At 44.8% G+C, this 57671-nt stretch carries 46 protein-coding genes and 1 pseudogene (1 of these 47 running past the window's edge); 29 read left to right on the top strand and 18 right to left on the bottom strand.

The window, feature by feature from the left end; genetic code table 11:
- Positions 1-136, top strand: the 3' portion of a protein-coding gene (locus ACDQ55_RS20050; protein WP_420983386.1) for a DUF3820 family protein. The gene continues 95 nt to the left of window position 1, outside the view; only the last 136 of its 231 coding nucleotides appear in the window; its start codon lies off the left edge, out of view; the stop codon is at positions 134-136.
- Positions 137-209: 73 nt separating this feature from the next.
- Here ACDQ55_RS20050 and ACDQ55_RS20045 read toward each other — a convergent pair whose 3' ends face one another.
- Both ACDQ55_RS20045 and ACDQ55_RS20040 read right to left on the bottom strand, forming a co-directional pair.
- Entirely contained in the window at positions 210-671 is a 462-nt protein-coding gene (locus ACDQ55_RS20045; protein WP_420983384.1) for a bactofilin family protein, read from the bottom strand.
- A gap of 9 nt (positions 672-680) precedes the next feature.
- Positions 681-1754, bottom strand: a complete 1074-nt coding sequence (locus tag ACDQ55_RS20040) for a hypothetical protein (protein ID WP_420983383.1) — start codon at positions 1752-1754, stop codon at positions 681-683.
- Between the two features lie 237 nt (positions 1755-1991).
- On the opposite strand from ACDQ55_RS20040, the gene ACDQ55_RS20035 reads away from it, so the two are divergent.
- Together ACDQ55_RS20035 and ACDQ55_RS20030 are read left to right on the top strand one after the other, a co-directional pair.
- Complete coding sequence (locus tag ACDQ55_RS20035; protein ID WP_420983382.1) at positions 1992-2333, top strand: hypothetical protein; 342 nt, start codon at positions 1992-1994, stop codon at positions 2331-2333.
- Between the two features lie 222 nt (positions 2334-2555).
- Positions 2556-4412, top strand: a complete 1857-nt coding sequence (locus ACDQ55_RS20030; protein WP_420983381.1) for a M1 family metallopeptidase — start codon at positions 2556-2558, stop codon at positions 4410-4412.
- A 5-nt stretch (positions 4413-4417) separates the two neighbouring features.
- Here the strand turns inward: ACDQ55_RS20030 and ACDQ55_RS20025 are convergent, their stop codons facing one another.
- The 4 genes from ACDQ55_RS20025 to ACDQ55_RS20010 are packed head-to-tail and all read right to left on the bottom strand — an operon-like array spanning position 4418 to position 9672.
- Positions 4418-5443, bottom strand: coding sequence for a DUF4249 family protein (locus tag ACDQ55_RS20025; RefSeq protein ID WP_420983379.1), 1026 nt, complete (start codon positions 5441-5443; stop codon positions 4418-4420).
- Positions 5444-5445: 2 nt separating this feature from the next.
- Positions 5446-8130, bottom strand: coding sequence for a carboxypeptidase-like regulatory domain-containing protein (locus tag ACDQ55_RS20020; protein WP_420983378.1), 2685 nt, complete (start codon positions 8128-8130; stop codon positions 5446-5448).
- On the bottom strand, positions 8081-9058 hold the full coding sequence (locus tag ACDQ55_RS20015; RefSeq protein WP_420983376.1) for a FecR family protein: 978 nt from the start codon (positions 9056-9058) through the stop codon (positions 8081-8083). Before ACDQ55_RS20015 ends, ACDQ55_RS20020 begins: the two co-directional genes overlap by 50 nt.
- Before the next feature lie 53 nt (positions 9059-9111).
- Entirely contained in the window at positions 9112-9672 is a 561-nt protein-coding gene (locus tag ACDQ55_RS20010) for an RNA polymerase sigma-70 factor (RefSeq protein WP_420983375.1), read from the bottom strand.
- A gap of 471 nt (positions 9673-10143) precedes the next feature.
- Between ACDQ55_RS20010 and ACDQ55_RS20005 the strand changes: the two genes are divergently transcribed.
- The 6 genes from ACDQ55_RS20005 (at position 10144) to ACDQ55_RS19980 (ending at position 18272) form a co-directional block, all read left to right on the top strand.
- Positions 10144-12525: a glycoside hydrolase family 3 C-terminal domain-containing protein gene (locus tag ACDQ55_RS20005; protein ID WP_420983374.1), complete on the top strand. Its 2382-nt coding sequence runs from the start codon at positions 10144-10146 to the stop codon at positions 12523-12525.
- Between the two features lie 118 nt (positions 12526-12643).
- The gene (locus ACDQ55_RS20000; protein WP_420983372.1) at positions 12644-14002 is read left to right on the top strand and encodes an acyl-CoA dehydrogenase family protein; all 1359 of its coding nucleotides are present in this window, start codon (positions 12644-12646) and stop codon (positions 14000-14002) included.
- A 226-nt stretch (positions 14003-14228) separates the two neighbouring features.
- The gene (locus ACDQ55_RS19995; protein WP_420983370.1) at positions 14229-15092 is read left to right on the top strand and encodes an alpha/beta hydrolase; all 864 of its coding nucleotides are present in this window, start codon (positions 14229-14231) and stop codon (positions 15090-15092) included.
- A gap of 65 nt (positions 15093-15157) precedes the next feature.
- Positions 15158-16267, top strand: a complete 1110-nt coding sequence (locus ACDQ55_RS19990; RefSeq protein WP_420983368.1) for an SPFH domain-containing protein — start codon at positions 15158-15160, stop codon at positions 16265-16267.
- Between the two features lie 50 nt (positions 16268-16317).
- Complete coding sequence (locus tag ACDQ55_RS19985; protein ID WP_420983366.1) at positions 16318-17445, top strand: zinc finger domain-containing protein; 1128 nt, start codon at positions 16318-16320, stop codon at positions 17443-17445.
- Positions 17446-17693: 248 nt separating this feature from the next.
- A complete protein-coding gene (locus tag ACDQ55_RS19980) occupies positions 17694-18272 on the top strand; it encodes a DUF4142 domain-containing protein (protein ID WP_420983365.1) in 579 nt (192 codons plus the stop codon).
- A gap of 77 nt (positions 18273-18349) precedes the next feature.
- Here ACDQ55_RS19980 and ACDQ55_RS19975 read toward each other — a convergent pair whose 3' ends face one another.
- The 6 genes and pseudogenes from ACDQ55_RS19975 to ACDQ55_RS19950 all read right to left on the bottom strand — a co-directional run bounded on the left by ACDQ55_RS19975 (position 18350) and on the right by ACDQ55_RS19950 (position 21316).
- A complete protein-coding gene (locus ACDQ55_RS19975; RefSeq protein ID WP_420983364.1) occupies positions 18350-18622 on the bottom strand; it encodes a GNAT family N-acetyltransferase in 273 nt (90 codons plus the stop codon).
- 30 nt (positions 18623-18652) lie between these two features.
- A pseudogene (locus ACDQ55_RS19970) lies at positions 18653-18709 on the bottom strand (CDGSH iron-sulfur domain-containing protein); the annotation flags it as partial.
- Entirely contained in the window at positions 18709-19110 is a 402-nt protein-coding gene (locus tag ACDQ55_RS19965) for an OsmC family protein (RefSeq protein WP_420983363.1), read from the bottom strand. The gene ACDQ55_RS19965 and the pseudogene ACDQ55_RS19970, both read right to left, overlap by 1 nt.
- A gap of 26 nt (positions 19111-19136) precedes the next feature.
- Positions 19137-19763 (bottom strand): alpha/beta hydrolase, encoded by a 627-nt coding sequence (locus ACDQ55_RS19960; RefSeq protein ID WP_420983362.1) that lies wholly within the window; start codon positions 19761-19763, stop codon positions 19137-19139.
- Position 19764: 1 nt separating this feature from the next.
- Positions 19765-20697, bottom strand: coding sequence for a ring-cleaving dioxygenase (locus tag ACDQ55_RS19955; RefSeq protein WP_420983360.1), 933 nt, complete (start codon positions 20695-20697; stop codon positions 19765-19767).
- Positions 20698-20782: 85 nt separating this feature from the next.
- Positions 20783-21316 carry a YceI family protein gene (locus ACDQ55_RS19950; RefSeq protein WP_420983358.1) on the bottom strand — a complete coding sequence of 178 codons (534 nt, stop codon included), beginning with the start codon at positions 21314-21316 and terminating at the stop codon, positions 20783-20785.
- A gap of 364 nt (positions 21317-21680) precedes the next feature.
- Between ACDQ55_RS19950 and ACDQ55_RS19945 the strand changes: the two genes are divergently transcribed.
- From ACDQ55_RS19945 to ACDQ55_RS19925, 5 genes are all read left to right on the top strand, one after another.
- Complete coding sequence (locus tag ACDQ55_RS19945) at positions 21681-23072, top strand: exonuclease domain-containing protein (RefSeq protein ID WP_420983356.1); 1392 nt, start codon at positions 21681-21683, stop codon at positions 23070-23072.
- A gap of 150 nt (positions 23073-23222) precedes the next feature.
- Complete coding sequence (locus ACDQ55_RS19940; RefSeq protein ID WP_420983354.1) at positions 23223-24152, top strand: phosphoribosylaminoimidazolesuccinocarboxamide synthase; 930 nt, start codon at positions 23223-23225, stop codon at positions 24150-24152.
- Positions 24153-24202: 50 nt separating this feature from the next.
- The gene (locus tag ACDQ55_RS19935) at positions 24203-24778 is read left to right on the top strand and encodes a hypothetical protein (RefSeq protein WP_420983352.1); all 576 of its coding nucleotides are present in this window, start codon (positions 24203-24205) and stop codon (positions 24776-24778) included.
- Positions 24779-24869: 91 nt separating this feature from the next.
- Positions 24870-26666: an ABC transporter ATP-binding protein gene (locus ACDQ55_RS19930; RefSeq protein WP_420983351.1), complete on the top strand. Its 1797-nt coding sequence runs from the start codon at positions 24870-24872 to the stop codon at positions 26664-26666.
- 157 nt (positions 26667-26823) lie between these two features.
- Positions 26824-27261, top strand: coding sequence for a DUF3276 family protein (locus ACDQ55_RS19925; protein WP_420983349.1), 438 nt, complete (start codon positions 26824-26826; stop codon positions 27259-27261).
- A gap of 93 nt (positions 27262-27354) precedes the next feature.
- Here the strand turns inward: ACDQ55_RS19925 and pgi are convergent, their stop codons facing one another.
- Together pgi and ACDQ55_RS19915 are read right to left on the bottom strand one after the other, a co-directional pair.
- A complete protein-coding gene (gene pgi, locus ACDQ55_RS19920; protein WP_420983347.1) occupies positions 27355-29007 on the bottom strand; it encodes a glucose-6-phosphate isomerase in 1653 nt (550 codons plus the stop codon).
- 45 nt (positions 29008-29052) lie between these two features.
- Positions 29053-29793: a hypothetical protein gene (locus tag ACDQ55_RS19915; RefSeq protein ID WP_420983346.1), complete on the bottom strand. Its 741-nt coding sequence runs from the start codon at positions 29791-29793 to the stop codon at positions 29053-29055.
- A 196-nt stretch (positions 29794-29989) separates the two neighbouring features.
- Between ACDQ55_RS19915 and prfB the strand changes: the two genes are divergently transcribed.
- The 3 genes from prfB (at position 29990) to ACDQ55_RS19900 (ending at position 33344) form a co-directional block, all read left to right on the top strand.
- A protein-coding gene (gene prfB, locus ACDQ55_RS19910) for a peptide chain release factor 2 (RefSeq protein ID WP_420983344.1) occupies positions 29990-31085 on the top strand; the annotation gives its coding sequence in 2 pieces (ribosomal slippage) (positions 29990-30049 and positions 30051-31085; 1095 coding nt in all).
- A 164-nt stretch (positions 31086-31249) separates the two neighbouring features.
- A complete protein-coding gene (gene pruA, locus ACDQ55_RS19905; protein WP_420983343.1) occupies positions 31250-32881 on the top strand; it encodes an L-glutamate gamma-semialdehyde dehydrogenase in 1632 nt (543 codons plus the stop codon).
- Between the two features lie 28 nt (positions 32882-32909).
- The gene (locus ACDQ55_RS19900) at positions 32910-33344 is read left to right on the top strand and encodes a hypothetical protein (protein ID WP_420983341.1); all 435 of its coding nucleotides are present in this window, start codon (positions 32910-32912) and stop codon (positions 33342-33344) included.
- Between the two features lie 105 nt (positions 33345-33449).
- Here the strand turns inward: ACDQ55_RS19900 and ACDQ55_RS19895 are convergent, their stop codons facing one another.
- Positions 33450-33968: a peroxiredoxin gene (locus ACDQ55_RS19895; RefSeq protein WP_420983340.1), complete on the bottom strand. Its 519-nt coding sequence runs from the start codon at positions 33966-33968 to the stop codon at positions 33450-33452.
- Positions 33969-34215: 247 nt separating this feature from the next.
- On the opposite strand from ACDQ55_RS19895, the gene pyrR reads away from it, so the two are divergent.
- Together pyrR and ACDQ55_RS19885 are read left to right on the top strand one after the other, a co-directional pair.
- Positions 34216-34746: a bifunctional pyr operon transcriptional regulator/uracil phosphoribosyltransferase PyrR gene (gene pyrR, locus ACDQ55_RS19890; RefSeq protein WP_420983339.1), complete on the top strand. Its 531-nt coding sequence runs from the start codon at positions 34216-34218 to the stop codon at positions 34744-34746.
- A 51-nt stretch (positions 34747-34797) separates the two neighbouring features.
- On the top strand, positions 34798-35733 hold the full coding sequence (locus ACDQ55_RS19885; RefSeq protein WP_420983338.1) for an aspartate carbamoyltransferase catalytic subunit: 936 nt from the start codon (positions 34798-34800) through the stop codon (positions 35731-35733).
- An 80-nt stretch (positions 35734-35813) separates the two neighbouring features.
- Here ACDQ55_RS19885 and ACDQ55_RS19880 read toward each other — a convergent pair whose 3' ends face one another.
- The 3 genes from ACDQ55_RS19880 to ACDQ55_RS19870 form a co-directional block, all read right to left on the bottom strand.
- Positions 35814-39197 (bottom strand): SusC/RagA family TonB-linked outer membrane protein, encoded by a 3384-nt coding sequence (locus tag ACDQ55_RS19880; RefSeq protein ID WP_420983337.1) that lies wholly within the window; start codon positions 39195-39197, stop codon positions 35814-35816.
- Positions 39198-39216: 19 nt separating this feature from the next.
- Entirely contained in the window at positions 39217-40203 is a 987-nt protein-coding gene (locus ACDQ55_RS19875; RefSeq protein WP_420983335.1) for a FecR family protein, read from the bottom strand.
- A gap of 69 nt (positions 40204-40272) precedes the next feature.
- A complete protein-coding gene (locus ACDQ55_RS19870) occupies positions 40273-40815 on the bottom strand; it encodes an RNA polymerase sigma-70 factor (RefSeq protein ID WP_420983334.1) in 543 nt (180 codons plus the stop codon).
- Between the two features lie 328 nt (positions 40816-41143).
- Between ACDQ55_RS19870 and ACDQ55_RS19865 the strand changes: the two genes are divergently transcribed.
- The 10 genes from ACDQ55_RS19865 to ACDQ55_RS19820 all read left to right on the top strand — a co-directional run.
- Positions 41144-41644 carry a carboxypeptidase-like regulatory domain-containing protein gene (locus tag ACDQ55_RS19865; protein ID WP_420983332.1) on the top strand — a complete coding sequence of 167 codons (501 nt, stop codon included), beginning with the start codon at positions 41144-41146 and terminating at the stop codon, positions 41642-41644.
- 150 nt (positions 41645-41794) lie between these two features.
- On the top strand, positions 41795-42124 hold the full coding sequence (locus ACDQ55_RS19860) for a DMT family protein (protein ID WP_420983331.1): 330 nt from the start codon (positions 41795-41797) through the stop codon (positions 42122-42124).
- A 146-nt stretch (positions 42125-42270) separates the two neighbouring features.
- Positions 42271-42837: an RNA polymerase sigma factor gene (locus ACDQ55_RS19855; RefSeq protein ID WP_420983329.1), complete on the top strand. Its 567-nt coding sequence runs from the start codon at positions 42271-42273 to the stop codon at positions 42835-42837.
- Positions 42838-42915: 78 nt separating this feature from the next.
- Positions 42916-43977, top strand: a complete 1062-nt coding sequence (locus tag ACDQ55_RS19850) for a FecR family protein (protein WP_420983328.1) — start codon at positions 42916-42918, stop codon at positions 43975-43977.
- Positions 43978-44126: 149 nt separating this feature from the next.
- Positions 44127-47432 carry a SusC/RagA family TonB-linked outer membrane protein gene (locus tag ACDQ55_RS19845; RefSeq protein ID WP_420983326.1) on the top strand — a complete coding sequence of 1102 codons (3306 nt, stop codon included), beginning with the start codon at positions 44127-44129 and terminating at the stop codon, positions 47430-47432.
- 7 nt (positions 47433-47439) lie between these two features.
- Positions 47440-48885, top strand: coding sequence for a RagB/SusD family nutrient uptake outer membrane protein (locus ACDQ55_RS19840; RefSeq protein ID WP_420983325.1), 1446 nt, complete (start codon positions 47440-47442; stop codon positions 48883-48885).
- A 187-nt stretch (positions 48886-49072) separates the two neighbouring features.
- Positions 49073-51553 (top strand): PIG-L family deacetylase, encoded by a 2481-nt coding sequence (locus tag ACDQ55_RS19835; RefSeq protein ID WP_420983323.1) that lies wholly within the window; start codon positions 49073-49075, stop codon positions 51551-51553.
- Between the two features lie 14 nt (positions 51554-51567).
- Positions 51568-51747: a hypothetical protein gene (locus ACDQ55_RS19830; RefSeq protein ID WP_420983321.1), complete on the top strand. Its 180-nt coding sequence runs from the start codon at positions 51568-51570 to the stop codon at positions 51745-51747.
- 131 nt (positions 51748-51878) lie between these two features.
- Positions 51879-53594 (top strand): sodium:solute symporter, encoded by a 1716-nt coding sequence (locus ACDQ55_RS19825; protein ID WP_420983320.1) that lies wholly within the window; start codon positions 51879-51881, stop codon positions 53592-53594.
- A 378-nt stretch (positions 53595-53972) separates the two neighbouring features.
- A partial coding sequence (locus tag ACDQ55_RS19820) for a hypothetical protein (RefSeq protein ID WP_420983318.1) occupies positions 53973-57671 on the top strand: 3699 nt, incomplete at its 3' end.

Below are 57671 nucleotides of genomic sequence, written 5' to 3'. Positions count from 1 at the left end.
GCCGGTAAGCTACCTGGAATGGTTCCAACGGAATGGTTTTCCTAAAGGTAAATTAGGCATGCTGCTGGAAACTATGTTGGTCATAAAAATGAATGGGCTCACAGCATTGCTCGATCCGTTAAAAAAGAAGCGATAGGCCCGCTATGGGCGTATAAAAAAGCGGCTGTTACCCACAAAGGTTACAGCCGCTTTCATTATGTTGAACAGCATCAGAACCAACTGGTTTGTTGTTCTTCTTCTCCGTTAGCTGCTGTGGCATTAGCGGAAGGAACTGGTACCACGATAGTGTCGGACACAGTAGTGGAGGGTTGCTGTGGTTGCACATTTTTGCGGATCGCTCCCTCTACTTTGGCACCTTCCTCAATTTCCAGCACCATCGCATTTACATCGCCCTTAACCAGGGCTTTGTTGCTGATATGGGCTTTATTAGTGATGTATACATCGCCATACACTTTTCCTTGTACCACCAGGTCGGTAGCGTAAATATGGCCACGTATATTCGCAGTTTCACTGACTACCAGCTTGCCGCTGGTTTTTACATCGCCTCTTACGTTGCCATCTATACGGCCGGACACGGAGGCGTCAATACTACCATTCACGGACACAGTTCTGGGAATACGAAAAGCTCCGGGAACTATGATATTGCGGAAAAAATGCCTGACATTGATCACACTAATAGATTAGAGGGTGATGGGATTAGGTGTAATTGTTGGTGTATGTTGTAACTGATCCTCAAATGTGGAGACAATGGAGCTGGAATTGCCAAGGTCCAGGCCTACACTTCTTTGAGGTTTATTATCAGATATTCTTAATGAATTATAAAGATAACCAATACTCATGAGATTCTCAGGTTCTGGTGCCACTTCTACTGGAATAAAGTCACGGAATTCTTCTGCAAAAGCATCTGTAAGCTCGCGGTAATGCGCCCCTCCGCCCATCAGGTAAATTTTTTCACAAGTTTCAAAATCCAGGTCTGTGAAATAGCTGCGCATGAGGGGAGATACTACTTCTTTGTAATATTGGGTAAGTACACCTTTCCGCATATCACGCAGGTCTATACGTTTGCGGTTGGTGAAGATAGAACCTTTCATAAAGGCATCATCTACCTGGTGCTCATTTTTCATTTCCAGGTAATGTTTTTGGTTCAGCTCACGGGTCAGGTTATTAATTGCATAACGGATACCGTGAGAGCTGAAGCAGGTGCGGTGGATTAACCCGTCGCCGGTAGCCATACCGCCTTCGATGGTGCCAAAGCCAAAACTGATGGCGATGAAATTATCCAATTGGGGCTCATTGATGGTTTTTTTTAAGCCAATGATGCCGCCCACAATTTCAGGAATCACTTCATATTTTTCAATATCAAACATGGCTTTCTTAAAAGAGCCTTTGGTATTGTAAGTTTGTGTATCGTAATCGATCAGGAAATGCCTTTTACTTAAAAAATGCTCTGCTGCGGTTTTGTAGATATTGTAGGTTGAAAAAGGAAAACCCAGTGTCAGGCAGATAGGTTGCTGTACTTTATCGATGGTATTTAACAAAGCGGCTTTGAATAATATTTCATAATCTTCTTCTGTAGGCGCTGCGTTGGTAACGCGGCCCGGATTGATGCCTCCCCTTTTAGCAAGGTTACCCACGAGATACCATGTATCGTCTTTTTTAATTTTTAATCCATTGAGAAGGTCCTTACTTGAATTTTCGGTGTTTCCGAAAGCGGTTTCAAATACGCTCGGAAAGCTGGTTGTAGATACTTTCATAGTGCTTTGTTAATAATACAGTTAAAGCCGTGACTCTCCTTTAGGAGGGTTTTCATCGGGATTGAAATAGTAGTTAAAGGTATAAAATATTATAAATAAGGGGATGACAACCAGTGAATTTACGTTAAAAATAATACAGGGTGCTTAATTTTCAAAATAACAATAAAAAGCCGGTTTTACCGTTTACCACAAGTCCCCATCTCCCTTGCCTATACTCATCTTTTATTTATTTATTACATGAAATACTTGTTGTTTGTCATGTTGTTGGGGCTATTCGCCTGCCAGTCTTCCCAAAAAGTTTACCAGACGCCTGCTATGGGGGCGGAAGCGGAATTTGATAAAGGATTAAGGCCAGAAAAACGGCCCCAATATCTGTTCGATAGAAAAACAATGCAAGGTCTTCAACAACAAGGTGTGGTATCTACATACACTGCTACGCGCCATAATACCGCCCCAACGGCGCCTGTAAAGAAGAATAACAGCGCTGCGGCGGCAGATTCACTGAAAAGCAAGCCAGATACTATTAGCACGGTTCCACCAGCAGATACGGCGCGTGTTATACCCCGTAATCCTGCATAATACAATACCCCTCAAGCGATCATCTCTTTTGATAGCCGTTCTTTGCTGCATAGTTGTTCTCTTGGTGGTAAAGTATCATTCGTATATCCATTTCTGTAGTGCCATAAGTGCCTGGTACAACAGCAGGCTACCTATCTTCCGTTTGTTGGGGCCTGCCCACAGATCCCATCGCTAATTTTCCCGGTAATTCCCTACATTTGAAGTGACCGCTTTTAACAACTTATGAGAAAGTTCATTTTCGGTTTGCTGCTCTTTACAGTACAGCAGGCCATTGCACAGGCACAGTTGTATATGCCCCTGAGTATTAAACAGTCGTACAACAACCAGGTACGTAATTATACAGGCGCACCCGGTAGCAAGTACTGGCAAAACAAAGCCGGATATGATATACAGGTGGCTTTCGATCCCGTTACCAATAAGGTATCTGGCACAGAGCAGATCAGTTATATCAATAATAGCCCGGATACGCTGAGAACGATTAATTTTAAACTGTTTCCCAATCTTTTCCAGAAGGGAGGCATCAGGAATATGCCCGTTTTACCCGATGACCTTACAGAGGGTATCGCAATTAAGCATATGAAAGTCAATGGGATTGATAAACCGTTGCCCCCCAGTATCAGAGGTACCAACTTGCTGCTTGGTATACCGGAATTATACCCGGGCCAAACGGTGAAGTTTGAGCTTAATTTCTCCTATATCCTCAATGAAAATACGCATATCCGAACTGGTTCAGTAGATACCGGCGCCTATTTTATCGCCTACTTTTTCCCCCGCATTGCCGTATACGACGATATCAATGGCTGGGACCAGATCCCTTACATGGGTATTCAGGAGTTTTATAATGATTTTAGCGACTTTCGTGTGGCGATCACTGCACCTGGTGGCTATGAGGTATGGGCTACCGGCGACCTGAAAAATGCCGCCGGGGTATACAACGATAAATTTGTACAGCGTATAACCGCTGCTGAAAAAAGCGATGATATTAGGTATATTATAGATAGCACAGATATACGTAATGGGAATATTACCCGCAACAGCCGCAGTAATACCTGGCGCTTTGAAGCCAACAATGTAACAGATTTTGCTTTTGCCCTCAGTAACCACTACTTATGGCAGGCTACCAGCGTGGAAGTAGACGACCTTACCCAAAGACGTACACGGGTAGACGTGGTTTTTAACCCTGCCCATGCCGATTTTTTCGATGTAGTGCATTATGCCCGTATTACGGTAGACAAAATGAGTCATTACTTTCCTAAATGGCCTTACCCGTATAACCATGAAACCGTGTTCGACGGACTGGATCAGATGGAGTATCCAATGATGGTCAACGATAATCCCTTGTCAGACAGAGCGCAGGCAGTAGAGCTTACCGACCACGAAATTTTTCATACGATGTTTCCCTTTTACATGGGCATTAATGAAACCCAATATGCCTGGATGGACGAGGGCTGGGCTACCATGGGGGAATGGATCATTTCTCCGCAGATAGATAGCGCTATTATAGATGATTATGGTATGCTTTCCTATAATTTTATTGCGGGCAAGGTACAGGATCTTCCTATTATGACGCCTTCCAATCAAACAACAGATGCCTATATCACTAATTCCTATCCTAAACCGGCTTTGGGCTACCTTTATGTGAAAGATATGTTGGGCGATAGTCTTTTCCTGAAAGCATTGCACTACTATATTGCCCAATGGAATGGGAAACATCCGCAGCCCTATGATTTCTTTTATTGTATGAACACCGGCGCTGGCAGGAATATGGACTGGTTCTGGAAAAACTGGTTTTTTGATAATGGTTATCCAGACCTGGCTATTACACAGGTATCACAAACCGGTAAAACAGCCGCTATAGAAATTACGTCCAAAGGCAGTAAACTGGTACCGATAGACCTGGTGGTTTTATTTGATGATAACACCACTATACGGTTACACCGTAGTATCGACTGTTGGGAGAAAGGCAATAAAACGGTATCGTTACGTTTTCCCGCTGCGCATAAAATTAAAAAAGTAACCCTGGGCAGTACCTGGATAGCAGATATTGATAAAAGTAACAATATCTACGAGCTAAAATAACCCGTTTAGAGCGTATCGTAATACAAAGAATATACTTTCTGGAAACTACCGCCTACAATGCCCAGGCCTCCCTGGGTATTGCTCCGGATTTGAATAGCCTGTATCAGGCTGTTCAGGCCAGGATTGCGTTTTACTTTTTCATAAGTAAGCAGGAAATTGTAGTAGTCTACCGACACTGATTTGACATATACCAATACCCTGCCTACAGGCGCAATTGCCTCGGCAGGACTTGAGCTAAGCGCAGTGGCGTTGATATAGAAGTAGGTGGTTAGTGGTTTACCCTGTTGGGTGAATAGGATGCTGTTGTAGTTTTCGTTTAATCCGCCTATCTGGTTATTGTCGGCATCTTCATCTTGCGTATAGCAAGGGATGCGGAGGTAATCGTTCTGGTAGATACTATCTTTTGTTATATCCACTTCCGGTTGGTCTTTCACCTGGTCGTACAGCGCAGGGTGTTCGCTTTTGCGGTAACGGATGCCCTGCCAGGTAAATAAGGTATCCAGTATGATGCTTTGTTTAAGGGCTTCCATGACTACATATTGCCGTACGCCTGGTATAGGGCTTACGGTAAAGTGGAAGCGCAGTACCGGCCGGCCATTGAGTAAGGTTCGCAGGGTATCTAGCAGTTCCACCCTAAAGGGAGGGGGAATAGGAGCGGTAGCCGTTACCGTTTTCAGGCCAGGTACATCTACCTGCACTTTATAGGCCTTGCCGGCGTCCAGCGTCATTTTTCCCCGGTAAAGGCTCATGGCATTGCTGGAATCATTTACATATAATAGTGTTTCTAGCAGCTGACCATTTTTATCCATCAACTGTACCTGGGCATTGTTTACCAGGTCGAAATTATTATCTACACCAGGAACTATCGGTTTACTTTTCCCTACGCGCACTTCTGCTACGTTGTTGGCGACGAGTTCGCTATACACTACTTCCCGGGGAGAAATATTATTGGAAGGTACCGGTAATTCCTGCTCACATCCATTCAGCAGCGTCATTCCCAGCAACGGCAAAAAAATAAACAGGTACTTCATGATTAAAACTTGAAAGTATAACTTAGATAAGGTAATGTTCTGAATAAACTATATTGGTATAATTGTAATGGATAAATTTCATCATAGGCAAAATAAGAGAACTGGTCGAAGCTCACGATGAAAGGATTGCTCCTGTTGTATATATTATACAGGCCGCCGGAAATAATATGCTTGCAGTGTGTTTCTCCGCCAAGTTGCAGGGTAGCGCCCAGGTCCAGATGATGTATCGCATGCAGGCGGTAATTATTCAGTCTGGCAATGTAAGGCAGGTAGTTCACCTGGTAGGTGGAAAATGGTGAATAGCGTTCATCCAGGTAGCCTTTAATATTATGGCTCCAGTCGAAATCCGGGAATATTTGCAATGGTAGGGTGAAAGGTGTGCCACTGGCAAATTTCCAGGAAGCGGCCAGGTTCCATTTCTGGTTGATCTTATATTTGAGGGCCATAGAAAGGTTGTGGCGCCGGTCTTCCTTATAAGGAAACTGCTTGCCACCATTCAACTTGTCGAACTGCCGCCAGGCCCATGACAGTGTATAGGAAAAAATACCGGTTAGCCTGCCTTGTGTTTTTTCCAGCAACAATTCGCTTCCATAGTTATAACCGTTACCAGCAATCACTTTTTTCTCCCAAAGGTCTGAGTTATCGAAAATGTTCAGTACTGTGTTTGTGGTTACAATATCTTTTAGTTGCTTATAATACAGGTTTACGTTGAACCGCCATTGATTGTTCCATTGGCGCTGGTAAGATGCGCTGTAAGAAAAAGCTTGTTCTGGTTTGATATTTTCAGTACTTGGTACCCAGAGGTCTGTTGGTAGGTTGATCACTGGCGTGGTAAGCTGGTGCACAAACTGCGTCATTTTAGCGAAAGACACCTGGATATATTGCGACTGCGGGAACTGCCACCGCAGCATCATGCGTGGTTGTGCGCTCATATAAAAAGAAGAGTGTTGTACCAGTGCCCCGAAATGTAGTCCGGGACGGACAATGAGCCGGTCGTTCAGCAGGCTGAACTCATCTTCTGCATAAGCGGTTAATTCCGACATGTAGTAAATGGGTGCCCTGCGCGGCGTGGCTTCACCAGCAGAAATATTGGTATGATAGGCCGTAGGAGCGAAATTATGATAGGTATATCCTCCGCCGAAAGAAATATGCTGGCTGTTGTTCACCGCATATTCTGTTTCATTTCTCACCGCAATGTCCCGTATCCTGGAGAAACCGTAGCCTCTTACAAAAAGGGAGTCATAGAAGGAGATTGGAATGATAGCATTCTGGGAGAATAAATTATAAAAGCGGCTATAGGTAGCGGAGGTATTGGTAAACATCCGGGGATTGACTACGCGGGTCCACTTTACGGCAGCTGTAATATTGCTCCAGGCAAAATTATAGTCGTCGAATAGCTGTATTACCGGGTTCTCGCTTTTAATATGCATTTTATCCTGCCCCTTGTAAAAGCTGACGAAGATCCTGTTCTTATCGTTAATGATTTGGTTTAGTTTGAAATTGATATCATACAGGTAATAATCGCCATAATCCTTCATCAGGTTGTGGGCATATAAAGCATCTACCAACGATCTGCGGATAGAGAGGGAGGCGGAACTTTTATCTTTTATAATAGGCCCTTCCAGCAGAAAGCTGCCTGATACCGGGCTTACGGTGGCGCTGCCATGCCACTCTTTCATGTTACCATCACGGGTACGGATATCTACTACGGAAGACAAGCGTCCGCCATAGCGTGCCGGAAAAGCATCTTTATAGAGGGATACGTCTTTTACCGCATCTCCGTTGAAGATGGAAAACAGCCCGAAGAGATGGCCGGTATGATATAGCGGAACGCCGTCGAGCAGATAAAGGTTCTGGTCTGCGCCGCCACCTCTGATCAGCAGGTTGCTACTGCTTTCCAGTGAGCTGCTGGCGCCAGGGTATAGCTGTAAAGATTTTAATACGTCCTTTTCTCCCAATAGGGCCGGGAAGTTGGATACATACCCGATAGGCATGTTGAGGTAGCCTGCCTGGGAGTTAGTGCTTTCCATTTCGCCATTTACCACTACTGTTTGCAGGGAGCTGCGAATATCCATATGAATATTGAGTTGGCCTTCGTCCTGAGGTGGCAGATGTTGGTATACCGGTTTATAGGCTACATGGGAAAATATAATACCCTGGCAGGTATCCGGCACCTGCAGGCTATAGAAGCCATAGGCGTTTGTTTCAGTACCCTTGTGCGTAACCGGGTCGAATACAGAGGCGCCGATGATCACCTCATTGCTGTAGCCTTCTTTCACAAACCCGCTAACCGTATAATATTGGGTTTGAGAGCTTTCCCGGAGCAGGAATATTTTTCCGTTGAGGGCAGCAGCCTGTATACCGGTGCCCTGTAAGATGATATTGAGTACTTCTCCGGTAGTATGTTCTTTTCCGGTAAGTTGTACCTTCTTGTTGAGGTGCAGGAAGCTGGAACTATAGGAGATATTGATCCCGGTAGTTTTTTGGATATCCTGTATGTAAAAGAGGATAGTGCCCTGTTTGTTGAAGGGAATGTAGCTATACTGCAGCAAATTATCACTGCTGCTCTGTGCCCGCAACGATTGCGCCCAGAACAGCAGGAAATAAGTAAGTATATAAAGGAGTCGTTTTCTAAAGCTACTGGCTGATGACGATAGTGTCACCTTCTTGTTTGTAGTTGAATCCAAGCAATAGTTGTAATTCATGCAAAACATCATCACAGGATTGATTCCGGAAGGAGATCGTAGCTTTCTGCTGCGATGCTGTTTCCAGGTATTGATCATCAACCCTGATATCTTTTGCGTAAAAGTCGGCTAATTGTGGCAATATTTCAAGTAATGTCTGGTCATTAAATTGCAAAATACCGGTTTTCCAGGCGATAAAATTAGGATTATTGTTATCACGTGCGTACAACTGTCCATTGCCCCATACGCCCCTTTGTCCGCTGCCCAGGATGATGGCGGTGGTATCGCCTTCTATGCTCAGTTTTACTTTCCCGGAAGCAACGGTAACTGCGGTGCTGTCTGTGCCGGTTTGTACGGTAAAGGAAGTGCCCAATACTTCTATGACAGATTGATTGGGCGTTTTAACGAAAAAGGGATGCGCCGGATCATTGGCAATTTCAAAGAAGGCCTCTCCTTCCACTTCTACGATTCGTTGATCGTGGTGGTAGCCGTTGATATATCGGATCCGGGCGCCCTGACGGAGGGTAACGATAGATTTGTCGGGTAGCTCCAGGCTTTTAATTTTGCCGTCGTTGGCTGCCAGCTCATGTTTTTTGCCGCCGGAATGGAGCAGCCACCAGGTGCCGGTTACTAATGCAAGTACTACTACCGCTGCTGCGGCGTATTGACGGTATTTTGTGATAGTCCGGATGCTGATAACAGGTGATATATACCGGTTAGTTTTATCCCAGGCTGCGTCAATATTGTATTGGCGCAAGGAAGGAGAGGAGTGATCGCTATGCTGCCAGATTTTTGACAGTAGCTCATACTCCGCCTTGTTTTCAGGGGAAGCATCTAGCCATTGCTGTAGTACAGCGGATTCTGGCTCAGTACATTGACCGGATAGCTTTTTAGCTATGAGTTCATGCAGGTAGGTATCTGAAGGCTCCATAATACAGTGTATGCTCTAATTTATTAACGCGCTTAATTGTCATCACCCTCTATTTAAGGGAGGATTAATTTCAATAAAAAAATAATGCTCATGGGTAAACCATACTGTTGCAGGTATTTGCGTAACAACTTTAATGCACGTCCCATGTAATTTTCAACAGTTTTGGCAGAAAGCCCCAATTTCTGTGCCGTTTGCAGGTGGGTCATGCCCTGTATCCTGCAACAGGTAAACACTTCCCGGCACTGTGGCGGCAGATTGGCAATCGCTTCATATACCAGTTGCTCAAAATACGGCTTGGCGTTCTCTATCTCCAGGGTATCCGGATTTTCTGCTATCTCCACAAATGATTCAAATCCTTTCTGGCTCGCGTTTTCCGTATATTGTTTCCGTAGCGCTGAAATAGAATTATTACGAACTGCCCGGAACAGATAAGCCTTTATATTGGGAATACCAATTTGCTCGCGGTGCTTCTCCCAGAGCTTGATGAAGGTTTCCTGTACTACATCTTCTGCAGCAGCATCATCTTTCAGGAAACTATAGGCATAGTTGCATAAGTCATTGTATTGCGAATAAAACAACTCTTTATATGCCTGGTAAGAAGGCGATGTAATCATTTAACCTTCAGGATATTTTATATAAAAATATGAAAACGGTTCGCTGCGAATGTAACTATCTTTTTGTTAATAAACATGAAATAAGCCGCTATTGGAGGGCAATTGCCGCCGGAAATTTTTTTTAAAATAAATAGAGGGATTTGAAAATTATCGCGTCATAGCATTAACTGCTATGACTATATTTTGGCGTAAGCAGCTACATCTCTTTTAATAGTTTTCTTAGTTGTGTTATTTTTAAAACCGGGGTTGCCTGAATTACTCAGCAACCCCTTTTTGCGTTAAACCCGCTCTGTTAGCCACTAGCGTAGTTACTGCCATCTATGCTAAATACAGCACTGATAGTATATTAATTTAATATAATGTTATTTTGATGATTTTTTGCAATCCATTGCAATGACGCGTAAATTGGTTAGACGATATAAAAATATGCCTGGAATGTATATATACTGGACCAAAAAAATTTCCACGGGTATGATATTGGCAGCCTTCATTGCCACTATCGCCAACGCTCAGAAAACAACCTCCATTTACCACGAAGGTTGGATCGATTTCAACAAAAACGGCCGGAAGGATATTTTTGAAGACCCCCGCCAGCCAGTGGAGAAACGGGTACGAGACCTGCTTTCCCAGATGACCCTGGAAGAAAAAACTTGTCAGATGGCCACCCTATATGGATATGGCCGCGTACTGAAAGATGAAATGCCTACCCCTAATTGGAAACAAGAGGTATGGAAAGATGGTATCGCTAATATAGATGAGGAGCTTAACAGCTTGCCCTACAATAAAAAGGCGCAATCCGAATATTCCTATCCCTTCAGCAAACATGCTAACGCCATAAACACCATACAGAAATGGTTTATTGAGGAAACACGCCTGGGGGTTCCTGTTGATTTTACCAATGAAGGTATTCACGGCCTTTGCCACGACCGGGCTACGCCACTCTGCGCGCCTATTGGAATTGGCAGTACCTGGAATCGACAACTGGTAAGCCAGGCTGGTCATATCGTAGGCCGTGAAGCTAAACTGCTTGGCTATACGAATGTATATGTGCCAATACTGGACCCCGCCCGTGACCCACGCTGGGGCAGGGTGGTGGAATGCTATGGGGAAGACCCTTTCCTGATAGCGGAATTAGGTAAACAAATGACACTGGGCGTACAGGAGGAAGGTGTAGCTGCTACCTTGAAACATTTTGCTGTTTACAGCATGCCTAAAGGTGGCCGCGATGGAGATGCCCGCACAGACCCGCATGTGGCGCCCCGTGAAATGCACCAGATATTCTTGTACCCTTTTCGCCGCGTGATCACAGAAGCCCATCCTATGGGTGTGATGAGCAGCTATAACGATTACGATGGAGTGCCTGTTACCGGCAGCTACTATTTTCTCACTCAGTTACTGCGTGAAGTATATGGTTTTACCGGGTATGTGGTGTCCGATAGTGAAGCGGTAGAATACCTCTTCACCAAACACCATGTAGCCGCCGACTACAAAGATGCAGTAAGACAAGTGGTAGAAGCGGGTCTTAACGTACGCACCAACTTTACGCCGCCGGAAAAATTCATCCTGCCCCTGCGTGAATTAGTGCAGGAAGGCAAGTTGTCTATGAAAACTATCGATAGCCGTGTGGCAGATGTACTGCGCGTGAAATTCCGTTTAGGGCTCTTTGATCAACCTTATACAGATGCGAAACTGGCTGATAAAGGTGTGCATACAACCGCTGATGAAGCCTTTGCTTTGCAATTGAACCGCGAATCATTGGTGTTGCTTAAAAATGAAAAGGAAACATTACCGTTAGATAGGGAAAAGATACACCATATCCTGGTGACAGGCCCTCTGGCTACCCATGCTACGTATGCTGTAAGCCGTTATGGCCCCGCTAATAATAAAGTAACTGCTGTGCTGGATGGGATCATGCAACTGGCCGGTAAAAATATAGATGTACAATATACCCAAGGCTGTGATGTAGTGAACCCAGGATGGCCTGGCACAGAACTGGTACCTACGCCACTCAGCGCAGCAGAAAAAGCCGGTATAGACGACGCCGTTAGTAAGGCGCAACAGGCCGATGTAATTGTAGCAGTGGTAGGGGAAGATGAAAAGAGAGTAGGGGAAAGTCTTTCACGTACAGACCTGGCGCTCCCTGGCCGCCAGTTACAATTATTACAGGCACTGCATGCTACCGGTAAACCGGTTATTGCGGTACTTATCAACGGACAGCCACTTACCATCAATTGGGAACAACAAAACCTGCCTGCTATTATGGAAGCCTGGTTTCCTGGCCCGCAGGGCGGTACTGCTATTGCAGAAGCCCTGTTTGGCGATTACAACCCCGGTGGCCGCCTTTCCGTTACTTTCCCTAAAACAATGGGGCAGATTGAGCTGAATTTCCCTTTCAAACCTGGCTCCCATGCGGGTCAGCCCTCCTCTGGTAATAACGGTTACGGCAATACAAGTGTAAATGGCGCCCTATATCCTTTTGGCTTCGGTTTGAGCTATACTGAATTTAAGTATAGTAATCTGGCGGTAACACCTGAAAAGCAAGCCTCCCAAGGGGATATTAAAATCAATGTGGATATAACTAATACGGGTAAACGAAAAGGAGATGAGGTGGTACAGCTCTATATCAAGGATAAGGTGAGCAGTGTAACTACTTATGTGATGCAGCTGCGCGGTTTTGAAAGAGTAACCCTGGAACCTGGAGAGAAAAAGACCTTGCAATTTGTACTGCATCCAGACGATCTGGCATTACTAGACCGTAATATGAACTGGACCGTAGAGCCTGGTGAGTTTGAGGTGCTGGTAGGCGCTTCCTCAGAAGATATCCGGTTGAAGAAAAGTTTTGTAATAGAATAAAGCTAACGGGACCACCACTCCGTGCAAATACCGGCCCCCAGCCATTCCGCTGTAAGCGTTTGGCTGGGGGCCGTATTAAGTTGACCCGATTCCGTACATTTATATAAAATCCTGCAAGATGTCCGGAACATTCTCAAAACTGAAGAACGCTTACCGCTTGCTGCAGCATATCGACTTCAATATGCTCGCTAAACTTTCTGAAAAAGTAGATCTACCTAAAGTGATCGCATCTGTGGCGCAGATGAACGATAACCAGCTCAATGGATTGTTGAAAATGTTGGGTGGCAGCCAGGGCAAAAAAGCATTGCCGCCTATAGATGGCGATTTCTACAATTTGGGAGGGAAGTTGAATGAAGAAGATAGGGCTTTGCAACTGAAAGTGCGGGCGTTTATGGAAAAGGAAATACAGCCGTTGGTTAATGAATACTGGTTGAAAGCGGAATTTCCATTTGAAATTATTCCCAAATTCAAGGAACTGAATATCTGTGGGGTGACCTATGAAGGATATGGTTGCCCCAACCGCTCTTTCCTTATGGAAGGGATCATTGCCATGGAAATGGCCAGGATAGATGCTTCCATTGCCACTTTTTTTGGTGTGCAGAGCGGGCTGGCCATGGGGTCGGTATACCTGCTTGGATCCGATGCCCAAAAACAAGAGTGGTTGCCAGGTATGCAACAATTAAATATTATTGGCGCTTTCGGGCTTACAGAACCGGAAGTGGGGTCTGGTGCGGCCGGCGGTTTAACGACCACGGCGAAACGGGAAGGGGACGCCTGGGTGTTAAACGGCCAGAAAAAATGGATAGGCAATGCTACATTTGCCGACGTAATAGTGATTTGGGCTAAAGATGTGGATGATAACCAGGTGAAAGGTTTTCTTTTGAGAAAAGGCACCCCTGGTTTCAGTGTGGAAAAGATCCATGATAAAATGGCCTTGCGTATTGTACAGAACGGACTGATTACACTAAAAGATTGCCGCATTAAAGAGGCAGACCGCCTGCAGCAAGCCAATTCTTTTAAAGATACAGCCCGTGTATTGCGCATGACCCGCGCTGGCGTGGCATGGGAAGCCGTTGGTTGCGCCAGGGGCGCCTACGAAAATGCATTAGCGTATACCCGTTCCCGTAATCAGTTCGGAAAAACTATTTCTTCTTTCCAATTGATACAAGGCCACCTGGTGGAAATGCTTTCCAATCTGACGGCAATGCAAACCATGGTGTACCGTTTGTCTGAAATACAGGATGCCGGCCAGCTGAAAGATGAACATGCTTCCCTGGCGAAGGTATTCTGTACGCTTCGTACCCGGGATGTAGTGAGCCGTGCCCGTGAAGTGATGGGCGGCAATGGCATTCTGTTGGAATACAATGTAGCCCGCTTTGTGGCGGATGCAGAGGCTATTTATTCATATGAAGGAACGAAAGAAATTAATTCCCTTATTGTGGGCAGGGCTATTACCGGCGTTAGCGCTTTTGTATAAGCAATAAAATCATATATTCATTGCAGTGAGTAACCTTTTGTTGTAATGATTACTTCCCCTATGCTGCTTCTGAATGCTGCATTTAAGTACTTTACATCCTTTGTACCAACTAGCTTTGCAAGTATTTTACCGGTTGGGTTGATATCACAGCTTCCCTTTTGGAAGGCTGTCTTTTTATCTGTCCTTACATTTACTACATTTGTTTTATTACCTTGAAATTCCAGTGATGAAACAATTAGTAATCTTATTGACAATGTTGGGACTTAATACCACCATACATGCACAGCAGCAGGTGATCCATCTTTGGCCCCAGGCAGTGCCAGGGGAAACAGTCGCTAAACAACCGGCTGTAGTAACGGGAGATAGCAGTAACCATGTAAAGCGGCTCACAGATATAACAGATCCGATCCTGGAAGTATTTCCTGCGCCAGCTGAAGGTAATACAGGCATTGGCGTGATCGTATGTCCCGGAGGAGGATATAGTATCCTGGCCGTAAATCTGGAAGGATATGAAATAGCGGCCTGGCTCAATCAATTGGGGTATACCGCTTTTGTATTGCAGTACCGGGTGCCCAAAAAAGAAATGGGCGCTTTACAAGATGCACAACGGGCCATGCGCATAGTGCGCAGCCGCGCTGCTGAATGGCAATTGCAACCGGAAAAGATAGGTATGATGGGCTTTTCGGCTGGAGGAAGCCTCACCGCCAGGACAGCCACCTTATATAACGAACATACTTATACGCCAGTAGATAAGTCTGATGAATTGTCTGCTCGCCCGGCTTTCGGTATTCTGATCTATCCCGCTTACCTTGATAAGGGCAATAATAGGTCCCTGACCCCGGAACTGAAGATAGACGCCCAAACGCCTCCGATGTTTCTTTTCGCTACCGCCGACGATCCATATAGTAACAGCGCCCTGGTTATGGTGGGAGCCTTGAGAGATGCTAAAGTACCCGTAGAGCTGCATTTTTACGCGCATGGTGGCCATGGTTATGGACTAAGAACAGGCAATCCTGCCGGAAAAACATGGCCGGCCCTCCTGGAAACCTGGCTGAAAACGGCGGGGAAGCAGGTTCCACAAAAATTATAACTTTTCATTATCAGTTATTCAAATAAATTATTCTATAAATTTGGCGGACTATAAAACCTGTTACTATGGGAATTTTTGATAAACTCAGAAATGAATTTGTTGACATTATCGAGTGGACTGACCCGTCTGCCGATACAATTGTGTGGAAGTTTCCCCGTTACCAGAATGAAATAAAAATGAACGCGAAACTCACTGTGCGGGAATCGCAGGTGGCCGTTTTTATGAATGAAGGTAAAATTGCCGATGTATTTACCCCCGGCATGTATACGTTAACTACACAGAATATGCCTGTATTGAGTACTTTACAGGGATGGAAATATGGCTTTAACAGCCCTTTTAAAGCAGACGTTTTCTTTGTGAGCATGCGGCAGTTCACTAACCAGAAATGGGGCACTAAAAACCCTGTGATGCTGCGTGACGCAGAATTTGGTCCGATCAGGCTCCGTGCTTTTGGTAGTTATGCTTTCCGCGTGAAAGACGCTGCCCAGTTCCTTAAGGAAGTAGCGGCCACTAATCCGGAATATACAGTAGAAGGTATCAACGAGCAGTTACGTAACCTCGCTGTATCCCGTGGTATGGAAGCTATTGCAGAAGCTAAGATTCCGGTGCTCGACCTCGCTGCTAACTATGAAGAAGTATCTGGTCTGATTACCGGTAAAATAGGCTCAGAGTTCAATGAACTGGGACTGGAACTCACTAAGTTCCTGATAGAAAATATTTCCTTGCCACCAGAAGTGGAAGCAGCTCTTGATAAACGCAGTAGCATGGGCATTGTTGGTAATCTGAGCGCCTACGCGCAGTTCCAGGCGGCCAACTCCCTGGAGAAAGCTGCGGAAAATCCATCCGGAGGCGGTTTAGCAGCAGCTGGCCTGGGTGCAGGTATGGGTGCAGCTATGATGGGGCAGGTTGGTAATATCTTCCAGAATAATAATCAACCGGCTAACGCTGGCGGGCAAACGCCACCGCCATTACCTGCTGCCACTCCTTTTTATGTGGCGGTGAATGGTCAGCAAAGTGGCCCGTTTGATATGGAGCAATTGAAACAACTGGCTGCTGCCGGTAACCTCAATGCACAAACGCTGGTATGGAAAACCGGTATGCCCGCCTGGGCAGCTGCGGCTACTGTGCCGGACCTGGCTCCTGTATTGGCTACTGTGCCACCGCCATTACCTTAAAAAATTAATGATCTGGTGATGATTGCATCACCAGACCCTAAAATATTCCTATGTCTTTTGAGGAAAAAACCAGTGAAACGGTCAATTCGTTAAAATGCCAGAATTGTGGAGCTATCCTCCATTATGCGCCGGGCACCAACAGCCTCCGGTGCGAATACTGCGGAACCGTTAACCAGATTACGGATAGTACGGTTCCCGATACGATCCATGCGATTGATTACGATGATTTCATTGCAGCGCAACAAAATCATACCGGAGCCACACAGGAAGCTGTAGTCGTAAAATGTGTGGGTTGTGGTGCTACTACTACCATGTTGCCAAATGTAACGGCAGACGCATGCCCTTTTTGTGCTTCCCCGTTAGTAGTTGATACCACCCAAACTACTGCTATATTACAACCCCACTATGTATTGCCTTTTATGGTAAAAGATAGTGAAGCCTTGCAGTATTTCCGGACCTGGATGAGCAAACTATGGTTTGCCCCTTCTGATCTGGTAAAGAAAGTAAAGGACGGTTCCTCCCAGCAATTGAAAGGAGTGTATATTCCCCATTGGAGCTATGATACAGACACGTACACCGTTTATGCCGGTGAACGTGGCGAATATTATTATACCACAGAAACCTATACAGAGGAAGTGAACGGCAAAACGGAAACCCGTACCCGGCAAGTACACCATACGGCCTGGTACCCAGCTTCAGGCGCAGTTAATAATAGCTTCCGTGATGTATTGGTATCTGCCAGCCCGTCTTTGCCACTGAAAATGGCCCAGATACTAGAGCCCTGGCGACTCGATGAGTTGAAGAAATATGATGGCCGTTACCTGAGTGGCTTCCGGGCTGAGCTTTTCCAAACGAATGCTGAACAGGCGCTGGTGATTGCCAAGAAGAGAATGGACCCCGCCATCAGGGAAAATATATTGGATGATATCGGAGGGGATGAACAGGTGATCAACAACTACCAGGTGGCATACAACCGCCTTGGGTTGAAATATTTACTCCTGCCCGTATGGATCAGCGCCTACCGTTATAATGGTAAATTGTACCATTTTGTTGTAAATGCTTGCACCGGCGAAGTTACCGGCGACAGGCCTTACAGCTGGATCAAGATTGTAAGCCTTATTATCGGTATCATTATCGCTATTGTGCTTATTTACCAGGTAGCACAATCTTCGCATTGATATAAATAATTGGGGGCTTTTACACCTAACGACCTGATCATTTATTTTCCGTTGCAGGAAAATAAATGATCAGGTTTTTTTACGTTATGGGGAAAAGCATCTACAATCACTAACGGCAGACGTTACCCGTAATTGGTTATCGAACTCCTTACTGTAGCTAGTTGTAGCAATTGGTTTTATATAGGTACTTTTTTTGTAAAAACTCTCCTGTATACTATACTCCTATTATAAACCCAAAACAATAAACAATGAGGAAATTACTTTTTTTATCAGCTACCTGTTTAACTATCTGGATGGCCCAATCCTGTGCGAACAACACTAAAAATCCACAGTCTGAAACACCAGTAGACAGTGCCCAGGACGTTAATGCCTCTGTAAAACCTGTTGATGAAAAGTCCTCTAGTTTTGCAGTAGACGCTGCCGACGGAGGCATGATGGAAATAGCTGCGAGCAAGTTGGTGCAAGATAAATCCCAGAATGAAAGGGTAAGGGCTTTTGCTACTATGATGGTAAATGATCATACTAAAGCCGGGGATGAACTAAAGGCGTTAGCACAAAAGAGAAATATTGCACTGCCGGCAGAATTATCTACAGAAGATAAAAAACATATAGATGATCTCAGTAAGAAGTCTGGTAGAGATTTCGATAAATCTTATATAAACATGATGGTAGAAGACCACGATAAAGTGGTAAAAGAATTTGAAGCAGCATCCGATAATGTAGCCGACGATGAATTGAAATCCTGGGCCAGGAATACCTTACCAACTTTAAAAGTCCACCAAGACTCTGCCAGGGCTATTAAAGATGCTATGAACGACAGAAAATAATGTAATAGATTTCAACAGAAGTTGTAAGGGCCACAGCAATACCGCATTGCTGTGGCCCTTATGTTAAAGGTATGTGTTTATAACAGATCATTATACTCCGGATGTCTTTTCATATAGGCGTTTACGTAAGGACAATATGCTTTTACTTTCAGATGGTTTTCCCGGGCGTAATTCAATACATATTGCGCCAGTTGTCCGGCAACGCCTTTGCCTTCCAATTCGGGCGACACTTCGGTATGTAAAAAAGCGATGCCGCCAGGAGAAAGGGAGTAAGCGATCATGGCAGTATGACCGTCTACTTCTGTTTCAAACTGATGTTTGGCCGTATTATTCCTGATAGTGAGTTCCATATAAAAGGGGGCTAGAAGTTATTGGAAAAATTAATTTTTAATATGGGAGCCATCGCAATAAGGTTTATTGGGAGAGGCGCCACAGCTTAAATAGCTTTTGTATTCATAATGATAGGATTACTTAACATCTTATGAACAGGGCAGGAGCGGGCGATTTGTAACAAGCGGTCCCGTTGTTCCTGGCTAAGGTTTCCGGTAAGATGAATGTCCATATCTATTACTGTGGTGAGCGGATCTGGCCTGGCGGCGCTATTGAAGCGTACCTCCACCTCAATATTATCGACAGGCCATTTTTTTCTGTTAGCATACATTTTTATTGTGATGGCTGTGCAGGCGCCTAAGCTGCTCAATAACAGTTCTCCCGGCTGGGGGGCAGTATCGGTACCGCCAAAATCTTTCGGTTCATCCGACAGCCAGCGGTGTCCCCTGGCGGCTATTGATACCTGGTAAGTATTACCTGTTAAAGTTACTTTTGCTTCCTGGTCCATGTGTATGTTTTACAGTATATGATTTATTAAAAATGATCTTTTATCCATTGTGTGGCCAATGTAATGTCTTGTTGTACCAGGTTATGGCCTGCATTAATCTGATGTGCGCTCACCTGGAAGCCATTAGCACTTAATAACGAAGCATAGGCAGTTGTGGCAGCCGGATCTACGGTGCCGTCTTGTATGCCGGAACTCATAAATACAGGTTGTTGCCTTTGTGTTTCAAAACTATCTTCTATGCCGCTCAGCGGTTGCATAGGACGGAATAATACAGTGCCGGCCAATAATTCAGGATATAACATTAGTGCGGCGCCGGCAATGTTGGCGCCATTGGAATATCCGGTAGCGATCAGTTTATTAATGTCGAAACTTTCAATAGCAGCCAGCTCTTTCAGGAAGTGCACCATTTCATGTGTCCTGAAATGCACATCTTCTTCATCAAATACACCCATGGCTAAACGGTGAAAGAAGCGGGGCATGCCATGTTCTTCCACGTTTCCCCGCAAGCTCAATACATTAAAGCCTTGCCCCAGTGTGCCAGCCAGCGGTAGCAGGTCGCGCTCATCACCGCCGGTACCATGTAATAACAATAGCGTATAGGCATTATCGTTACCTATTGGTTGGAACACATACTTCATTGGTTTAAAATCCATATTAATCCAGTTTAATCAGTTTTTTCTCAATTTCGTGACGCATGGGCTCATATTGTGCAGGCAGCATCAAATGAGTGCCTAATTCCTCTACCTGTTCGTCTATGGTGAAGCCCGGAACGTCGGTGGCCAGCTCAAACAGAACGCCGCCGGGCTCACGGAAATACACAGAGCGGAAATACTTACGGTCTAGTTGCGGAGTGGCGTTCAGTCCCCTGTCTTCCAGCAACTGCCGGTAATGCATCTGCATGGCATCGTCTTTCATACGGAAAGCAATATGGTGTACACTGCCGCCGGCTACATGTCCGCGGGGCTCTCCCTTAGCTTCTACCAGGTCTATGTAATTAGCGGTATCACCAGCCGGGCTCACAAAGCGGTAACGGTTCGTATGTTGCTTAGCCAACTGGTAACCAAACACCGATACCAGCAGGTCGGCTGTAGGCTGTATATCTTCGAGCGTTAAGGTAACATGATGAAACCCTCGGGTAGCATTGTTTTCAGCTACTTCATGGGTTACCCATGGTATGCGGTCGTCGGGTGTTTCCGGTACTGTTAATTCCACTTTAAGGCCGTCAGGATCAATGAAGGTGAGGTATATTTCTCCAAACTTGGAAGACGGCTTGTTGTAGATTACATTTTCCTTTTCAAAACGTTTAAGCCAGAAATCAATGCTCCCTTCAGGAATGGAATAGCCGATTTCGGTAACCATGTGGCTGCCCCGACGCCCGGCCATGATATCTTCCCAAGGAAAGAAAGTCAGGATAGTGCCTGGCGTACCGGTTTCATCCCCATAATAAAAATGGTAAGTGAGCGGATCATCAAAGTTGACAGTTTTCTTTACAAAACGCAACCCCATTACGCGGGTATAGAAGTTAAAATTCTTTTTAGCATTGCCGGAAATGGCCGTAATATGATGTAGGCCGGTTATCTCATTCATAATCCCAGTTTTATTTCCGGGATTTCCAGAGGCAGATATCCTCTTTATACAAGTATATCAACATCCGGATATCCCGGAACGATCACTATTTCTTGATCAATTGTATCTCACAGTTGATCTTTACTTCGTCGCTTACCATTACACCGCCGCTTTCGGTGGCTGCATTCCAGGTAAGACCAAAATCTTTACGGTTAATTTTGCCATTAATGGTAAAACCAGCCTTGGTATTGCCCCACGGGTCTTTTACCACACCACCGAATTCAACAGACAGCTTAATATTTTTGGTAATATCACGGATAGTAAGATCGCCATATAGCTCGTAGGAACCGTCGTTGTCGATGCTCACATATTTAGTGGCCGTAAAGGTGATGTTCCGGTATTTATTTACATCAAAGAAGTCTGGAGAGCGGAGATGTTGGTCCCGGTCGTTGGTTCCGGTAGCAATTGAATCTACATCGATAGTTACATTCGCTTTCGCCGTCATAAAATCTTCTTCTTCTGTTTCTGCATCCACCGTGAAGGAATTGAATTTACCAGTAACGTTAGTGATCATCAGGTGACGGATCTTAAATGTTATTTCACTGTGATTGGAATCTGCTGTCCATTGATGTTTTGCCATGGGTAAATGTGGTTTTAGAATGAATCAATGATTGTTTAAGAATGTAACGAAAGCCGCTGCAGGACTATATCTTAACAAGTGGTAAAGCTTATTGTTCAAACTGATTGTTTCACAAATATCGGGCGGAAGCATCCCCTTAAAAATGGATCAATGAAAGATATTGGTGTACTTTTTATGAGGTCCTCAAAAGCCTGATCAGATATAGCAATGGGGTACTTTTAAGAGTACTCTTAAAGATAGGGATTTTAATGCTAGTCCCTTATGATATTTTATTTAAATTACTTTAAATATGATTCATGAATAGCGGGTTTGGTTAGGACGGCGGCGTTTGTATAAGTGGCAATAATCCATATATTTGTAACGGATGTATGCAATTGTAGATATTGAGACGACAGGTGGCCATGCCAGTGCCAACGGTATTACGGAAGTAGCCGTTTTTCTTCATGATGGGAGGGAAGTTACCCAGCATTACCAGACGCTGGTAAATCCCGGCATTCCTATTCCATATTACATTGAGTCGCTCACTGGAATCAGCAATGAGATGGTGGCCAATGCACCTCCTTTTGAAGCTGTAGCGCCCTTATTGTATGAATTGCTCAAAGACCGCATTTTTGTGGCCCATAACGTCAATTTTGATTATGCTTTCATGAAGCATCAACTGGGCCAGGCGGGGTTGGTACTCCAGTGCAAAAAGCTTTGCACGGTACGGCTGGGGCGAAAAGTATTTCCTGGTTTGCCTTCTTATAGCCTGGGTAATATTTGCAGGCACTTTGGGATAGGCATTAACGGGCGCCATCGGGCGGGTGGTGATGCGGAAGCCACAGCCCGGCTCTTTAGCTTGCTATTGGCCAATGATAAGGATCAGGTGATTGCAGCTGCCCTCAGACAAGGATCTAAAGAACAGTTCCTGCCGCCTAACCTGGCGCCTGAGCAGGTGAAAACCTTACCTGAATATCCCGGTGTTTATTACTTCCACGATCAGAAAGATAAGGTGGTGTATGTGGGCAAGGCCAAAGATTTACGCAAACGGGTCAACAGCCATTTTACCGGTCATAGCATCAGTCGGCAACGACAGCACTTCTTGCGTACGGTGCATCGTATCAGCTATCAAGAAACGGCTACAGAACTAATGGCCAGCATCCTGGAATCGGTGGAGATAAAGCGGTTGTGGCCTATCTTTAATAAAGCCCAGAAACAGGTAACATTTCGTTATGGCCTTTACCTGTTTGAGGATCAGCAAGGGTACTTGCGCCTGGCTATTGAAAAGAAAAGGAAGTATTCCCAACCAGTTCATAGCTTTAACCTGCTGGCAGACGGACATCAGTTGCTACGTGCGCTTATCCGGGAGTTTGCCCTTTGTCCTAAGCTTTGCTTCCTTCAGAAGGGGAGCGGCACTTGTGCCGGCATTACGGCAGCTACCTGTAAGGGCGCCTGTGAAAATGCAGAGCCGCCGGTAATTTATAACACCCGTATTACGGCGGCAGTAGCTTTCCTGCAAGCACAACAGCCTTCTATGGTAATAATAGACAAGGGCCGTAATAGCAGTGAAAAAAGCTGTATCCTGATGGAGAAGGGCCGGTTTTATGGCATGGGCTACCTGCCTGTAGAGGTAAGTACCTCAGATCCCGGTCATTTCCGGGAATACCTAACCCCTTATGCAGAAAACGAGGTCATCATTAGTTTACTTAAGCCATACGCGAGTAATATTAACGCGCAACACCCTGAAACCAGTTATACCGGCCGGGAATGGAAATAGCTGATCGGGAAAGTTACCGCTGTACTATTCTTACTTAATACATTCCATCATATTTAAAAAATTACATTAATTACAATAAATCCCTCAATCCTATTTACTTTTGCAAACTATATATGAATTTCATCTTTAAATATTAATATTTTTTTACTCATGTTGGAGTCAAGTTTCAAATTACCAGGCCAGACAGCCTTTTATAAAGGGAAAGTACGCGATGTATACACCATTGACGATAGACTGATGGTAATGGTAGTAAGTGATCGTATCTCTGCATTTGATGTGGTGTTGCCACGCCCTATTCCTTATAAAGGCCAGGTTTTAAACCAGGTAGCGGCTATTATGCTGGAAGCTACCAAGGATATTGTTCCTAACTGGGTAAAGTCCACTCCGCTGCCTAATGTTACTATTGGTTTGAAATGCGAAACATTCCCCGTTGAAATGGTGGTTCGCGGTAACCTTACCGGTCATGCGTGGAGAACATATAAATCCGGTCAGCGTGTGCTTTGCGGCGTTACCATGCCAGAGGGACTGAAAGAAAATGATTTTTTCCCTACGCCAATCATCACGCCTACTACCAAAGCGCATGAAGGACACGATGAGGATATTTCCCGTGAAGAGATCATTGCTCAGGGGCTGGTAAGCAAAGAGGATTATGAGCAACTGGAAAAATATACCCTGGCCTTGTTTGAAAGAGGAAAGGAATTGGCAGCTCAACGTGGATTGATATTGGTAGATACTAAATATGAGTTTGGAAAGATCGGTGATACCATTTACGTGATCGACGAAATCCATACGCCAGATTCTTCCCGTTATTTCTATGCAGCAGGCTATGAAGAAAACCAGCAGAATGGTGTGCAGCAGAAACAGCTGAGTAAAGAGTTTGTACGTGAATGGTTGATGGAAAACGGTTTCCAGGGTAAAGAAGGCCAGGTGGTACCTGAAATGACAGATGAGTTTATCAACAGTGTGAGTGAACGTTACATTGAGCTGTTCGAAAACATCACCGGTCAGCAATTTGTGAAAGAAGACGTTGCAGCTGCGGATGCAGTAGCCAAAGTTATAGCTGAACTGAAAAGTTTATAATATTATAGCCGCTCTGGCAATACCAGAGCGGCTTTATCCTTTTGTGCACAATGAAAATACAAGTGATTGCTGCTATAGTTTGTTTGTTAAGTTTTAGTGCGTGTAACCATGCAACCAAACCCTCCAAAGCATTAAGTAGCGCAGAGATATTGGAATTGGCCGGGCAATCTCCCGGAATGAATGCCGGTAACGGTAATTTCACCGTAAAAACTCCAGCGGGCTGGTCTACCAAAGATACAGTCATCAGCCGGATAGCATATATCTTCATGACAGCGCCTGCGGCCGCAGGCAGCCCATTTCAGGCAAACGTAAACATTATCACCCAGGAGCTAAAGGAAGGTTTTACAGTAGATAAATACATGGCAACCACCCAAAAGGAAATGCAAACTTTTTTCAGCAGCTACAAAAAGCTGGCAGAAGGGGAGCGCACGGTGACCGATGTAAAAGCCAAGTGGATGAAATGTCAGTATATACATAGGGAAAGCGGTACTGTACTGAATGGGGAAATTACCATTCTGGTAAAGAACAATATAGCCTATGCTATTACATTAACCACGTTGGCCGATGAGTTGGAACAATATGCTCCCGCATTGGAAGAGGTCTTAGGTTCTTTCAACGCTAAGTAATCGCTATCGCGTAGCTGGAGGTGCCCGCCTGTATTTCACGTAGCAGCTTTCTGCCGCCAATGCCTTATTTTTGTGTGCAAATCGATGAAGCTTGAAACACCTTGCTGCACTTAATAAATATTTTCTGGCGAATAAATGGCGCCTGATCCTGGGATTATTGTTTACCGCCATCTCCATTGTATTCAGTGTATTTCAGCCTATTATGGTCAGGCAGATCTTTGACCTGCTGTCGCATAATATTGATGAATACCGTTTACTGGACCATACTTCACTGAAAATGCCTTTCCGGGCTGATTTTACGCATGTATTAGCCTTTTATGGCATCAGTATCCTGATCTTCGCCTTGCTGAGCGGATTTTTTCTTTTCCTGCAACGGCAAACGTTCATCGTTATGAGCCGGCATATAGAGTATGATCTGAAAAATGAAATTTACCGGCACTATCAGCAGCTGGATCTGAACTTTTTTAAGATGCATCGCACTGGCGATCTAATGAGCCGTATTACAGAAGATGTATCACGGGTGCGCATGTACGTAGGGCCTGCCATTATGTATGCATCGCGTACCCTTTTTCTGATTGTGATGGTTGTATACCTGATGTTGAAAGTAAACCCTTTGCTTACGTTGTATACCTTGTCGCCATTGCCTTTCCTGGCGCTTACGATCTATTATGTGAACCGGATCATTCACCGTAAAAGTGAAAAGATACAAGCGCAGTTATCTACTATTACTTCTATTGCACAGGAATCTTACTCTGGTATCCGGGTGATAAAATCCTATATCCAGGAAGATGCCAGTACGCGTCATTTTGAAGACGCCAGTGAAGTGTATAAAGACAGTTCTATCAGCCTGGCTAAAACGGATGCCCTCTTTCAGCCCACTATGGCGTTGATGATTGGTTTGAGCGTGATACTCACTATTTTTATCGGAGGTATCCAGGTAATACATGGCAATATTACCGTTGGTAACCTCGCAGAGTTTGTGATTTATGTGAACATGCTTATGTTCCCGTTTTTCTCTATTGGTATGGTAGCGTCTATGATACAGCGTGCAGCGGCCTCGCAACAACGGCTCAACGAATTTTTGCAGATACAGCCAACTATTCAGGACGCGCCGGATGCCAGGATTGTTAAGCTGCAAGGAGGAATAGCCCTGGAGAATGTAAGCTTTACCTATCCGCATACCGGTATTACCGCCATCCGTAATTTTAATTTGCAGATAGCACCTGGTCAGAAGGTAGCGGTGATTGGTAGAACAGGCTCCGGTAAGAGTACGTTGGCCCAGTTACTGATCCGCATGTACGACCCCCAGGAAGGGAAAGTCATGTTGGATGGCCACGACATTAGCACTTTGCAGCTCGCCAGTTTACGCGGCCAGATCAGCTATGTGCCACAGGATGTATTCCTGTTTTCTGACACGATTGCCAATAATATTCGTTTTGGCGACCCCATGGCTAACCTGCAAGCGGTACAAACCGCGGCCAGACAGGCTTCTGTAGAAAAAGACATACTCGGTTTCAATGAAGGATTTGAAACCGCCATAGGTGAGCGTGGCGTTACCTTGAGCGGAGGGCAGAAACAGCGTATTTCTATTGCCCGTGGACTCATCAAAGATCCGGATATCCTCATCTTCGACGACTGCCTTTCTGCCGTAGATGCACGTACGGAAAAGGAGATCATCGGTAACTTATATGCCTATCTTAAGAATAGAACCGCTATCATTATCACCCACCGCATTTTTGCACTGTTTGAATTCGATAAGATCATTGTGTTGGATGAAGGAAGGATTGTGGAAGCCGGAACACATGAAAATTTATTATCATTGAAGGGATACTACGCGGAGTTGTATGCCAGGCAGCAATCAGGTGAAGATGATGGTGTAACTGGGTAACAATCATATGCTTGGATAAGCCCCACCGCGGCCGTTTACATGAGCGTTCTATGATTTTTCAAAATCATTTAAAAATATTTTGATATTTGTAAAACAATAGTATATTTGTCTCTTATTGTAACAGGATTTGATTCGTTAACACTTAAATCTATCAACTGTGGCGTACGAAAACAACAATCAACAGGAAAGAAACAATGATAGCATCTTTTCTAAACGATTGAAAGCGGGTAAAAGAAGAACGTACTTCTTTGATGTAAAGACCACTCGGGGAAACGACTACTTTCTAACTATAACAGAAAGTAAAAAACGTTTTAATGACAACGGTTATGACAGGCATAAAGTATTCCTGTATAAGGAAGACTTTAACAAGTTTCTGAACGCACTGACCGAAACTATCAACTATGTAAAGACAGAGTTGATGCCCGATTTCGACTTTGATGCCTACAACCACGATTATGTGCAGGAAGAGCAAGACGAGCTGGATGCAGATGGAGCGGAAGTTCGTAGTTCATCCACAGTGGAAGCAGTTGTACCTGTAGAAGCAACTATTACAGCGCAGGCTTCTCATAGTACTGAAGATGTAGACAAATGGTAAGATTTTTACTTAATTAATTTATTTCGACATTCGAAAATAATAACCCCCGGATTTTTCCGGGGGTTTCCTGTGTTATATTATATGTGAGACACATTACATTTTCATTCTTTTCCAGGCGTTAATTAACCCATTTGTACTGGCGTCGTGGTTAATGATGGTATCATCGTTTTCCAGTTCCGGCAGGATTTTGCTGGCCAGTTGTTTACCCAGTTCCACCCCCCATTGGTCGAAGGAGTAGATGTTCCAGATAACGCCTTGTACAAAGATTTTATGTTCGTATAATGCAATCAGGGAGCCCAGGGAGCGGGGGGTGATTTCCTTTACCAGGAAAGAGTTCGTAGGTCTGTTGCCGGTAAATACTTTGAAAGGCACCAGTTTGTCGATCTCTTCTTTGGGGGTATTGGTTTTTTCCAGTTCTGCACGTACTTCCGCCTCTGTTTTACCATTCATTAAGGCCTCCGTTTGTGCGAAGAAGTTAGACAGCAGTTTTACGTGATGGTCGCCAATAGGATTGTGGCTGATGGCCGGTGCGATGAAATCGCAGGGGATCAGTTTGGTACCCTGATGGATGAGTTGATAGAAAGCATGCTGACCGTTGGTACCGGGTTCACCCCAAACGATCGGACCGGTTTCGTAGCTAACGGGATGGCCTGTACGATCTGCGGATTTACCATTGCTTTCCATGTTGCCTTGCTGGAAGTAGGCCGGGAAGCGGTGCATGTATTGGTCGTAGGGAAGGATCGCTTCCGTGGAGCTACCAAAGAAGTTACCATACCATAAACCGATGAGGGCCATAATAGCCGGAATATTTTGTTCTAACGGTGTTTCAGTAAAGTGCCTGTCTACTGCGTGGGCGCCTTCCAGTAATTCGGTGAAGTGCTCGAAACCAATGGAGAGGGCAATAGATAAGCCAATAGCAGACCACAGGGAATAGCGGCCGCCTACCCAATCCCAGAATTCAAACATGTTGTTGGGATCGATACCGAAAGCAGTAACGGCTTTCTCGTTGGTAGAAAGCGCCACAAAATGTTTGGCGACGAATTGTTCATCCTTTGCGTGTTCCAGGAACCAGCTCCTGGCAGTATGCGCATTGGTCATTGTTTCCTGTGTAGTAAATGTTTTAGACGCAATGAGGAACAAGGTTTCGTCGGGGGTAATTTCTTTCAGCGTTTCAGCAATATGGGTGCCGTCTACGTTAGAAACAAAGTATGGATGTATGTTTGGTTTCCAGTAAGGTTTCAATGCTTCTGTTACCATTACCGGACCCAGGTCGGAACCGCCGATACCTATATTTACGATATAGCGTATAGGCTTGCCGGTATATCCTTTCCATTCGCCGGAGTGAATTTGGCGGCATATATGATCCATTTTATTTAATACGGCTTTCACATCTGGCATCACATCACGTCCATCCAGTAATACGGGCTTGTCGCTGGTGTTACGCAGTGCGGTGTGCAGTACTGCGCGGTTCTCCGTGACATTGATCTTTTCTGCATTAAACATGGCCTTAATCGCTTCAGACACATTGCATTCTTCCGCAAGGCTTAACAGCAGGCTACGGGTATCTTCAGTGATCAGGTTCTTGGAATAATCAAAGAGAATGTCTTCAAACTGAAGGGAGAACTGGCTGAAACGTTCTTTGTTTTCCATGAATAGGGCGCGCATGTGCACCTTTTTCATCTCCTCGGCATGCTTTCTCAATGATTCCCACGATTTGGTGGTTGTTGGATTGATAGATGGAAACATAGTATTGTTTATATTAAAATGCGCTCCAAAAATACTCTTTTAGATTCATGATTTTTGTTTCCGGTATAATTGCCAGGAAATGGTGATAGCAATGATGCCGATGGCGATCACACAGGTTGGAATAATGGAATTTTCGCCTGGCACATCAGCTATTCTTCTTTTAAGCAGAATACCATAAAATGCCCATACATTAACAAGCGCATATACGATATTGTTGCGTAGTAGTATCATGGCTATACTCAGTAATGTAGCGAAACCGATCATGATGTTAGTCCAGCCGATCTGACTATATAAACTGCTTCCCCATCCGGCGTATACTATTAGTATAGTGATGTTGGCGATGGTGGTAATGGCGATCCATCCCAGGTATATGCTAAAAGGCAGGTGTATAAATATTTTTTCTGCCAGGGGAGCTGGCCTTACGCCAATGCCGAAGTTATAATGAATTGCCAGCAGGGAAATCAATAATACCAGCATCATTGCTACACTTACAGGTATCAGGTAATAGTGCCAGGTAAATAGCCAGCAGGCGTTGGCGATAGAAGATACCATGAACCATCCTTTCATTTGCCGCATCACCTGCGATAGTTCGTTGGGGTGTTGATCAGAAAATGCCAGCCAAAGTTGATAGATCACAAATGCCAGCATAGAAAGGTAAATAATGATCCATATAGAAAAGGTAATGCCAGCCGGTGCAAATAAATGAGGATATTCATTCGCTACCTGCGCGGTGGTTTTTTCGTTAATGGGCAACAACAGGGCCATCAGGTTGATTACAACCATCATAATAAAGCCAAGCGTGTTAAATATAGCGCTGTTTTTGAAATGCAGGGTATCATGGCTCATCATATCAAATGGCAGCTTTTTGTAATATTAGTGACATATTTACAGTGTTGTAACACAAAAATTGTGCTAAAATGGACAAAAAACATTGTGGGCATACATTAGTAGATATCTGCATTTTTGCCTACATTTGCCGGCTATGACATCTGAGCAATTAAAAGCTATGAGGGACCGTTTATACGTCCTGGGAGGTTTTCTTTAACGTCCCTGACCGATTAGCTAAAATAGAAAACGACAAACAATTAAGCCTGGCGCCCGGATTTTGGGACGATAACGTCAGAGCTACTTCTATTCTGAAGGAAATTAAGGTAAACAAATATTGGGTTGACCTTTATGATCAGGTAAATGCTGCTATAGATGATAGCGCAGTACTGAATGATTTTTTCAAAGAAGGTGAAGCTTCCGAAGAGGAAGTAGAATTAGCTTATAACGCTGCTGTAGCCGCGTTAGATGACCTGGAGTTTAAATCCACGCTAAACCAGCCGGAAGATGAAATGCCTGCAGTACTCACTATCAACTCTGGTGCTGGCGGCACCGAAAGCCAGGATTGGGCTGAAATGCTGCTACGTATGTACCGCATGTATGGAGAAAAGCAAGGCTGGAAAGTATCGGAAATTGATACACAGTATGGAGATGGCGCCGGCATCAAATCCGCAACGCTGGAATTTGACGGCGACTTTGCCTACGGCCATCTGAAAGCAGAAAGCGGTGTACATCGCCTGGTACGTATTTCTCCGTTCGATTCCAATGCACGCCGGCATACTTCTTTTGCTTCCGTATATGTATACCCGTTGGTAGACGATACGATCGAAATTGCAGTAAACCCGGCAGACCTGGAATGGGAGTTTTACCGTTCCGGTGGTAAGGGAGGACAAAACGTAAACAAGGTGGAAACGGCTGTGCGCTTAAAACACATCCCATCCGGAATTATCGTTGAATGCCAACAGGCCCGTACACAAGGTGAGAACCGTGAAAAAGCCCTCACCATGCTGAAGTCCCAACTGTATGAAGAGGAACTGCGTAAGAGAGAAGCGCTTAAAAATGCTGCCAACGCCAACAAACGCAAGATCGAATGGGGATCACAGATCAGATCATACGTATTCCATCCGTATAAAATGATCAAAGACCACCGTACCGATTATGAAGTAGGTAACGTAGGTCCGGTAATGGATGGCGACCTCGATGGATTCATCAAAGCATACCTCATGATGCAGAAGGAAGAGGACAATAATTAATAAGTATCTACTAATTATTAATAAGCCTGATGGAGGCGTTTCTGTTAACTTTGCAACAGAAACAAATCATGTAGTTGTTTATTTACCTGCTTATTTTGTTATTTAGATAATTAGAATGTCTAATAGCAAGATAGCCAGGTAAATAAATATTAAATCAGGTCACAATGAATACAGGATACTTTGAATACGCAGCGCCTGCTAACGAGCCTGTGTTGTCTTATGCCCCCGGTTCCGCTGAGAGGATTGCATTAAAGAAACAATTAGCCGCATTTAAAGCAGAGGTAGCTGATATCCCCATGTATATCGGTGGTAAAGAGGTGCGTACGGACAATACCATAGATCTCCGCCCCCCACACGAAATCAGCCACAAATTAGGTCATTTCCATTTGGGTGAAGCTTCCCACGTGAAGTCTGCCATTACAGCAGCCCTGGAAGCCCGTGAAAGATGGGCCAATATGGATTGGGAACAGCGCGCCGGCATATTTTTGCGTGCCGCAGACCTCCTGGCCACTAAATACCGTTCTCACATCAATGCCGCTACTATGCTTGGGCAGAGCAAGAATGCCTACCAGGCCGAAATAGATAGCGCCTGTGAACTAATCGACTTCCTTCGTTATAATGTACACTTCCTGAGCGAAATTTACCGCCAACAGCCGGTATGTGCCCCTGGTATCCATAACCGCGTAGAATACCGTCCACTGGAAGGTTTTGTACTGGCCATTACGCCATTTAACTTTACCGCTATTGCCGGCAACCTGCCAACTTCTGCTGCTATGTGCGGCAACGTAGTGGTGTGGAAACCTGCTAATACACAAATTTTCGCTGCGCAGGTATTTATGAAGGTGATGATTGAAGCTGGTTTGCCAGCTGGTGTGATCAACTTGGTATATGCCAATGGTTCCATGATCGGTGATATCTGTTTTGCAGATCCTCATTTTGCAGGTATTCATTTCACTGGCTCTACCGGCGTATTCCAAACCATGTGGAAAACCATCGGTGAAAACATTCATAAATACAAAGCTTATCCACGTATCGTAGGTGAAACAGGCGGTAAGGATTTTGTGCTGGTGCATAAATCTGCTGATGTTGATATTACCGTTACTGCGTTAGCCCGTGGCGCTTTCGAATACCAAGGCCAGAAATGCTCTGCTGCCTCCCGCGCATATATACCAAACAATCTTGCTGACGAGATAAAAACAAAGTTGCTGGCCGAGCTGAAAACCATGAAAATGGGTACTACAGAGGATTTTAGCAACTTTATCAATGCCGTAATCGACGAACGCGCTTTCGATAAGATCACCAGGTATATTACCAATGCACAAAACGATCCTGCTGCGAAAGTGATTGCCGGCGGTACTTTCGATAAATCAAAAGGTTACTTTATTGAGCCTACCATTATCGAAACTACCGATCATAACTATGTTACTATGCGCGAAGAAATCTTCGGGCCTGTATTAACAATTTATGTATATGATGCTGAACAGTTCGAAGACATCATGCAGGTAATAGACTCTACTTCCGAATATGCTTTAACCGGTTCTATCATCGCTCAAGACCGCTATGCTGTAGAACTGGCCACCCGCACCCTGGTGAATAGTGCTGGTAATTTCTACGTAAACGACAAGCCAACCGGCGCAGTGGTAGGTCAACAGCCTTTCGGTGGCGCCCGTGCTTCCGGTACCAATGACAAAGCAGGTTCTATGCTGAACCTCTACCGTTGGTTGAGTGCCAGAAGTATCAAGGAAACTTTTGTGCCCGCTACTGATTACAGGTATCCATTCCTGAATGAAGCATAGTAAATGTTCATGATTTATATAAAAGGCGATGGAGGTATTTCCATCGCCTTTTTTGTACCTTGCGCCCTTATCCAGAATCCAGGCAATTATGCAGGCAGATATTATCACTAAGTATTTTTCAGAGTACCATTCACAACTCCGGGTAGTAGATCTCGAACAGCGGCTGATAGCTGATGGAATTCCTGCTCCGGAAGCCAGTGTAGCGGCGGTTAAAGGGTTTAATGCCTATTTTGGGAAACAGCTGCGCAAAAAAGGCATTAAAGCCGGTATATGCCTCTTCGTGGCCTTAGTGTGCCTGCTCCGCATTATTACCCTCAGCAACCGGGAAGAAGGTAGTTTCATGCAGGTGTCTTTATCACTCGGATTAGTAGCTTTCGCTTTGCTCCTGGGAGTGATCTGGGGAATACAATTGTTTGCCCTTAAAGAAGAAATTACGTCTTTCAGAGATCTGAGGAAATTATAATATTTTATTTCCCTATGAATGGTCCCCTTGATAGTTTCTTTACGATTACCTAAAGGATCAATGCAGCAGGTAAACTGATACAATTATCGAAGAAATGCAACTGAGCTATTGCATCTTTTTCAGCGCTTCCAACGATTCTGTAACGTGTTTTTCCCCATCCCGCATAGAATTAAAAGTATGCACCACTACGCCGTTTTTATCTACTATGTAAGTTACACGCCCCGGAATAACAAAGGTTTTAGGTACGCCAAATAGTTTGCGGACTTCATTTTTGGGATCGCTGAGCAGGGTAAAGGGAAGGTTGTGATGTGTGGCGAAGTGCTTATGGGAAGCTACATTATCGGAGCTGATACCAATCACCATGGCGCCATATCGCTGAAAATCCTGGTAGGCATCCCGGAAAGAGCATGCTTCTTTCGTACAAACAGATGTTTCATCTTTGGGGTAAAAATAAATGACTAGAGGTTGCTTGCCTAATACGGTGGTAATGTCGAAGGTTTTTCCATCCTGGTCTTGCAGGCTGAAGACGGGTACTTTATCGCCTGTTTTTATCTGGGCATCCGCAGAGGGACTCCAAAACTGTAAGAATGCAGTCATAATCATAATGAGCTTAAAGGTTTTCATACGCACTTTTTCAGGAACTAAAAGTACGAAGAGCTATTCGATTACCGCCTCATAATTTTATCATTTAATCCTAATTACAGGCTCATGCTCCCGCTTTTCTGGCCACGGAGAAGTTCCGGGCGTTTGCTTCATAAACGGTAATACTGCGTTCATGCTGCGTCCTTACCGGATTTTACCTGTTTTTTCTCATTTTCACCTTTTTATCTGTTGCATTAATCGTTATTTTTGGCGCCTAAAACATCGTGTTTTGAAAACCATACTTACCGGCAAGCAAATGGCTATTACCATAGACAGGCTTTGTCATCAGTTGATAGAAAATCATTTAAAATTTGAGCAGACCGTACTGATCGGGTTGCAGCCCAGAGGGATTTATTTATCTGGCAGGATCTATGAAACGTTGCAAAAGTTAGTGCCGGGAGCGCATATAGATTATGGTAAGCTGGATATTACTTTTTACCGCGACGACTTCTCTCAGAGCAAGACTTTGCATGTGCCCAACGAAACAAGTATTGATTTTTCCATAGAAAATAAAAAGGTAGTGCTGATAGATGACGTGTTGTATACCGGCCGTACTATCCGTTCGGCCCTGGATGCAATGCTGGATTTTGGCCGGCCGGCGGCAGTGGAGCTGTTAACGTTGATAGACCGGCGTTTCAGTAGACAACTGCCTATTCAGCCCGACTATACCGGACGTACTATTGATGCCCTTATTTCCCAGAAAGTAAGGGTGTTGTGGAACGAAAGAGATGGTAAAGACGAAGTAGTTCTGATTGACTAAAATGAATCCGGATTTCAGAATTCAGATTTCACCCTTTATATTTGCACATTAATGTCACTTTCTGTAAAACACTTACTCGGAATTCGCGATCTGCAGCGTCAGGATATAGAGCTTATTTTTCAAACAGCCGACCAGTTTAAGGAGGTTTTACAAAGGCCTATTAAAAAGGTTCCTACGCTTCGCGATACAACAATTGTCAATTTATTTTTTGAGAATTCAACCCGTACACGCATCTCTTTTGAGCTCGCGGAAAAACGCCTCGGGGCAGACACCATCAACTTCTCTGCTTCCGGTTCTTCTGTTTCTAAGGGAGAAACGTTGATAGATACCGTCAACAACATTTTGTCTATGAAGGTAGACGTGGTGGTGATGCGTCATTCTGCCAGCGGTGCGCCGCATTTCCTGGCTAAGCATATCCAAGTGCCTATCCTTAATGCGGGCGACGGTATTAATGAACATCCCACCCAGGCATTGCTGGATGCTTTTTCTATCCGAGAAAAGCTCGGTAGCGTGGAAGGTAAAAAAGTAGCGATTTGTGGAGATGTGATGCACTCCCGTGTGGCGCTCTCGAATATTTACTGCCTGCGTAAACTTGGTGCTGAGGTAACTGTAGTAGGCCCGCCTACCCTGATTCCTAAGTATATGGCGGCCGCCCTCGGTGTAAATGTGAGTTATAATATCCGCGAAGCCCTGCAATGGTGCGATGTGGCAAATGTACTCCGTATACAACTCGAAAGACAAAATACGCCTTTATTCTCTTCACTTAGGGAGTATTCGCTCGCTTATGGTATTAACCGTGAGCTGCTAGACAGTCTTCATAAAGATATTGTGATTATGCACCCGGGACCTATTAACCGTGGGGTAGAAATCAACTCAGATGTGGCCGACTCCGGCCAGTCGATTATCCTCGACCAGGTAGAAAATGGGGTAGCGGTTCGTATGGCTGCCTTATACCTGTTGTCTGGAAAGAAAGCGGAAAATAATTAATAGCTGTTCACCTTTAGCAGCAACTGTTTGCCGCTAAAGGTGACTAAATTCTTAGATCCGGTATCGGATTTTTCTTATGCCTAAAAGCTAATCGCTGCCCCCACTGTATACGACCTGAAAAACGGGTATACATTTCCGTTATATCCTCCGGCCTGTTCGGGATCGTAGTATTTAATCTTCATTTTGGTCGTTTCCCATAGGTCTTGCCCCGAGAAATAGATACGCAGATTGCTGACCCATGCTTTTTTAAGCCAATCAGCAGGCAGTGTATAGCCTATTTGTAAGTTTTTTAGCCGGATGTAGGCGCCATTCATCACCCAGTGGGAAGAGGGTACAGTATTCTGGTAATCGTTCAGGTAAAGGCGGGGAAAGAGGGCATCTGTATGTTGCGGCGTCCAATAGTCCTGGTTGATATCCCAGGGTTGTTGCCAGGCATTGGTAAAGGGCATGTTATAGCGAGGGTCTGGCATTACTTTCCGGTTGGCCACCCCCTGGAAGAAAACGGATACGTCGAAGCCCTGCCAGAAAAAACCGGCGTCGATGCCATAAGCGAGCTGCGGATCAGTACTTCCCAGATATACCAGGTCTGACTCATCTATTTTATGATCGCCGTTAATATCTTTATAACGGAGGTCGCCAGGGCCGGTATCAGGCTGCTGATAGGCATGTTGGTTTACCTCTGCAGTAGAGTTGAAATAGCCTTCTGCCAGGTAGCCGAACAGGGAAGAATAAGGATACCCGGCAATGCCCTGGTTCCATCCTGCCTGAGGGGCAATGTTATCGTTGCGGAGCACTTTGTTCTGGCTGTTAAAGAGGTTGGCATTCACATACCAGGTAAAAGGTCCCCGGTCGCTTCTCCAGCCTAAGTTGATTTCCCAACCCCATGTTTTCATTTCTCCGCTATGGAAGGCTACTGGCCATGCGCCTGCTGTAGAAGCAGTGAGCTGGGGGATTTGTATATCGCTGTTCCTCTTAATAAAGTAATCTGCCGCGAGGGTAAGCCGGCCGCGAAAAAGTGCAGCATCCCAGCCGAAGTTATTGGTGGCAATATTCTCCCAGCCATGGGCCTGCGGTATTGGATTCTTATATACAAAGGGCAGGAAACGCCGATCGTCGTTGAAAGTAAACGTCGATAGCCGCTCATCATTAGGAATACTATTCCAGCTATTCACATTGCCCAGCCGTCCCCAAGACCATCTGAGCTTAAATTCGTTGAAGAAGGGCAACGCATGGTTAAACCAGGTTTCGTTATTAAGCCGCCATCCGGCAGAAAAGGAAGGGAATGCCTGCCATTGTTTCCAGGCGTTGAATAGTGAACTGTATTGCGACAGTCCGGCGCTTATTAGATTGGCCTCTATTAGGTAGCGGTTATCGTAGTTATAGTTGAGTTTGCCAAAGAAAGACATCAACGTGCCGCTGGTGGCTAACAACTGCGTGTATTCGGGAGGGTGATAGAAGTGGCTGCTGTTAATTTCCTGTGGGCTGATATCATAAGAAGCAGCCGTATTTTGAGTAGTATTATACGTTTCCTGGGTATAGCCACCCAACAGGTGAAAACTGTGTTTATCTATTCTGGCGTCATAATCGGCCAGCGCCTGCAGGTTGCCCCCTTGGGCCTTCAACCGGCTTTTCTGCAACATGTTGTCGGGCTGTATTAGTTTCACCGGTTCAATACTGTTCCATAGGGCAATGGTTTGACGGCCTAAATTATCCTGCAGCGTATGTTGCTGTGGACTATAGATCAACCGGAGTGTAAGGCCATTTACCAGGCTGTCTGCTTTCAGGGTAAAAACGGCATCGATATAATTATTTTTTTCATCACGCTCTCCACCGTCTTCCAGTATTGCATACACTGGTGCGCTGCCATAGGCGTAATGAAGGGTGTTGGGCACATATACCGGCACATTGCCTGGTCCCCGGTATAACCCTGTCAGCAAGCCATTGGGACCTTCTACTGCCTGGGCCGGGGAAAAAGTGTTGGTTTGCGCGTAAGACAGGCGTGTTTCCAGGCTGATATGCCGACTGAATTGGTTATTGAGGTTCACACGGGCATTTACACGGTGGGTTCTGTCGGGACCTGCTGCCAGTAAGCCTTTTCTACCGAAATATCCTAAGGAGGCTGAGAATTGGTTGGCACTGTCGCCTCCTTTCACGGAGATATTATAGTTTTCCACGCCAGACCGGTTTTGCGTGAGCGTGGTGAGCGGATTGAAATTATAGTAATAGCGGTAGTAGCCGGGATGTTCGTAGTCGGTTGCATAGTGATTACCAGATTCCATCAGGTCTATTTCTACGGGGCTCCAGGGAGCGGGCAGGCCCGCATTAAGGGCTGCTTCATTTTGCATAGCAGCGGCTTGCCAGGAGGGTACCCGCTTGGGCAGGCGGATAGGTTGCTCAAAGCCTCCTAATGTGTTAAAGTCAACTTTTAGTTTGCCAGGCTTACCGGTACGGGTGGTTACCAGTACTACGCCGCCGGCTCCGCGGGCGCCGTAAATAGAGGCTGCTGCGGCATCTTTCAGGATGGATACCGACTCAATATCGTCGGGATTAAGTACTGCCAGCGAACCCGGTACGCCGTCTATAATGACGGGCGTATTGCCAGAAGCTGAGCTAACGCCTCTTACCTGTATATTAAAGCCTTCACGGCCAGGCTGGCCATTGCTGCGGGTTACTACAAGACCGGTAGCGGTACCTTGGAGGGCGGCCATTACATTAGCCACGGGCCGGCTTCTCAGGCGTACTCCATCTACTTGTGCGATAGCGCCGGTGATATTGGCGCGTTTTTGCAGGCCATAACCCAATACAACCAGTTCGTTCAGCTTACGTAAGTCTTGTTCCAATAGTATGGAAATATTTCTCCGCTCCCTCACGGCTATTTCCCTTGTTTCATAGCCGATCAGAGAAACCTGCAACACGGCCTGGCCGTTGGCTACTTCCAGTTTGAAGCTGCCATTTTCCAGCGTGGCAGTGCCGTTGGTACTACCTAGTTCCCGGATAGAAACACCGCTCAGTGGCTGTGTATTATCGGTTACTATACCGGTAACCACCCACTTGTTGCCAGGCGTGTTGGCAGGGCGGGAAGGTAGCCTGCCGGAGGTTTCCTCGCTTAGGGGAATAACGATGATCTGGCCATCTTTGATTTCTACCTGATATTTTGCGGGTGGGAAAATGCGGGGGAGTACCTCCTCCAATAAAGCATTATGTACATGTAAACTAACGCCATGGCGGTTTTCCAATTCATCAGAAGAAATCGCGAAAGTATAACGGGTTTGTTTTTCTATTTCACGGATCACCGTTTTAAGGCTGGCATTACTCAACTGCAGGGATATTCTTTTAGGAGTAGGCACAGGAATTTGGGCCATTGCAAATGCATTGGCCAATACCAGGATAACAAGGATAATAAAAACAGGCACGCGCCCTAACCTGGAACCGGAGTTACGCGCCCGTAGCAAAAATTGCTGCATATATAATGTCAGGCGGGTATTAGTAGATTTCTACCAGGTTGTCTTTATGCGTGATATTAATTTGAAGGGTTTTCCTCATAATGTCCAGCACTTCATCCAGCGACATGTTGGGAAAGGTGGCCAGTAGTTTTTTATCAGCCAGTTGCGCGTTGCTGATTTTTACCTGTACATTATAAAAATCTTCCAATGCTTCTGCTACTTCATTCAGCGGAGTAGCATCGAAAGTAAGGGTCCGGGTTTTCCAGGCCAGGATGTTATTATTCTTGCTATGGAAACGGGTGTTTATAGGAGTGCCCTTATGTTTGAGTGAGGCTTCCTCGCCGGGAGTAAGGATGACTTTTTGCTCGGTGCCTTTATAGGCAGCGCTCACTTTCCCGGACTGTACAAAAACTTTTACCCCATTGCTACCGGCTTTTACATTGAAGGCTGTGCCCAGCACTTGTACTTCTACATCGGGAGCGTTTACGATAAAAGGAAGCGCATCATTTTTGTTGACATCGAAGAAGGCTTCTCCCTTATCTATTTTTATCAGCCGGTTTTGTTGACCAAATCCTTTGGCATAGCGTACCTGCGTATGTGCGTTCAGGTATAGCATAGAGCCGTCGGACAGCCGCAAGCTGTCTTGTTGCTGGTTGGTAGCGTAGGTGGTATAACTGGAAGGTGCCAGGAAGGTCCAGGTGCCGGCAATCATCAGTAGCACTGCTGCTGCGGCCCACCAGTATTTCCGGTTCATTTTCACCACGCGGACGCTTTTTTGAGGAGCCACAGGGGCCACAGCCGGGGGCGCTTCATCCAGTTTGCCGGTTAATTGTTCCCATTGTTCCTCACTATCGAAAGCAGAGGCAGCGGGAAGTGGATCTCCTTGCCACATGGCTTTCATATCCAGGAAAATGTCCAGGTTACCAGGCTCCTGTTGTATCCATTCGTTGAGCAAGGCTTTACACTGCTCATTGTCCGGATCTTCCAGGTAACGGATTACTATATCTATGTCTGTTTGATGATTCATGGTTACTTATTAGTAATACAACCAGATAACGTTATACCATTAAGCGGTGTCAAAAAAAATTAACGGAGCTCAGGATTTATTAATAAGGTCTACCCGTAATCGTTTTAATGCGGTGGTTAAGTGGGCGTATACGGTATTAATAGATATATTCAGTTGGGACGATATTTCTGCTGGTGATAAGCCTTTCAGTCTACTCATTTCGAATACACGCCGGCATTGTTCGGGTAATTTTTCCAATGCAGAGCGGTATAGCGCTTCCAGTTCTTTATGTTCCAGCAGGGAATGGGTATTTTCAATAGGAGGAGCTTGCAGCAATTGTTCTTTCGTATATACTTCCTGTCGTTGTTCCTTCTTGATGCGGTTCAGGCAGGTGTTTACCGTGGCCCTGGCAAGGTAATGATTGATAGGCGCCCTTTCGTCCAGGTTTTCTGCGCCTTTCCACAAGTTGAGGAAAACATCTTGTACCATGTCATTTGCATCATCCACATCTTTTACATACCGTACTGCAATATTATACATAGAAGGGGCGAACTGTTTAAAAACAGCCTCAAATATGTCTTTATTCCTGCTCCGGATGCCTTTAACTATTTCTTCATTACTCAGTTGCAACATGCTTTGATCATTTGAATTCATTTCATTTCCGTAGTGCGAAGATAATTTTTAAAATTACTAATTACCCCCATATGGGCATCATCAAAAAAGTTTATAGACCATAAAGTGACCTGGTAACTGATTTTTAGCAGCACTTATATGGGTTTGGCCTGTTTCTACCTGTTGGGAGAAAAAAAATCACTTTAACATTTCTTTGACTAATGGTAAGTCAATTGTTGGATGTATTGTTAGTATACGGCAGCCAACGATGAGGGCATATAACAAAAATCATGCACATTCATTGCGGCCGGAGATCACCGTTATTTCTTAACTATAAAAATTGAATGACATGAAAAAATCAATTGTAGGAATGCTCGCATTAGCAGCAACGGTAGTAAGCATGTCCGCATTTAAAAGTGCTGACTTAGCGACAGTAAGATCTTTTGACAGCACCGCAATGGTGAATGTGATGAGCCATGTAGACTCACTGCGGGGGACGTACGCAGTGGATTCTCTGAAAGGACTGGACTCTTTACAGGTACTGGTGCTCGATTCGTTACAGGGACCTGATTCATTACAGCACCTGGATTCCCTGCAGGTTTTGGAAGCTGGTAGCATTACCGGTAAAATCACTCCTGCCGACGGAGCTACAGAAGTAGAGGTGGCAAATGGAGACGACAAGCTGAAAGGCGCAATAGCAGAGGGTACATTCACTGTTCCTGTGGCAAAAGCAGGCGCTTATACCATCACTATTCTCGGCAAAAGCCCTTATAAAAATGCAGTGATCAAAGATGTAAAAGTAGAAGAAGGTAAAGCTACAGATCTGGGCGAAATTAAATTAGAACAATAATAGAATAGTCTGAAAATTGAAATAGCAACCAACAACATCTGCCAAGCTAAATGAATTAAATCAGTTAGCTGGGTACAGGGGGACCAATAACGGTCCCCTTTTCTTTTTAAGGAAAGCGATGTATTTTGCCTGCTTCAATTATTTAAATTCATGCGTACTGTCATTTTTCTTTTTATTTCCAATACGTTCATGACCTTTGCCTGGTATGGCCATCTTAAACAGCAGGGTACTGCACTCTGGAAAATGATTCTCATCAGTTGGGGAATTGCTTTTTTTGAGTATTGTTTTATGGTGCCCGCCAACAGGTATGGAGTACAGGAGGGGTTCAACGGGTTTCAGCTGAAAACCATCCAGGAGGTGATCAGTTTAACCGTTTTTACCATATTTGCAGTAACGTATCTCAGGGAGTCACTCCGCTGGAATTACCTGGTGGCTTTTTGTATGCTGATAGGTGCGGTTTATTTTATGTTTAAAAAATAGTGCGGTGGAAATGCAGTGGGTGTTTTTATATTGAGAAAAATTTGAATAACATAATACATTAGGTTAAAAAATATATAAAACAATTTTAAATTAAAATTATTCCGTATTATCTTTCGGAATCAACTTTTCAACCAAAAAATATTTCATTGAGGGAAGAAGCCAATATACAGCTACTGGTGGAACGAGTGGCATCTTTGGGAGATGAGCAGGCATATAAGGCCTTATTCCGGTTGTTTTACAAGCCATTGAGTCAGTTTGCTTATTCTATCATCAAATCCTGGGAGTTGGCAGAAGAAATTGCTTCCGATGTATTTATGAACGTATGGAAGCACCGGGAGCGGCTGCTCCAGGTAGAGAACCTCAAAGTATACCTGTATGTATCAGCCAAGAATATTGCCCTGAATTATCTGAATAAAGAGCTCAGAACCCAGCATTTTAGCTTGGACGAGCTGGCAGTAGACATTAGTGTTAGCTACGCCACTCCGGAACAGATCTTTATTTCCGGGGAAATGGTAAAACGTATAGAGGCTGCCGTGAATAGCCTGTCCCCCAAACGCAAGATCATCTTTAAACTGATCAGGGAAGACGGGCTTAAATATAAAGAGGTGGCCCAGATCCTTGATATTTCCGTGAATACCATTGATGTGCATATGGCCCAGGCGCTTAAAAAAATCAGTGAAGTCATTAACCTTTCCTTTGTTAAGATAAAATAATTTAAATTTTTTTTATTGGAGTAGTAGATTTTTCAAATCTGCTTGTCCTTCTATACAATCATGCTTTTGTAACAACACATGGAACAGGAAAGAATATGGCTTTTGATGGGACGAAAGGTATCTGGCGAAGCCACGATGGCGGAGTTGCGCGAGCTGGAGGAACTGTTGCAAAAAGACCCGGATATGAGGTATAAGCTTGCCGTATTAAGCAACTGGCCTTCAGCTGCTGATAATATGGAGTGGGCCGCTAAAACAGCTGCCGCGTTGGAAAAGCATTTGTTAAAAATGGGATCGGTATTTCCCAGGGAGGAATTACCAGTGAAAAAGGGAGGCAGGAGCATCCTTAAAATCGTGTCTGTACTATCTTTATTGGTATTGGCGCTGGGAAGTTACTGTGCATATCTGCTGTTACATAAATATCCGTCTGCTTCCCCTGCAGCCGCGGTAGCGGCTATTTTTACAAGGGATGGGTCACGTTCGCGGGCTCAGCTTCCGGATGGCACTGCTGTATGGCTCAATGGCGGTAGCCGTTTAACCTATGATCCTGAAATGAACAACCTGGACGTCAGGGAAGTAACCCTGGAAGGAGAGGCTTTTTTTGACATAGAAAAAAATGCAACGAAACCATTTTATATCCATACTGCTAAAATGGATATCCGGGTGCTAGGCACCTCTTTCAACGTAAAAGCGTATACGCAGGACAAAATAACAGAGGCTACCCTTATTTCTGGAGCAGTGGAGGTAACCCTTAACGATGGCGAGGAACGTAATATTAAACTCCTGCCCAACCAAAAGATCATCCTGCAGCATGCAAAAGAAAGCAGGCAATTAGTGCAGCCAAAGCTGATAGAAGGCTATAAGGTAACAACCATTCATGGCAATCAGCCAGACAGCTTGGTAATGGAAACAGCCTGGTGTGATAATTACCTTGTATTTGACAATGAAAATTTTGAAACAATTGCCAGCAAAATGGAACGTTGGTATGGCATTAAGATGCATCTCGACGGATACAAACTGAAAAATTATCATTTCACCGGCACTTTCAAAAATGAATCATTTGCAGAAGTGTTGGAAGCGCTGAAGGTTACAACATCATTTCGTTGCAGAATAGTGAGCAATGAAGTATTTATTACCCAATAGGGTTGGTAAAAACAACTAAAATCGATACCGTCTTATAAAGAAGGGTAAATGCTGCAAACATTTACCCCTTTAATGAGATCAAACGGCAGTTAGCTTCACTTGGCAATGTAGTGCTGTCGTAGTTTTATGACCTTTTACAACCTAAATGTATGGAAAAAATCATACATGAGGTAACCCTTTTGCTTATTAAAACATTGGGAAAAGTTGTACTGATAATGAAACTGGTGTCCTTTATTATTCTTATTACCTGTTTGCAAATAACAGGAGAGGTGTTTGGCCAGCAAAACAAACGCATCTCTCTTAAAACAGCATCATTGCCATTAACCAGGTTGTTGAAGCTGTTAGAGAAAGAAAGCGGTTACCGGTTTGTATATCGCAATGATCTGATACCTGCGAACAGTAAAGTATCTGTAAACATGACCGATGCTTTACCTGAGGATATTTTAAAAAAGATCCTGACTAATTCAGGGCTTACTTTTAAGCTGCTTTCCACTAACCTGGTGGCGATTGCGCCAGAAGAGAAGGAAAGTGGGGGTATTCAGATATCCGGACAGGTAACAGACATCAATGAACAGCCTTTGCCGGGAGTGAGTATACGGGTAGTAGGTTTAAACAGGGGCGCTACTACAGATACCAGTGGTGTATTTTATTTGAAAACAACCGCCATGGCCACATTGGTTTGTTCTCTTATAGGTTATGAAGAACAGCAGGTGTTAGTAAATGGTAATGCTTCCCTTCGTGTAGTGATGAAGGATAATGCGCAAGGGTTAAATGAAATAGTGGTGGTGGCATATGGCGTGCAAACAAAAAGTTCTTTGACAGGATCAGCTACTGTGGTGAATACGTCTTTATACGATAAGGCGCCCTATAGCAGCTTTCAGGAAAGCTTACAAGGCAATGTAGCCGGCTTACAATCTACCAATGGTTCCGGACAACCAGGTTCCGTTCCCAGTGTGCGCATACGCGGTATAGGTTCCATTACTGCCGGCAGCGCCCCTCTCTATGTAGTAGACGGTGTTCCGGTGGTAACAGACAATCTCACCGATTATAATGTAAATTCCCTGGCAGGTATCAACAGTACTGATATTGCCTCCATTTCTATATTAAAAGATGCGGCAGCATCTTCGATCTATGGCTCCCGCGCCGCTAACGGGGTGATATTGATCACTACCAAAACCGGCCGCCCCGGCAAAACCGGCATCAATGCTTCGGTGCAGCGTGGCAGCAACCAGCTTACTATTCCCAAGGTCTATTATCCACTTAATACCAAAGAGATGATAACATTGCTGCGGGAAGGCTGGGCCAATAAAAAGGATGGCAGCGGAGAAGCCGGCTTTCAACAGGAGCTAAAGGCCCGTGGTGTAGACACTACCATTAATACCGATTGGATGGATGTGCTTACGCGCCATGGTGCCTACACGCAGGCAAATTTGTCGGCCGCCGGAGGCAGTGATAAAACCCGCTTTTATGTATCGGGTGGCTATTATGATTCCCAATCGGCCCTGCGTGGCGTAGGCTATAAACGTATGACTGGCAAACTTAATCTCAATAACCAGGCTACCATCAGGTTGTCGGTTGATGTGAACCTCTCTTTGAGCTATCAGCGCACTGATGCGGTTGGAGATGTAGGGCTGATGGCCAATCCGGTGCGCTCACTGGTACGTTTGCAGCCTTGGTTGAAGGTGTATAATCCCAACGGCAGCTACGATTTCAGCTATAATAACACCTTTAATCCGGTAGCCGTGCTAAATGAAAATACCCGTACCGGCGCTATTTACGGTATGCTCGGAGGCGCCGGCGCCAAATACAGGCTCGCCGATTTCCTGTTTTTTGAAACAAAGGTGAGCCTCGATCTCAACTATGCCCGTAGCAATACTTTTTTTGCCCCGGGCTTTGGCGATGGGAAGAATACCAATGGCTGGGTATCGGTGAATAATACCCTCTGGACTAATTGGGTAACCACCAATATGCTCCGTTTCAACCGGCGTTGGGGATACCATGGTATCAGCACATTTGTAGGATATGAAGCACAAAAAACCATGAATACGGGGAATTCTTCTGCGGCTTCTAACCTGTTGCCTGGTCTGCAGCAACTGGCGGATGCTTCTAAACCGGAAAGTGTTTCTTCGGTTTCCAGCGCCAACACACTCACCGGCCTTTTCTGGAATAACAGTTACGACTACAAACAAAAATATTACCTGACTGCCTCCATCCGCAGGGATGCTTCTTCTCGATTTGGCAGTCAGCGGAGAAGCGCTACTTTCTGGTCGGTAGGAACCACCTGGAATATTTACCGGGAAAGCTTCTTGCAAGACTTCAGCGCTATCAACGAATTAAAGATTAGAGCTAGCTACGGCAGCAACGGAAACCAAGCTATTGATAATTATGCTTCATTGTCGCTGTATAGTCCGGCAAATGATTATGATGGGAAGCCGGGGTATGTGCTTACGCAATACCCCAATCCCTATCTTACCTGGGAACAGAACCGGCCTTTTAATGCAGGTATTGATTTCGCTACGTTGCATAACCGTTTATCCGGTACTGTAGAATATTATAGCCGGGTTACTTCCCGGTTGCTTCTTAATGTGCCGGTGTCTTCTTCTAATGGTATCACCAATGTGTTTAAGAATAACGGGGAAATGAGGAACAGCGGGGTAGAGATTACACTGACTTCCCGTAATGTCATTGCAAAAAATGAACAAGCATTGTCCTGGCGTACCGATGCTAATTTCTCTACACTAAAAAACGTTATTACCCGGTTGGATAATCCTATGACTAGTGTGTATAAACGGCAAGTGGGCATTGATTTCTACCAGTTTTATTTAGTGGGATTTGCCGGTGCCGACCCGCAAACCGGGGAAGCGCGCTGGTATAGGGACGCTACTAAAAAAGCTACCACCAACGTATATGGGGAAGCGCAACGTTACAACCAGGGTAGCGCCCTACCTGCATTTTATGGCGGCATTACCAACTCTTTCAGCTATAAAGGATTTGAGCTGAGCTTCCAGTTCTTTTACAACTGGGGGAATAAAGTATATGACAACTGGGGCGCTTTTACTGAATCCGACGGAAGTGGTGGATTCGGTGGCAGTTCCAAAATGTCGAGGCTTACTTATGAAAACCGCTGGCAACATCCTGGCGATATTACAAGTGTGCCGAAGGTAGTTTTTGGCGGTACCCAATCGGGACTCAGCAATCAAACATCGTCCAGGTTCCTGTACGACGGTAGTTTTATCAGGCTGAGGGATGTATCACTCTCTTACAACCTGCCTGCTATATGGCTTAAACAAGCAGATATCAACGAGGTGAAAATATACGTGCGTGGGAATAATTTATGGACATATGTAAAGGATAAACGTCTTACCATGGACCCGGAAGTGCCGGTAACAGGAGATTACGATCAACGGCCGCCAGTATTTAAAACATTATTGATAGGATTGGATATAAACTTTTAAGGTAGTCATGCAGCTAAAAGGTAAATATAGTGTAATGATGCTGTTGGCAGTTTTGCTGGGCGCTTGCGGCAAAGGTTTTTTGAAGCAGCAACCAGATCAGTCTACCGAAACCAATCGCGCTATACGTGATTTGCCCGGTTTGCGTGCGGCCATCAATGGTGTATATTCCCTGATGCAGAGTGAAAGCTATTACGGACGTACCATGTCGCTGCTGCCGGACCTGGAGTCAGACAACAGTTTTATCAGTGTGATCAACAGTAACCGCTATCGCAATCAGGATCAGTACATCGTTACTGCCAACGATACCTATACTGCTGATACCTGGAATCAATTGTTCCGTGTGGTGGCCAATGCTAATATGGTTATTATGAAGGGGCCATACGTTTCCCTGCTACCTTCGCTAACAGATAGCCTGGAAGCTGTGCGGATAGTGGCAGAGGCCTATGCAGTGAGGGCGTTGGCGTTTTTTGACCTGGCCAGGCTATATGCCCAGCCCTACAATTATACGGTAACAGCTACGCATATGGGGATTCCAATAGTTACGGTTACTGACATAAATGCTGTGCAGTCGCCTTCCAGGAGTAATATGAAAGATACCTACACACAGATCACCCGTGATCTTACTATGGCTATTGAACGGTTCCAGGCTAGTAGAAACACCGTTTTTTCTTCTGGACACTTCAACCTATATGCTACCAAAGCCTTACTGGCAAGGGTATTATTGTATAAAGAAGATTGGGCGGGCGCCGCCGCCTTTGCAGATGATGTGATCCGGTCTAATGTGTATGCTTTGCTACCTAATGATAAATTGGTGAGCAATTTTAAGATCACCGGCAATGGTGAAACGGTTTTTGAAGTGATTAATACTACAGTGGATAACAGGAATACAGATGCCCTGAGTTATATGTTCAGCCAGGATGGATACGGTGATATACTGGCTACTGATAATCTGTATAATATTTATGCCCCGGGCGACGTGCGGCAAAATTTCCTCAAGAAGGGCAAGCGTAGTGGTAATGGAGGGGAAGATCCTGCGAATATTATTACGAAATATAGTGATGTGACCACCTTTACAGAAAGTATAAAGGTAATGCGGCTATCTGAGTTGTACCTGATTCGCGCTGAGGCGCTGGCCCATCTTAACCGGGAAGAGGAAGCCAGAGCAGATGTGAACACCATTGCCATGCGGTCTGATAGTAGCGCACTTCCGGTAACAGCTTCCGGACAAGCGCTCCTGGATGCCATCCTGCTCGAACGGTGTAAAGAGCTGGCCTTTGAAGGACATCGATTATTTGATCTTACGAGAACAAAACGTTCATTCACCAAATATTTAGCGAGTGAAAAAAACATATCTGTGGTATATCCCAGTACTAAAGTGATACTGCCTATACCACAAAGAGAACTGGATGCTAACCCCAATATCCGCAACCAGCAGAACGAAGGTTATAATTAAATCTAAACCGCCTTTGTTAATAATTGGTTTTTGCTTAGCTGGTTGGTTTTGCTTATGAAAAATAAAGTCCCGGTAAAATCCTACACCGGGACTTTTTATGTCTTCCTCTATTCACTCATCATATTTATCTTCTCTCCCCACAGATTAATGATTACTTTTGGCCATCTGTAAATTCACGTACTACCAAATGTTTATAAGACGTTTTATTACCCTGGCTTTATTATTACTCGCCACAATGAGCTTACCCGCACTGGCGCAGCCATCACCTGTTTGGAATGCTGCCGATATCAGACTGCAAATGAAAAAGCTGGATACGCTTGGAAGTGTATTGTATATTGCTGCTCATCCTGATGATGAGAACACCCGTTTGCTTGGCTATCTGGCAAAAGAAAAGTTATACCGTACCGGTTATCTATCGCTTACCCGCGGTGATGGCGGGCAAAATCTGATTGGTGACGAACAGTCCGAATTGTTAGGACTAATCCGTACACAAGAGCTGTTGGCTGCCCGCCGGATAGATGGGGCCGAGCAGTTTTTTACCCGCGCCCAGGACTTTGGTTTTTCCAAGAATCCCCAGGAAACCTTTACCATTTGGGATAAAGAGCGGATTTTGGGAGATGTTGTATATATCATCCGTAAGTTTCAGCCAGATGTGATTATCTGCCGTTTTCCGGCAGACGGCCGTGCCGGTCACGGGCATCACACTGCCTCTGCTATATTAGCTGAAGAAGCATATACTGCTGCTGCAGATCCTACCCGTTTCCCGGAACAATTAAAGCTGGTAAAGCCCTGGCAAGCGAAAAGGTTGCTTTGGAATACCTTTAACTTTGGAACTGTAAATACAACTTCGGAAGACCAGTTTAAAATGGATGTGGGTGCCTACAATTACTTATTAGGCAAAGGTTTTGGTGAAATAGCAGCAGAAAGCCGCTCTCAGCATAAAAGCCAGGGGTTTGGCGTAGCTCCTTCCAGGGGTAGTGCCCTGGAATATTTTCAGACGATTAAGGGCAGCACCCCTAAAAATGGGTTGCTCGACGATGTAAATACCAGTTGGTTGAGAGTACCGGGAGGAGCCAAGATTGGAAAGTTGATAGACGCCGCACTGGCAGCTTATAATATGGATGATCCTTCTGCTTCCATACCTGCGCTCCTTGAAATACGGAAGTCGGTACAAGCATTGCCTGATGGCTATTGGCGGGATCTTAAGCTCAAGGAAACAGAACAACTGATCTATGCTTGCGCAGGTATCTGGGCAGAGGCTTATAGCGCTTCGCCTACCGTGGTACCTGGTAATAATATGGAGGCTACCGTGCAACTCATTAACCGTGGCAATGTAAAAGTAACCTTAGATCAGATAGATCTTCCCGGTAAATCCAATATTGCAGAAAAACAAATATTAGCTTACAATAAGTTCACCAGCATATCCCAGACGCTACCGGTGCCAGCCACCACACAGGAATCGCAGCCTTATTGGCTGGAAGATGTACATCCGGTGGGGATGTATGTTATTAAAGATCCTTTGTTGGTGGGCAACCCAGAAAATATATCCGCTTTACAAGCCCGCATCCGCTTAACTATCGGTGATCAATCATTTACCCTTTCCCGGCCTATACAATATAAATATACCGATCCGGTAAAAGGGGAGATTTATCAGCCCCTGGTAATTGCGCCGCCTGTAGTGGCCGACCTGAGCAGCCGTGTATATATTTTTAAAGATGTTCTGCCGCAAACCGTACCGGTGAAACTAACCGCTGTTGCAGACAACCTGAAAGGTACGGTTCACCTGAAATTGCCAGCGGGCTTTAAGGTTGCCGAAGGTAATCTGAACTGGACGCTGGCCCATAAAGGGGATGAGGTTACCGTTAATTTTACTATCAGTCCTGTTGCCGGCATTACCCGTAATTATGCAGATACTTTTACCGTAGTAATGGATTGTAACGGAAAAGAATATACACAAAGTCTGCAGCAGATACGATACGACCATATTCCTTTAATTACATTGTTCCCGCCAGCCCAAGCCAGGCTGGTATCGGTGAACCTGAAACACAATGGCAACCGTTTGGGATATATTCCTGGTGCCGGTGATATGGTAGCCGCTTCCCTGCGTCAGGTTGGTTATGAAGTAACAGAGCTGGGAGAGAAAGATATTATGAATGGTAACCTGCAACAATATGATGCCATTATTACCGGTGTACGTGCTTATAACGTAAACGCCCGTATGAAATACTGGCAGCCTAAGCTAATGGAGTACGTGAAGAATGGTGGTAAGCTCATTGTACAATACAATGTAAACAGCCCGTTGGTGATTAACGACCTGGGTCCGTATCCGTTTAGTCTTTCCCGTGACAGGGTTACAGATGAAAATGCAGTGGTGCATTTTATCCACCCGGATAATCCTGTATTGCATTATCCTAACGAAATTACAGCAGCGGATTTTGCAGGCTGGGTCCAGGAAAGAGGTTTATATTATACTGTAGATGCCGACAAAGCGTATGATAAGCTGTTTACCATGAACGACCAGGGAGAAGCGTCTCTGGATGGTTCTACGCTGGTAGCGCACTATGGTAAAGGCGCCTACGTGTATACCGGGTTGTCATTTTTCCGGCAGTTGCCTGCCGGTGTACCTGGCGCATACCGTTTATTTGTAAATCTAATTTCAGTTAAATAGGGATTTGAACGAAAATGAGTAAGAAGAAGCACGAACAAAACCGGCCCCGCCTGCGCATTACAGCCGCCTTATGCATCATCATAGGGTTGTTGCTGGGTATCTCTATCAAAAAAGTGCAGGTGGGGCTGGTGATAGGGGGGATATTGGGTTTGTTGTCAGGTAGCATGTGGAGTAAAAGTAATTCAAACGACTAAGACGTGATAGATACCGATCTGGAGGAAGAAAAGCCGCCAATATTTCCATCCTGGATATATTGGTATGTACTAATAATAGCCTGGTTGGCCTTATTGATCGTGCTTTTCTACTTATTCACCAAAACATTTTCATGAGTTTTTTAGATTGGATTGTACTGGTAGGTACACTCGCAATAATTATATTATATGGCGTTTGGAAAAGCCGGGGCCAGTATAATATGGAAAGTTATTTCCTGGGCAATCAGTCGATGCCCTGGTATATTATCCTGTTATCCATTATCGGTACGCAAGCCAGCGCCGTTACCTTTATTTCAGCTCCCGGGCAGGCTTATACAGACGGGATGCGCTTTGTACAGTACTATTTTGGGCTACCGCTGGCTATGGTGGTGCTTTGCATCACTTTTGTACCCATCTTCCATAAATTAAAAGTATATACGGCCTATGAGTTCCTGGAGCAGCGGTTCGACCTGAAAACGCGTACCCTTACTTCATCGTTGTTTCTCTTGCAACGAGGGCTCTCTACAGGGATCAGTATTTGTGCGCCCTCTATTATCCTTTCGTCTTTATTGGGTTGGAACCTGTATTGGACGAACGTGATCATGGGTGGCCTGCTCATTATATATACGGTAGCAGGCGGCACCCGTGCGGTAGCCTATACGCAAACCTTTCAGTTGGCCATTATTTTTAGTGGAATGTTCCTGGCCGGTTGGATGGTAGTACATCTGTTGCCTACTGGTATTGGTATCAAACAAGCCTTACAAGTATCCGGCAAAATGGATAAATTGAATGTGATCGTTACCAAATTCGATTGGCAGGATAAATACAATATTTGGAGCGGATTAATAGGTGGCTTTTTTCTGGCCCTGTCTTATTTCGGGACAGACCAGTCGCAGGTAGGGCGTTATCTGACCGCTAAATCCATTAAGGAAAGCCGTTTAGGATTGTTGATGAATGGATTGGTAAAGGTGCCGATGCAATTCCTGATCTTGTTGCTCGGCGCGCTTGTATTTGTGTTTTACCTGTATTTTCGGGCACCTATTTTCTTTAATGAAGCGCAATTGGCCAAAGTGCATCAAACTGCAGCAGGGCCTGCGTTGGTACAGTTGGAAGATAAATACAGTATTTTAGGACAGTTGAAACAGCGCCAGGTAAAACTGCTGGCCGCCGCCTTGGAAACGGATAATGCTACACAGATAGCGGCTGCTAAAAAAGCATTGCAGCAAACCGACGAAAAATCCCAGCAAGTGCGCACCGAAGCGCTAACATTAATCCGTAAGGCAGATCCTACCGCAGATACGAATGATACCAACTATATTTTTTTGCATTTTGTAGTCAACAGTTTGCCGAAAGGATTAGTAGGTTTGCTCATCGCCATTATTTTCCTGGCAGCCTGGGGAAGTATTGCTGCGGCCCTCAATTCGCTGGCGTCTACCACTGTAATAGATGTGTATAAACGTTTGTACAATGCCAATGCTTCTCCTGGTCATTACCTGAATATCTCTAAGCTATGGACCCTAATCTGGGGTATATTTTGTATTGCAGTAGCGCAGTTTGCCGGTAGTCTGGGTAGTTTAATTGAAGTAGTAAATGTATTAGGCTCCTGGTTTTATGGCGTAACACTAGGTATTTTTCTGGTAGCTTTTTATATGAAGCCGGTAGGAGGCACCGCTACTTTTTGGGCAGCGATTGTTGCTGAAATAATCGTGCTCACCGTTTATTGGATGGGCAAGGTTTCTTTTCTGTGGCTCAATGCCATTGGGTGTATGTTAGTATTGCTGCTGGCAGGATTGTTACAGATGGTATTGCCGAAAAGAAAGCCGCAGGTGGAAGCTGTAGAGATAAAATAATTACATTAAGATGTTATGCAAGTGTAAGAGGTGTTTTCTTACATTTGCCCTGAAGGATGCCTATTTCTGTTATACCTATAGTTTGTAACCGCGTTGCATTAGTGTTGTTTATTACTGTAGTCATGAGAATGTATTCCTAAACCTGAATAATTTATTGTACCTATTTTGGAAACTGTGTAATATCATTATTGTTCACCCTTTTGAAAAGCGCTAAGCGGCTTTTTATAATCGGCATATATTACTATTCATATTGTATGATTAGAAAACTTTGTTTTGTCCCATTAGGATTGGTGATTGGCGTCCCTATACAAGCGCAGTTATCACGATTATCAACTAATCACCTCTTTTTAGGTTAACCCACTTAATATTGTTTAGAAGATGTTTCTATACTCTGGATACCTTAGAGCAACTGTATGCGCGTTAATGCTGCTATTGCTGCATGCCGTAACTGCCCATGCCGCCATTGAGCCTTATCAGCAGCAGCTGCAAGGCGCAATTAAGAAAGGAGATACGCTCCTGGTAAAAGATGAGAAGTTTGAAAACCCATCCTATAACTGGAATGCTATCCGTAATTATGGTGTTCAAAACGTGATCACTTTTGGGCTTCGCACAGATACTCTGTTCAAGTTACCCTCATCTTTCTCTTGCAAGGCAGATCTTAAAGTGGCGTATTGGAGTGGTCCTGGTCAGGACCAGCCCATTATTATTGAGCACGTACCGTTGGAAATAAAATATGATACAGCCACCGGTGCAATTTACCAGGCGTTTGCATTGTATAGTTTTAAAAATGCGTACAAGGTAAAGATTACTGTCAACGACATTAGTAGTAAGGAACTGGGAAAGCTGCCGCCTATTTTTTATTTGAATGCCACTGTGGTGGTGAACAGGGACTACCTGCCTACCGGCGACCAAACGCTGATGCCTATGCTAACCTCCGCAAAAGGTAAAGGCGTGATGCAGCGGGATGGTGGCGCTATTACAGGTGTTGTGTTAGATAAATTGCCGATTAGCTGGGATGCTATCACCGGCGCGCAGCAATATGACCTGGAGTGGACTTTTATTGATGAAGATTCAGATAACGGAACAACATTACAAACCGCAGGATCTAATGTAATGGCCAGCATGCTGGCTCCTATGTTCCGTAATAATTCCAGCCGTGTTACGGTTCATGTTAATAGTTACGAGGTGCCGATGATACAGGAGCACGAGTACCTGCTGATCAGGATACGTACTGTAGATGAAAGTGGCGATTACCGCAAGGAAGGTCCGTGGATATACCAGGCGAAGGTAAACGGGAACATAGTGCCGGGTGTAATAGGTGCAACGGAGGGTGTAAAGTGGTTTGAGCCGGGGTTAAACTGGCAATATAACGCTGTGTATACCGAGGATGGCAACCGCAAAGAAGTGATTAATTTTTTTGATGGTACTTTAAGGAACCGGCAAAGCGTTACAGTCAATAACTCCGATCAGAAGGCCGTGGTACAGGAAAACGTGTATGATGCCTATGGCCGTGTAGTGGGCAATATATTGCCGGCGCCATTAAATTCACCTACACTGCAGTTTTATAAAGATGTAAATTTAAATGCCCAGGGGCAGGCTTATTCCTGGCGTAATATTGTAAAGGACGAAACGGGCAGCTGTATTGGCCGTCCAGACCTATTGGACAGCAGTAGCGGTACTGCCAGGTATTATTCCTCCAATAATGATATCCTCACAGATCCCTTCCGCAAATATATTCCAGCCGCCGATGGTCTTCCGCTGGCAATTACTACCTATACGGCAGATAATACAGGTCGTATAAGTATGAAAAGCGGGGTAGGTCCGGTATTGCAACCAGACCAGGTGCTGGCTGATAACCATGCTACGCGTTACTATTATGGTAAGCCTGCACAATGGGAGCTGGATCGTATTTTTGGTAACGACGCGGGTTATGCAGACCACTACCTGAAGAATATGGTAGTAGATCCCAATGGAGAAGTTAGTATTTCGTATGTTAACGATGAAGGTAAAACAGTAGCTACGGCCTTAACGGGTACTAATCCGGATACCTCGCTATTGGCCCTGTCTTCAAGACCGGCGCCGGTGCATAGCCATGTTACCTTGTTACAGCCAGACCGTTTTGTATTTGACCAGCAAACGCTAAAGCTTACGGCCACTGCTACTTACCTGGCCAGTGTTCCCAATATTACCGACTCGCTGGAGGTAAGCTTACCCTATCTGATTAAAAGATATGAGCAGAATAATGTTACCATATGCAGTAATTGTTATTATGATCTGAAGATCAAAGTGAGTGACGATTGTAATAACACTTTGGCCAGCGTTAACAATACGCAGGTAGGCAATGCTTTTTCTGATTGCAGCGTTACGGGTAATTATAGCCAGCTGGTAACCATACCGGTGAATAAGGTAGGAGAATATTATGTTACAATTGAGTTGGCCTTAAACACCAGGGTGATTGATGCTTATACAGACGACTTCATAAAGAAGAATACGAACCTAAGGACCCAATTTGATTTTGTGATCGCCCAGTTGAAGAAAGAAGATTTCTCGGGGTGTTTTTCAGAATGTATTACCTGCAAGCAAACCTTAGGGGAGAAAGCCGACTTTGTGGCCGCCCTGGTGGCACGCATTGCATTTAATGGAGTAGACGTGGCTACAAATACAGCAACGATAGAAGCCTGGGCCCAAGGGTTGTATGATATTTTATCTAGCAATTGCCAGGCCTTACGGTCTAGCTGTTTAGGCTCCCCTTGCGATAAGTTGAAGCAGCAGCTGATGCTGGATGTTAAACCGGGAGGGCAATATGCTTTGTTCGATGATGCCGGCAAGCCACAGGAGACGGAGATCAATATTTTATACTGGCAATGGAGAAAGGTTTTTCCGGTGGCGGTGCCAGGCAGTACGGTGTATGAATCCAATAAATTTGAGTTGGAAGACGGTACCGTACTATCCCCCAACAGTGCCAGCTTTACCCTTGCACAGTTGGTAGGATATTGGCGAAGTGAATGGGCGGAGCTGTTTATCCCTTATCATCCAGAATATTGTGGTTGGCAATTCTGCCAGTCGGTTAGCAGCTATAAAGCCTGGGACCAGCGGTTAGAAGAGATATATACCAGTGCCGGAGATTTACCGGCTGTATTAGGCGGTTTGCAATACAGCAGCACCAATAACACCTGGTTGCTGGCAGCCGACCCGTTCTTTGCATCGAATGGAGCTGGCAAAGATTTCTATAATTCATTCAGAACGGACCTGGATGGTTTTTCCTATCATGTGATGGGCATGAAAGATAACCGGATGCCGATTAAAGGATTATCTGCTTATGTGGATTATCTGCTTTATTGTGCTAACCCTAACGCCAGCACGAATACCACTGTAAGTGAAGATGGATTGGTGCAATGGTCTGCGTGTGTGCCCAACGCAGATTGCAGAATTGTGGACCGGGAGTGGCAGTTGTATCTGCAATTATATTTGAAGCTGAAGGAACATTATTATGAGCTGGTAAGAGAGACTAAAGGATATTGTAAGGATGTTTGTAAAGTAGGTTTGCCGGCGACGCTTCCGGTAGCAGATGGTTATGATTGTGATAAGATAAATGATTTTGGATCAACTCTTTTTCGTTATGAATATCCGCGCGTTGCAGGTGAATTTAGGATTGATATTTATAAGAATGAAGACTTTGAAATTGCAACAGGCGTACATGCAATAGTTAGAGTATATCTTGGAACATGGGGTTACGAATATAGAGAAACAGTACAGTTTGAACATGGAGATAATGGCCCTAAATCAGTATTTCCTAATTGGCCATCAAATGGTCCTGTACCACAGGTGGAATTATATGTTTCTTGTGAAGGAGATCCAATATTTAGTGCGCCATGTTCTTCCTTGTATGCTAACAAAAAATCCCGTTTAGGCAACTACTATTATCCTGATATTACCTCAACAGATACGGTAGCGTTAAAGCAGGTGTTAAATGATACGCTCCAGTCGCAACTGAATAATTTTTGTGCTGTTAACGTTGATTCATTTATCTCGAAGCTATCGCAGTCTGCTATTTACAAGCAACTATCAGGCGTATCT

This window comes from Chitinophaga sp. 30R24, from assembly GCF_049056765.1.
GTDB lineage: Bacteria > Bacteroidota > Bacteroidia > Chitinophagales > Chitinophagaceae > Chitinophaga.
The sequence above is the reverse complement of the archived record's forward strand: the minus strand, read 5'-3'. Positions and strand labels throughout refer to the sequence as shown.

What these genes read in the sequence shown, in the direction of transcription:
- ACDQ55_RS20040 (WP_420983383.1), bottom strand. Translation starts at nt 1,754, where the DNA reads ATGAAAGTATCTACAACCAGCTTTCCGAGCGTATTTGAAACCGCTTTC.
- ACDQ55_RS20035 (WP_420983382.1), top strand. Translation starts at nt 1,992, where the DNA reads ATGAAATACTTGTTGTTTGTCATGTTGTTGGGGCTATTCGCCTGCCAG.
- ACDQ55_RS20030 (WP_420983381.1), top strand. Translation starts at nt 2,556, where the DNA reads ATGAGAAAGTTCATTTTCGGTTTGCTGCTCTTTACAGTACAGCAGGCC.
- ACDQ55_RS20025 (WP_420983379.1), bottom strand. Translation starts at nt 5,443, where the DNA reads ATGAAGTACCTGTTTATTTTTTTGCCGTTGCTGGGAATGACGCTGCTG.
- ACDQ55_RS20015 (WP_420983376.1), bottom strand. Translation starts at nt 9,058, where the DNA reads ATGGAGCCTTCAGATACCTACCTGCATGAACTCATAGCTAAAAAGCTA.
- ACDQ55_RS20010 (WP_420983375.1), bottom strand. Translation starts at nt 9,672, where the DNA reads ATGATTACATCGCCTTCTTACCAGGCATATAAAGAGTTGTTTTATTCG.
- ACDQ55_RS20005 (WP_420983374.1), top strand. Translation starts at nt 10,144, where the DNA reads ATGATATTGGCAGCCTTCATTGCCACTATCGCCAACGCTCAGAAAACA.
- ACDQ55_RS20000 (WP_420983372.1), top strand. Translation starts at nt 12,644, where the DNA reads ATGTCCGGAACATTCTCAAAACTGAAGAACGCTTACCGCTTGCTGCAG.
- ACDQ55_RS19995 (WP_420983370.1), top strand. Translation starts at nt 14,229, where the DNA reads ATGAAACAATTAGTAATCTTATTGACAATGTTGGGACTTAATACCACC.
- ACDQ55_RS19990 (WP_420983368.1), top strand. Translation starts at nt 15,158, where the DNA reads ATGGGAATTTTTGATAAACTCAGAAATGAATTTGTTGACATTATCGAG.
- ACDQ55_RS19985 (WP_420983366.1), top strand. Translation starts at nt 16,318, where the DNA reads ATGTCTTTTGAGGAAAAAACCAGTGAAACGGTCAATTCGTTAAAATGC.
- ACDQ55_RS19980 (WP_420983365.1), top strand. Translation starts at nt 17,694, where the DNA reads ATGAGGAAATTACTTTTTTTATCAGCTACCTGTTTAACTATCTGGATG.
- ACDQ55_RS19975 (WP_420983364.1), bottom strand. Translation starts at nt 18,622, where the DNA reads ATGGAACTCACTATCAGGAATAATACGGCCAAACATCAGTTTGAAACA.
- ACDQ55_RS19965 (WP_420983363.1), bottom strand. Translation starts at nt 19,110, where the DNA reads ATGGACCAGGAAGCAAAAGTAACTTTAACAGGTAATACTTACCAGGTA.
- ACDQ55_RS19960 (WP_420983362.1), bottom strand. Translation starts at nt 19,763, where the DNA reads ATGGATTTTAAACCAATGAAGTATGTGTTCCAACCAATAGGTAACGAT.
- ACDQ55_RS19955 (WP_420983360.1), bottom strand. Translation starts at nt 20,697, where the DNA reads ATGAATGAGATAACCGGCCTACATCATATTACGGCCATTTCCGGCAAT.
- ACDQ55_RS19950 (WP_420983358.1), bottom strand. Translation starts at nt 21,316, where the DNA reads ATGGCAAAACATCAATGGACAGCAGATTCCAATCACAGTGAAATAACA.
- ACDQ55_RS19945 (WP_420983356.1), top strand. Translation starts at nt 21,681, where the DNA reads ATGTATGCAATTGTAGATATTGAGACGACAGGTGGCCATGCCAGTGCC.
- ACDQ55_RS19940 (WP_420983354.1), top strand. Translation starts at nt 23,223, where the DNA reads ATGTTGGAGTCAAGTTTCAAATTACCAGGCCAGACAGCCTTTTATAAA.
- ACDQ55_RS19935 (WP_420983352.1), top strand. Translation starts at nt 24,203, where the DNA reads ATGAAAATACAAGTGATTGCTGCTATAGTTTGTTTGTTAAGTTTTAGT.
- pgi (WP_420983347.1), bottom strand. Translation starts at nt 29,007, where the DNA reads ATGTTTCCATCTATCAATCCAACAACCACCAAATCGTGGGAATCATTG.
- ACDQ55_RS19915 (WP_420983346.1), bottom strand. Translation starts at nt 29,793, where the DNA reads ATGATGGTTGTAATCAACCTGATGGCCCTGTTGTTGCCCATTAACGAA.
- pruA (WP_420983343.1), top strand. Translation starts at nt 31,250, where the DNA reads ATGAATACAGGATACTTTGAATACGCAGCGCCTGCTAACGAGCCTGTG.
- ACDQ55_RS19900 (WP_420983341.1), top strand. Translation starts at nt 32,910, where the DNA reads ATGGAGGTATTTCCATCGCCTTTTTTGTACCTTGCGCCCTTATCCAGA.
- ACDQ55_RS19895 (WP_420983340.1), bottom strand. Translation starts at nt 33,968, where the DNA reads ATGAAAACCTTTAAGCTCATTATGATTATGACTGCATTCTTACAGTTT.
- ACDQ55_RS19885 (WP_420983338.1), top strand. Translation starts at nt 34,798, where the DNA reads ATGTCACTTTCTGTAAAACACTTACTCGGAATTCGCGATCTGCAGCGT.
- ACDQ55_RS19880 (WP_420983337.1), bottom strand. Translation starts at nt 39,197, where the DNA reads ATGCAGCAATTTTTGCTACGGGCGCGTAACTCCGGTTCCAGGTTAGGG.
- ACDQ55_RS19875 (WP_420983335.1), bottom strand. Translation starts at nt 40,203, where the DNA reads ATGAATCATCAAACAGACATAGATATAGTAATCCGTTACCTGGAAGAT.
- ACDQ55_RS19870 (WP_420983334.1), bottom strand. Translation starts at nt 40,815, where the DNA reads ATGTTGCAACTGAGTAATGAAGAAATAGTTAAAGGCATCCGGAGCAGG.
- ACDQ55_RS19865 (WP_420983332.1), top strand. Translation starts at nt 41,144, where the DNA reads ATGAAAAAATCAATTGTAGGAATGCTCGCATTAGCAGCAACGGTAGTA.
- ACDQ55_RS19860 (WP_420983331.1), top strand. Translation starts at nt 41,795, where the DNA reads ATGCGTACTGTCATTTTTCTTTTTATTTCCAATACGTTCATGACCTTT.
- ACDQ55_RS19850 (WP_420983328.1), top strand. Translation starts at nt 42,916, where the DNA reads ATGGAACAGGAAAGAATATGGCTTTTGATGGGACGAAAGGTATCTGGC.
- ACDQ55_RS19845 (WP_420983326.1), top strand. Translation starts at nt 44,127, where the DNA reads ATGGAAAAAATCATACATGAGGTAACCCTTTTGCTTATTAAAACATTG.
- ACDQ55_RS19840 (WP_420983325.1), top strand. Translation starts at nt 47,440, where the DNA reads ATGCAGCTAAAAGGTAAATATAGTGTAATGATGCTGTTGGCAGTTTTG.
- ACDQ55_RS19835 (WP_420983323.1), top strand. Translation starts at nt 49,073, where the DNA reads ATGTTTATAAGACGTTTTATTACCCTGGCTTTATTATTACTCGCCACA.
- ACDQ55_RS19830 (WP_420983321.1), top strand. Translation starts at nt 51,568, where the DNA reads ATGAGTAAGAAGAAGCACGAACAAAACCGGCCCCGCCTGCGCATTACA.
- ACDQ55_RS19825 (WP_420983320.1), top strand. Translation starts at nt 51,879, where the DNA reads ATGAGTTTTTTAGATTGGATTGTACTGGTAGGTACACTCGCAATAATT.